A 57,671-nucleotide genomic window follows, 5' to 3' on the forward strand; every position below is an offset into this window, starting at 1 on the left:
TACAATAATACGATGGCATATTGCGGTTGGAGAAGAGATGGTGAAAGAGGTGGCTCTATTAATATCGAGAAAGACGCAAGAGGTCGTATTTTAAATAACCTGATTGTTAACTCTAAATTTGGTACTAAAGTAGATCCATCTACTGATATTGTAGGAAACAATACATTGGTAAAAGGAAACTACTATTACGGTCATGTAGAAGGTGGACATGATAAAGGAAATGGCTACTTGCCTCACCATGGTATTCAACCCTTCGAAGATGATCAGGACGATACTTCTGTTGGTCACGATACTTTCTGGAGAGTATTCCAAGGAACTTGTAATTTCTTTATTGATAGAGAAGTGAATGAGTGGACAGATGAGCTGGATGATCCTCAGTTTGTACACTTCATCGATCAACCGCAAAATCCAGATGGTGATGCCACTAAAGAAATCAATTATAAAGATCTTGATTTAAGATTATCTTCTACTTCGCCAGGTGTAGACTACGGAACAGATAATATGCAGTTATTATCTTCTCAAGTAGTTACTGAAGTGGGAGGGAAGACCGTAACGAGACCAAAGCTTTCTGCTACAGTAGGTGCATTTGGTTCTAACTAATTACCCTTTACTTAAATAACCCTAGCTTAAGCCCATGACAGTAATGTTGTGGGCTTTTTCTTTTTATTATATTCGAATAATTTTTTTTTATTGATTACATAAAACATTTTTGGCCAAAAAGGATTGAGTTAATGGCAAAGATTTTATTTATCAGATTTAATCTTTAATTTAAAAAAGGAATCTCTACACCCAATTTAATGACTCTGACTAGAAAAATATTACTGATAACTATTGTTTCACTTTGCTCTCTTTTTCAAGCAGAAGCTCAATCTGTTGAGCAAAAAAAGGACTATGATAATCAGTTCTTTTTTGGCAATAAATTAATTTGGGGTAATGAGAAATGGCGTTATTCTGGAGAACTTCAGGCTAGGTTTACAGGAGATATGCAACAATTTGATCGATATTTTATGGAAGGAGTTGCTACCTATCTTTTTTCCAAAAACCTTGAAATTGTACCCGACTTTAGATTTTCAGTTTTACCTAATGAAGTTGAGCTAAGGCCTGGGCTAGGAATTATCTACAAAGTACTTGGTAAAAATAAAACAACTCAATTTGTACAACAAATTAAATGGCAGGGTGATTATAGTTGGGATATTGACTTCCAGAATGGGCTTAGGTATGTGTTGTTCTTCAATAAAGTTTTTCATGAAAAATATGTTGGTTCTATCGTTGGTGGTGCCTTCTACAGATGGAGTGAACAATTTAACGGTATACAGTTTCTCCGTTTTGGAGTTACGGGTGCTTACCTTATTGATGCAAAACATACCCTAAATTTGAGTTACTTTTATGGTGCTCTTCAATCTAATGACCAAACTTGGTCGAATGCAGGTACATTACTACTTCAATTGAATATCCGATTTAATAAGGAGTACAGATATGTACCAGCAAAGTATATAAACTTCTAAGTAATGACGAATAATATTCCCAAAATACAATTACCAGAAATTAATGCGAAATATTCAAGACCTAGAAAACAGAGTATACCTTTAGATGCTTCTAGTGTAAAAGAATTATTCGAAATGAATAGCTGTGAAATTTCAGAAGCTGAAGTGACTGATATATTAAATATTACAGAAGGGAATATATGTATTATAAAAGATATATTGGATCAAAAAAAAGCCGATAGCAATTTTAATATTCAATCTTACAAGGCCATCGGAGAGAGTCATCTGCTACCCTTATTAAATCAGTTGAGTATCAGAAATAAAAGGTACTTACTAAAGATGTCTATCTTAGACGAATTCAACTTTTCCCTTTTTTCAAAGTGCTGTCTAGAGGACGATTATTCAGATAATAATTTTACCGAATTTGAGCAATTTATTGAAGAAATAGGAAGGAGTGGTCATTTTGTAAAACCCCAAGATGGGAACGATAATTTCAAGCTCACTGCTTATTTCAAAAAATATAGTGATATAGTAGTTAAAAAGGAGCTGACAAAATCAATCATTGAAGATGTAAAGAATAAGGCATCATTGTATTACAAAGAATATAATCCTATTCAATCGATCCAACTTTTATTGGAAATTAATAAAGTGGATGAGGCCGTAAGTACTTTTGATGAATTAAGAGTTCAATTAATGAACCAGGGGAAATGGGAAGAATTGCAAACTGTATTCTATGCTTTTAGTAAGGTCAGTGAAAGTACATCATATTTACCGTTAATAGCAACAGAACTTTGGTTGAGCCATTTTGATAGTAATCTGATTAAAATGAAATCGTTATTGTCGACATTTTTAGAGCTTCTTCATAAAAACGATAATAAAGATAATTTTGATGTTTTTTTAGGAGAGTATCATATTCTTAGAGCCTTTGTAGCTTACAAGTTGGAAATAGATATGGCAATGGCACATAAACATGCACATCATGCTATTCAACTTTTGGATAAATATAATGAGTACACCTTGGGTATAGCTTGGGTTTTCTATGCTGGAGCATTACAAGGCCTTGGAAAGAAAGAAGAGGCTAAACATGCCATTTATCATCAATTAGAGCTAGGATGCTCTCTATCCTTAAAAGTAAATTTATACCTGACCCTTTGTTATATCTATTGGTTTGATGGGGAGTTAGATGATCTACTATTAATTGCTCATCAGTTGGAAAGAGTGAGTAAGAAGTCCAATAACTTGGAAGGGCTGGCGAATGCTCATTATTTTCAAGGTATAGGCTATTATTATAAACATGATCTATACAATGCAGAATCACACCTTGAGATATTATGGGAAAACCGAGAAAATACCATTCTTTCTCATAGGTTTTATGGAGGTATTGCCTATGCTTTAAACCTGTTTGAGGATGGTCAGAAAGAACAGTGTAAAGTTCTTATTCAGGAAATGGAGGATGAGGCTTATGATCATGGAAGTTCCAATTATTTAAACTTAATTAAAGCTGTGAAATGTTACTTTAATTGGTTTATTGATGCTGATAGAAGTGCTGTGGAATGGTTTATTAAAAATAAGGATTTACCTGTTACTGCATTATCAAATTTTACATCTTTACAACTTTTACAGGTTAAAGTTTTAGTGACAGATCAATATGAAGCTTCTTGGAATATTGCTCTATCCATTTGTGATAACACTTTATCACAACTAAAAGGTAATTTTAATCTCATCTTCAATGTGAGATTTAGTATCGTCAAAGCGCTAGCACTTTACCGATTAGGAAAAGTAGCAGAAGGTAAATCTGTAATAGAAAAGGTATTGAAAAATGTTCAAGGGATGAAATTGGAAAAAACCTTTATGTTTTATGGAGCAGTGATGAGAGAATTTCTAAATCAGACAAAATTTACGGAGCACAAACTAAATGTATATGTAGAGTATATCTTAGAATTCTTATTAAAGCATGATTACCAATTGGATACTTCTTCTAGTAATATCAATGAAAATCATTTAACAAAAAGAGAAAGTGAAATCATTTTTCACCTTCAGAAAAATAGGTCATACAAAGAAGTTGGTATGGAGTTATTTATCTCTGAAAGTACAGTAAAACGACATATTGCAAATATCTTTAAGAAGAAAAAGGTAAACAATAAAAAAGATCTATTGTCACTCTATTCTAAAACATCCTAAATAATGAAAATTTCATTTTCGAACTCTGGTCTATTAGCTTTTTTACTTCGTCCCGTCAAATCGAATAGCTTAAAGACACTGTTGATCATTCTGATCGTATGGCTACCGATTGTAGTGGGAGCTTTTTTAATGAAACGTGAGCATACTACCCTCTCAATAGTCAATGACTTTGAGTTTCATATTCGCTTTCTATTACTTATTCCATTAATCATTCTGATGGAGAAAAAAGTAGATCAGCCTTTTAATGATTTTTTAATCCAAACGAAGGGGATTATTCTTAATGATGAAGCCAATAGATTTCAAAAAGTAATCAATAATATCGCTTACATCACAAAATATAATGTTGCAGAGCTACTGTATTTTGCGCTGTTCTACTCCTTGTTATTTTTATATTGGGAGGATGTTGTTACCACTTCAAATAAGGAATACTTTTTTGATATTGGAACAAAAGATTTGAATAGTATAGGGTGGTATTATCTGCTTGTATCTCTTCCTTTTTTCCAATTACTTATTTTCCGTTGGGTTTTTAGGTGGGTAATTTGGGTTTGGATGTTATATAGAGTAAGTACTTTGAAATTAAATATTGATCCCGTACATGCAGATGGGATGGGTGGACTAGAGTACATAAATCTTATTCCATTTTTATTTAGCTTCTTGTCATTCTTAATCTCTTCAATCATTGCCACTCATATGGGTTCTGATATTGTTTTTGGGGCTGAAAAGCTAAAAGCATTGTCTATTCAAATTATCTTCTTTACTATTTTCTTTCCTCTATTAAATTACCTTCCACTTCTGTTTTTCGTTAGAAAAATGTTTAAGGCAAAGACTGAAGGAATTCTTATGTTTGGGCGTCTGATCAGAGAGCACAATACTGATTATTTTTCAAAATGGATATACAAACGAGATGATAAAGATATTTTGTTAGGCAGTGTAGACAATTCATCACTTGCTGATATTAATGGCAGTTATGCAATGAATCAGTCTCTGCGTTTATTTCCAATAAACTCCAACTTTTTCCTCATTACTGTCGTAGTTAGTGCTTTCCCTTATTTTCCATTATTACTTACTCAATACTCAATAATAGACCTGTTTAAACAGCTTGTGGTACATTTCATTTCTTAAAAGTTAAAAAAAGTTAATCAAATTCAAGGTGAATTACACCTTTTTTTACACCCTTGATATATTGCAATTTTATGTGTCAGTTTTGATATTTGTTTACACGACTATTTTCTACTGACTTTCGATGAAAAAAGCACTCTTTATATTAATTACAGCCTTTCTATCTTTCAATCTTTCTGCTCAAGACTATCAAGAGTTGGATTGGGATAACCTGTTACCTGAAAACATTAGTTTTGATGATCCCTTTAAAGATTTATCAAGGTCTCAGTTATTGGATTTGAAAGAAATAGCCTATCTCATCAATAAAAAGAAGGCTTCACCTGAAGACTTTCCTGAGGAGCACCAAGAAAAGCTACAACAAAAGGAGCAATCACTAAAGGAACAAGGTATTGATGCTCATTTCCTCCTTTCCAAAAGAGAGGAAATTAAGGAAAAACGACAGCAATTTGCAGAGGCTGTTGTAGAGGACCTTAACCATGAACAAGTTAAAATTCCTGGATACTTATTACCCCTTAACTTCTCGGGACTTGAAGTGACAGAGTTTTTATTAGTTCCTTGGGTTGGTGCTTGTATACATACACCTCCACCAAATAAGAATCAAATCATTTACATCAAATTCGATAAAGGTTATGAAGTTACCTCTCGATTTGAATCGGTCTGGATAACCGGAGAAATGACAACCCAAAGTGTATCAAAAGAACTTTATTTAGTGGATGGGAAAAGTGAGATTTTCACAGGTTACTCCATTCATGCAAACCAAATTTTATCATACGTAAAATAATAGCAAAATGAGAAAACTCTATCTAACTATTTCTTTACTCTTTATGAGTGTGCTCTTAGTAGTGGCGCAAGCAAAGAAAGAGACAACACATATTCTTATTCAAAATGTGAAGGTATGGGATGGCAAAGGCAAAGAAATTGTCGATGCTGATGTCCTTATTGAAAATAACTTGATTAAGGAAGTAAAAAAAGGAATTAAAAAACCAAAAGGTGCTACAGTCATCGATGGAAAAGGATATACTCTAACACCCGGTTTGATCGACATGCATACACATATTATGCTTAATGGCCCCAAAGCTTTTTATACAGGGCAAGGCGATTATGATATGTTTGCTGTAGGTGCCTGGGCGTACAGAGATATGAACCTTTTATTGGATCAAGGCTTTACTTCAATTAGAGATATTGCAGGTAATTCATTAGGTATTGCCAAAGCGAAGAAAAATAAATTGATGCAAGGTCCAAGAATTTGGTCTTCGGGTCCTGCATTTAGTTCTACAGGAGGACATGGTGATGCTGGTTTATGGAACCAAATGCCAGATGAAGACAACCAACCAAATAAAACAATGAACTTGGCTGTTGCAGATGGAATACCTGATATTATCAAATTCGCGAGATGGAACTTTAGACACGGTGCTGCCTATGCTAAAATTATGGCTTCTGGTGGTGTTGCTTCTGAGTTTGACCCATTAGAGATTACTGAATATACAGAGGAAGAAATGCGAGAAATCGTAAAAATATGTGAGGACAATAAAACATATGCCACTATACATGCTTACCATGATGATGCTATTAATAGAGCATTAGATGCGGGTGTAAAGTGTGTAGAACATGGCTTCTTGATGTCTGAGAAAACAGTAAAAAGACTTGCTGACGAAAATATTGTTCTTTCTCTTCAGGGGTATGTAAGTACCGTCCAATTTGCTCAAGCATCACAAATTCCTTGGTTCTCTCCTGAACAAGTTAGAAAAGCAACTCAAGTAAATGAAGGAGCGAAACAAATGATTGAGTGGGTGAAAAAATACAATGTGTTTGTAGTGAGTGGTTCTGATATGTTTGCAGAGAATACTCCAAATGCTAAAATGAACATAACAGTAGAAAAGAACTTTGGTTGGGAGCCATGGGAAATCTTACAACACAACACATATAATGCAGGAAAGGTATTAGCAATGTCTGGTCCGGCGAGAAACCCTTATAGAGAAGGTCCTATTGGGGTAATTGAGGTAGGTGCCTACGCGGATATTCTAATTTGGGAAAAAAGCCCTCTTGAAGATATTGAAAATGTAATGCCTAATGATAACATCAAATTGATGGTTCAGGACGGCGATGTATTAAAAAATACTTTATAGTCAATACATAATGCAGTGAAGTAAGTTATAGATATGACTTACTTCACTGCTTTTTACTTTATAGTGAACCAAAAATTGAATGGAATCAGTTATTCATCTTTCAGATATTAGTTTTAATTGGAAGGATAATACTATACCTCTTTTCAATATTCCATCACTCACAATTCAAAAAGGGGAAAAGGTTTTATTGCAAGGGAGAAGTGGTAGTGGTAAGTCGACCTTTCTTCATTTAATTGGAGGTTTTTTGTCTTCAAAAAAAGGAAAAGTAACCATTCTAGACCATGACCTTTCTGTATTTAGTCCTGCTGAAAAAGATCAATTTAGAGCAGATCATATTGGCTATATTTTTCAGCAATTTAATTTGATTCCTTATCTATCGGTGATGGAAAATGTGGTATTACCGTTGCGCTTTTCTACCATTAGAAAATCTAAAGTAAGGAAAGAGGTAAATACAGAAGCCGAAAAACTATTATTGAAATTAGGAATTACTGCGAATTTACATAGTAGTGAAATCAATACATTAAGTGTAGGACAACAACAAAGAGTAGCAGCAGCAAGGGCTTTTATTGGTCATCCAGAAATTATACTGGCAGATGAACCTACTTCAGCCTTAGACAGCTATTCTAAAGCTCAATTTATGGATGTTTTACTTCAATTATGTAAAGAGAATAATGCTACATTAATTATGGTTAGCCATGATGAGACCCTGACATCTTATTTTGATCAAATTCTTCCAATTTCTACATTCAACTCTACTTCTGAAGCTCTTGAAAACAATCATTTACCTTTCATATAAAAGTATCAAGTACCGTAGATATACGTTTTTACTCAGTGTTCTTTCGATCGCTGTGAGTATCACTTTATTGTTGAGTGTATTGAAGTTAAAGCATCAGGTAAGGGAAAGTTTTGTAGATGGTATACATGGTATAGATTTGATTGTTGGGGCTAGAAACAGTGATATTTCCTTATTACTTTACAGTATCTATCATATTGGGTCACCGAATAATAATGTAAGTGAGCAATATTATCAGAAGCTAAAATCAAATAAAAATACTCGATGGATCGCTCCTTTTTCAATGGGTGATTCTCACAAAGGTTTTCCAGTTATTGGTACTACTTATTCGTATTTCATTCAATTAGAAAAGCCTGATATGGTGATATCAGATGATTTAAAAAGTAACCATATCATCATAGGGGCTAAAGTAGCGAATGAGCTAGGATATAAAATAGGAGACCAATTAATATTATCTCATGGGAATGGAGAACATAGTTTTATTGACCATGAGCATATCCATTTTAGAGTGTCCAAGATTCTTCCTTTACAAGGGACACATCTCGATAAATCATTATTTATTGGTATTAAACAAATGGGAGAGATGCATCAGCAGTTTCACTCGCAAGTGTTTGATCCTTTTGATGATACATCTATTGACCAAAAGAAATCTTACAGCGGATTAATTTTGAGTGTAAAGGAGAAGAATGGTTTACTTGAATTACAAAGAACGATCAATGATGATAAAGTCGAAGCACTAACGGCCATCTTACCGGCGGTAACAGTTTTAGAACTTTTTGAATTTATTGCTCCAATTGAGAAGGCATTAATAATGATCTCAATAATTGTATTTATTGTAGCTGTAATTGGTTTAATGACCACAGTATTGACCAGTTTAAATGAAAGGAAAAAGGAGATGGCTATTCTTCGTTCTCTGGGTGCAAGTCATATTCAGATTTTCTTCTTGATCGTTGTTGAAACTTGTGGTATCACTCTAATTGGTGAAGTATTAGGCATTGTGATTTATCAATGTTCAATTTTAGTGTTATCGCCATACATAACATTAAAAACAGGAATCACTTTAACACATCATTTTGAGTGGATTGAAATAGTATCACTGCTCTTACTCTTTTTAACTAGTATTATATTCGGATTTATTCCGGCATATCAAAATTATAAAAACTCACTTCATAAAAATTTGATTATTGCTTATTAAATCATCAACTATATGAAAAAAGCTATACTCTCAATCTTATTTCTTCTGCACTGTATTGTTGTATACTCACAAGAAGAAAAAACGGAAGGTTACCAGAATGAAGACCAAATGGGTGGTCCAAAATCTATTGGTAGTCAACTAGAAGAAAATAACAATAAGTACACTTTTGAGTACCGCTACCCCATTAAAGTAATGAAGGGGTGGTACGATCTTAAGCAAAAAATTAATGACAATTACGGTATTCAATTCGGAGTGAATTATACTAGTTTATATGTTCATTCTACTGAGACGATTACTTCAGATAATAATCCAAATGCGGCAAGTGGAATTTTAGATATACAAGCTGGTTGGACTTTCCTAAATCGTAAAAAAGGAAAAAACACTGGTACGCTTTATTTTAAAATTGATTCTCGACATAACTACAATGGAAGAGATGCTACTTCACCTATGTTTCATGGTATTTTTGAATCGGGATATTATGGTTTGCCAGGCGTAGGTTACAATGACTATACAATTCGTATGAGAGAATTGAACTGGCAACAGAACCTATTTGATAACAAACTCATCTTTGTGGTTGGTAAAGTAGATGTTACCAACTATTTCAATTTCCACGGATTAGTTGTTCCATGGCAACATTTTATCGGTTATGGTTCTTCTGTATCAGGTACAGTGAATTGGGCTGACCCGGGTTTGGGTGGAGTATTTTCTTATCGTCCAACGGAGTCTTTCTATATTATGGCTGGGATTACAGATGTAAGAGGGGAGTTGTATGAAGATGGAAAATTTCTTGATTTTGGAAATTATTTCTCAGATGGAAGGTTTGAATACCTAGTAGAAGTTGGATACGTACCGACGTTTGCAGAACGTTATTTCAAGAAAATTTCTGTGACCGCATGGTTATCTGATAGTTACACAACAACGACAGGAAGTGCAATTGGTCAAGGTCAAGGTATTGCTTTTTCTTCTCATTGGTTCTTCAAAGATCGATTCGCTCCGTATGTCCGTTTTGGATTTTCTAATGGGGTAGGTGAAAATGCTTTTTACAAAAAGGATATCCAAATTGGTCATGGACTACGCTTTAGAAACTATGACCTTTTAGGGACATCTGTAAGTTGGAATCAGCCAAATGTTGATGGTGCAAAAGACCAGTATACAGCAGAGGTATTCTATCGTTTTAATCTTACCGCCCACCTTGAAGTAACTCCAAGTGCTCAATTTGTTCAGAACCCAACTTTCAACCCAGAAGCTAATAACCTCTTTTACTTTGGTATTCGAGGTAGAATAACCCTATAATATTACTCTCATGAAATACTACACTACACTCTTTCTAGCATTTTTCTCTTGTTCGTTATTTGCCCAAGAATCTGATAATCTTTCTACTCCCAATACAACGTTTAAGTTTGGAGGGTATGTGAAAGCTGATTTTTTATTTACGAACTTTCATAATGGTGAGCTACCAAGAACAAGTCCAATGCGAGACATTCATTTTCCTGCACAAATTCCTGTTGGAGAGGAAGATTCGTTTAAGGATACCGACTTTCATGTCAAAGAATCAAGATTTAATTTTGATGTAAAAACTACCAAGTTAGGGAAAGAAATCCACGGTTTTCTAGAATTGGATTTTATGCTTTCAGGCCAAGGAAATGAAAATGTATCGAATTCTTATGCGCCGAGATTAAGGCACTTTTACTTTGAATGGGACCGTATGTTATTTGGACAAACTTGGACCAACTTTATGGTAGTAGTGATCCCTAATGATTTGGACTTTTCTGGAGCACCAGAAGGAATTGTTTTTGTGAGACAGCCTCAGATCAGATATAAATACAAGACATGGTCGTTCTCAATAGAAAACCCAAATACAACAATCACAACAAACGATGCGACCAATATCGCAACAGCCAATAGCTATATTCCAGATATTACTGCAAAAAAGAAATTTCCATTGAAAAAAGGATTTGTTTCTGTTGCTGGAATAGTAAGGACTTTATTTAGCTCACAGCCCGAAGATTATAAGAGTTTTGGTTTTGGAATCACTTCTGGTGGCTTAATAAAGGTGGGAGAAAAAGGGGATGATTTTCGTTTTATGGCGACCTATGGAAATGGTTTGGGTAGATATATTGCATTAGGTTTTTTAAGTGCTGGGTATGACAACGATACATCTTTGGAAAATATTTCTTCTATCAATGGTTATGTTGCTTATAATCACTACTGGTCTAAAGTGTTAAGTTCATCTTTTAATGTTTCTGGACTTACGTCAGACAATCCTTCAAATATCAACCTACAAGCCAATAAAGTAGCGTATAGTGGATCTGTCAACTTAAAATATGAACCGATAAAAGAAATGCTTTTAGGTGTAGAGTTTAATTATGGATATAGAGAGTTGGTGGATAATACATCAGGAGCATTTTCAAGAATACAATTAGCCGCTAGGTATAAGTTCGGTTATCATAACTCTGAAACATCAGAGAAATATATAAAGTAATACAATTATGACTAATAAAAAACTACTTTTACTAATACTATTCACTTTTTCACTTTCCTTATTTTCTCTTAGTACTGTTAAAGCACAAGGATTTGATTCCACACAAATAGGAAAAGAGTATCCCTATATATTACCTATTTTGGGAAAGAAGGCGTATGCAAAAGGATATAAACTCCCCAAACCTTTTGGAATTATGGCCAATTCGATTTTTACAAAACAAAATATTGTTCTTGAAAACTTCGCAATGGACTTCGTTTCATTAGGAGAAGAGCCGGAATTGGTAGATCTTAGTAGTATTATTGATTTTGGTACATCAAAAGTGAAGGTACTTACGGCAAACGCTAGAATTGATGCTTGGATCTTACCATTTTTAAGTGTAGGTGGATATTACGGACGCTTTAAAAGTGAAACAACTATTGCTCTTGAAAAACCTTTAAAACTAAATGCACAATCCAATAGTGATGGAGCTTATTGGGGCTTTAACTTCTTAGTAGTTGCTCCGCTTGGGCCTATAAATTTAGGAGTGGATTACAGTTGGTCTTGGTCGGATAACAATCTATTAGATAAACCTGTACTAGTGAATGTTGCAGGGATTAGAGCTATTAGAAATTGGCCTATACGCAATAAACCAGATATGTTTATTGGCGCTTGGGTAGGAGCACAGTTTCAGTTTCTAGATGCAAAAACATCAGGACAGGTAAGGTTGGGAGATGTAATAGATATCGATGGAGGAGCAAGACAGGATTTAGAGGATTGGTATCAAGCCATTGAAGACCCTAGTAGTTTACATGACTACCTTTACAATAAAATTGATGAAAGTTTGGATGATGTTGAAAATACTACCGTCTATTATGAGTTCGACAAAAGGTTAGAAAAAAATTGGAACCTTGTTGTAGGTGGACAATGGCAAATTAATAGAGAATGGCAAATTCGTACGGAAGCAGGCTTTTTACCAGGTAAGTATCAAATAATGCTCTCAGGTAATTATAGATTTGGTTTTTAAATATAAATTAGATGATCTCAACTATTCGCAAGTTCTCTCTTATTAGCATTTTATTGACAGCCAGTGTAACTGTTAGTTATGGTCAGGCGGCCATCTTGGTTTTAATTTTTGGAGATAAAGTAGCTTCTGAAAATTTTCACCTCAGTTTGGATGTGGGGGCAAATACTTCTTTTTATGAGAATGCTCCCGGTGATACTCAAATTGGTTGGAACTTTGGTCTGGGGACACATACTAAAATCTCGGATAAGTTTCAGTTAGTTGGTGAGTTTAAAATGGTGAGTGACCGTAGTAGAAGAAATACTCCTCGTATTTTACCTGTTCCTGATTTTGCGGATACACTGATTTCTAAAAGCTCCACTTCATGGGATGTAAGGTACTTTGATATTCCAATATTAGTACGCTATTCTTTATCGGATAGTTGGCACTTGAGTACAGGCCCCCAATTTTCATTTAAAGCCAAAGCAACAGAAATAACAGAGCTAGATCTTACGAATGGCAATGAAGCGACAATCAATCAAAATATTAAAGATTCATTCCGTTCAGTGAATTATAATTGGGCTTTTGAGGTAGTAAAAAGTTTTGGAAAAGTAAGAGAAGGAAAGGGTTTAGATGTAAGGCTACGATATGTTTTGGGCATGTCCAATGTATTTAGTGACCAAGTCTCGTTAACATCAAGAGTAGATGTTTTACAATTTATCGTTACCATTCCATTTATAGAAACCAACCCACAAAACTAAAGCAGACTTTTAATGTACATCAGACTTGTTTTAATACTTTCATAAGTATCCTGAGAATAATCTTGTTCAATAAAGTAGCGACTTACTTTTTGCCTTTCAGCTTCTTGGAGTATTGTTGGGAAATCAATAATCCCTTTTCCAAGAGGTACATATTGATCTTGCGGCATTTTTTGATCATCATATCTTTTTTCATGAAAAGAATGAATATCCTTTAGATGAATTGAAGAGACTCTATGCTCTAAATTCTTCAACATTTGTATCGGATGGACACCTGCAGCTTTTAACCAAAAGACATCTATTTCAAACTTAACCAATTCATTTTCTAAACGATCTATTAAAATTTGAAAGGGTGTAGTATGGTTATCTTCTATAAATTCAAAGGCATGGTGATGATAGGATACTGTGATGTTTGCTTCTTTACATTTTTCACCCATTTGATTGAGTGCGTCTGCCCACTTCTTAAAATCATCGATGGATCTTTCTTCCTCAAGTAAGTATCCTAAGGTAAGGTGATTGATACCTAATTGGTTGGCAAAATCGATAAGTGCATCAATAGTTTCTATTCCATTGATTTTATGGATTCCTCTTTTATTTGCCAACGCCCAATTGTTGGTAAGATACGGCCATTGAAAGAACGAACTTTTTATTTCTAGACCAATGTTTGAAGTGTATTCTTGTAGGGAGGCAACCTGTTGTAAGTGCATACCTTCGAATCTTCTATAACCCAATTCATATAATTTCTGTAAACAGCATTCTGGATTTTTTTCTAATTCATGACGAACAGTCCATAATTGAAGGCCAATTTTATCTAATATTGATGTATCTAATTTCATTATAGAAAAGGAATGTTTTATAGAAGTTTTAAGAGAGGAACTCTTACTTTTTTGACTAACATCAAACCTAATTATCCTGTATTAGAATAACTATCAATTTTAAGCGATGAAGTATAAATGATGTAGCATTGAATAATAAGTGAAGAGGATATCTATTCATTCAAGGGTTGAAAATGATTAGATATCCTCTATTTATGTTTTAAATAGACAGTTGGCTTAAAAAGGTATTATAGTTTTGAAGTTCTTTAGGAACATCTGCATTTTTTTCCATGTCATAGAAATGATGGGTATCGATTAGTTCCATGCCTGTAAACGCATTCATTCTATGGAATCCAAACATAACACCTTCATCTACGCTTTTTTGTTGGAAAAACTCATTTTCCATAGTAAATGCGGTATGTGGTGCATTCCAGCTTGTAGTCAATATATATTTTTTTCCATGAAGTTGTCCACCAGTACCATAATTGATTTCGGGATTTTTACGGCTTCTTCCATCATGTTTGTAGATACCATTCTGATGACCTGCTGTAAATACTTGATCGATATATTCTTTAAAACCGTTCGGTACTTGGAACCACCAGATGGGTACATGATACACAACTACATCTGCCCATTTAAAGTTTTCTACTTCCGCATCTGGGTCATATGCATCACCAATTTGAGTTGTTCTGACTTGGTATTCTTCTTTCGAAGAAAAGTACTCACTTGTAAATTCTGATAATGTTTTATTAAACTTTCCTCCTGAATGTGCGAATGGGTGCGCTGCGTTGATAATAAATATGTTTTTCATCTTCTTTTTGTTTTTATTTATTACAAAAGTACAAGCTGTTTTAGTATCAAAAAAATAATACATTTCATACCTTTGTATTAAAATATTAATAGATAGTGAAATGGTAAATTTAGAATGGTATAGAACCTTTAAAGAGGTTTATGAAAATGGCACACTAACAAAAGCAGCTAATGCATTATATTCTTCTCAACCAGGTGTAAGTGTACACCTCAATGCATTGGAAGCTTATATAGGAAAAAAACTATTTGAAAGGACTTCCAGAAAAATGATTCCTACAGAAGAGGGTAAGTTTCTCTATGAATATATTATTGCATCTATTGAAAAATTAGAAAAAGCGGAACAACACTTTAGAAGGACGACACAAGAAAGAAATCCATCGCTACATATTGGTATGTGTTCAGAGATGTTTCAACTGATTTTAGAAGATGAAGTACCTCATTTTCAGTTTGATCTTATTGCTAAGTTTGGAAGCCATATAGACCTTATTAAAGATTTGAACAATGGCTTATTAGATTTAGTGATTACCCCAAAAACTCCTGATATTAAAAACAGTACCATTAAATATACTCCATTTTCGAAAGAAAGAATCGTGATGATTGCCGGTAATAAAGTAGATACGGATGCAATCTCAAAGCTAATTCAAGATAAAAAATGGAAAGAACTGGATACCGCTTTACAAGAAAATACATGGTATAGTGCATCTAATGAAATGGAACATTTTAGACGTTTTTGGTTTGAGAATTTAAATAAAAAACCAGGTTTTAAACCCAATTTTATTCTACCAAATATCACATCTATTATACGATGTTTGTATCATGCTGAAGGCTTGGCTTTAGTCCCTGACTTTTTATGTAAGCAAGCGATTGCAGATAAAAAAATCAAACTGGTTTGGGAAGGCAAGGTTAGTACTGATAACACTTTATATTTTGCCTCAAGATCAAATTTAAAATCAAAAGATGAGCTCAATATTATAGAGGATATTTTTATTAATAAATTCAATGAAATTGCTTCTATTGAGTATTACAAGTAACATTTTAACAGATTATAAACCTTAACAAACTTCAGATGTTATCTCAGTTTTACTATTGTATGAATAATTGATATTCTGCTTCAAAATTTCACAAAAGATCTATTGATTTGCCGGCATATTCAATTAGATCAAACCAATGAAGATACTATCTAACAAATTAAACTTTTTCGTTCTTTTAAGCATTTTGTGTAATTATAGTATTGCACAGACTCCCGAAGAAAACCCCAAATTAATTGTAGGCATCGTCGTCGACCAAATGCGCTATGATTATATTTCTAGATACTGGTCCAAATATTCCGACGGAGGCTTTAAGCGATTATTCAACGAGGGTTTTTCTACATCAAACGGATATTTTAATTATGCGCCGACCAAAACAGGGCCAGGGCATGCTTCCATCTATACAGGTACTACACCTGCTTACCATGGTATTGTAGCCAATGAATATTATAGCAGAGATGAGCAGAAAGAAGTGTATTGTGCCGATGATGAAAATGAAAATACAATAGGTGCCGATACACATGATGGAAAGATGTCTCCTCGCAGATTAATGGCAACTACTTGGACAGATGAACTGAAATTGGCGACTAATCAACAATCGAAAATTATATCCATCAGTATGAAAAATAGAGGAGCAGTATTTCCTGCTGGCCACTTGGCTGATGGTGCTTTCTGGTTGGATGATAGTACAGGCAATTGGATCTCAAGTTCTTTCTATATGGATAAATTACCACAATGGGTGGCCGAAGAGAACGAAGGTAAAAGGAGAATTGATGAATTTGCGGCCATGAAATGGGAAACATTACTTCCTATGGATGCCTATACAGAAAGTATTAGTGATGACAATAACTACGAGAAGTTATTTCCGGGTGAAAAAACATCTACTTTCCCTCATGATCTTAAGAAGATTATTAAAGCAGCTAAGAAAAACAAGTTTGGGTATGTAAAGAAGAGCCCTTACGGAAATACCCTAACAACTGAACTAGCATTAAAAGCTATTGAAGTAGAAAATTTAGGAGGTAACTCATCGACAGATGCCCTTTTATTGAGTTACTCATCAACAGATAAGATTGGCCATATGTTCGCTCCGGCTTCTATTGAAGTGGAAGATACCTATCTTCGATTAGACCTTGAATTAAAGGAATTATTCGAAACTTTAGATAAGAAAATAGGAATAGAAAATGTTGTAATTTTCTTAACTGCAGACCATGGTGGATCACATAATCCACAATATTTAAAGGACCTAAAATTACCTTCAGACTTTTATGATGAAAAAGCAATTTTAGCAGAAGTAGAAAATGAGCTAAGTAAGGCCTATGGGGCAGGAAAATGGATTGTTTATGGAGGCGTTTCTGAAATCTATTTAAACAGGTCGTTGATCAAACAAAAGGGGTTACAGCTGATTGAAGTACAAACGAAAGTTGCCGATGTGATGCTTTCCCATTCTTGTTTTAGGGACGTTTTAATTGGTGAAAACCTAAGGTTAAATGAGTATCAAAAAGGGTATACTGCTTTATACGATAATAGCTATAACGTAGGGAACTCACCAGATGTGATTGGTGTATTTGCAGGGAATTATTATGATAAACATAGCAAAAAAGGAACTGGACATAGTACTGCCTTTACTTATGATACTCATATTCCTATCATGATGATGGGCTGGAAAATCCCTCATAAAGTGTCTGATCAAAAAGTATATATCACTGATATTGCTCCAACTATTTGTTCTTTCTTACACATCAATCCACCATCAGCTTGTTACTATAATCCCATTCAAGGGATATTAAAATAAAACAAAATAGAGTATTTATATCTTGAACATTAAAAAAGGCCAACCAATTTGGGAGGCCTTTTTTCATCTACCGTCATGTAATCTGTATTTCTATTTAGTTGTAAAGTTCACCGGTGGCTCTAATTAAATTAGAACGTTTTACCATATGGTTCACTTTTGCGTTAATGTAAGCGACATAAGCCGCCTGCCAATTAATCTGAGCATTGATCACCTCAATAATAGGGGCTAACCCGTCTTGATATCGATCTGTAATCAAATGCAAGTTTTCATTGGCGTTGGATAAAGAATTCTCAGTAAGTATCACACGTTTAGTTGATTCATCCAATAGGTATTGTGCTTCACTGATATCCAAAACAATCTGATCCGTAACTTTTTCTTTTTGTAGAACTGCAATATTTGTCTGAATAGTTTTTGCTGCTATTTCTCTTTTCTTCTTCCCACCATGATATATCGGCATGGCAAACCCAATTCCTGCATAGTAGTTTCCTTCGGCACCTCTTCCAAATTGAGGTGATGGAGCACCATACAATCCTTTAGCATATACATGTAATGAGCCTTTGTATTTAGAGGCAGTAAGGTCTTTTAGGGCTTGTGAAGCTCTTACTTCAGCCTCCGCTTGTTTTAATTCCCCTCTTTGTGTTAATCCTCTTTCTACTACATCATTGGTGTTGAATACAAAATTTTCAAACTTTACACTATCTTGAATAGCTGTTGGAATATTGACATCAACACCCATCAACCTATTTAATTCCATAATAGAAACCTTCAGTTCGTTTTCTGCTTGTAAGACCTGTAAATCAGCATCGTTGAGCTTCACCTGAGCCATTAATAGATCATTTTTGCTGACAATCTCAGCGTCATATTTATTCTTGGCCACTTCTACTAATTTTTCTACTGAAACCTTATACTCTTGCGCTAAAGCAAGAAACTCCTTTCGACCTACAGATTGCCAATAATGTTGATCAGCATAATGTACCAATTCATTTCCAGTTAGGTTTTCGACTGCTAGCTGAATATCTTTTTTCGATTCTTGAAGTCTTACATTTGACTTCACTCTACCACCATTATATATATCCTGTCTGATAGTAACATTGGCATTGTAGTTATGATGAATAGGAAGCCATTCATCTGCGGGAGCACCCACAGGCTTTAGGTTTGTGGGATCAAAAGGTCTACCTGTATAATTGTATTTTACACCAGCATCAATTCTAGGACCTTTATCGGATTCGGCCGCCTTGATATTAGCATCTGCAGCTTGTACACCTAATTGGGCAGAGCGAATATCTTGATTGTATTCCACTACCTTTTCTCTATATTTTTTGATATCCATGATGTCTTGAGCTACCGCCCCCTGAAGGGCGATAACTAATATGGAAAAACATGCAACTAATTTTTTCATTACAGTTGAGGCTTTTTAAGATTAAAGAAAATAGCGTAAAGTATTGGTAAGACGATAAGTGTTGCAATTGTAGCAGCAAAGAGTCCACCCATTATCGCTGCCGCCATACCACCAAATAATGGATCTTTGATAATTGGAGCCATTCCAAGAATTGTGGTCGCAGCGGCCATAGCTACAGGTATCGTTCTTGACAATGCAGACATGATCAAGGCATCGTATTCACCTAAACCATTATTCATTTCTATTTCAATCTGCTCTACCAAGACAATGGCATTTTTGATCACCATCCCTACTAATCCTAGTAAGCCTAGAATTGCCATAAATCCGATGGTCTGACCAAAAACTTTCATACCCAAGATGATACCAACCCAAATAAGTGGGAGAATTCCAAGAATTACCAATGGCTTTCTATACCCTTTAAATAGAACCAATAACACAGCTACCATAAGTACTGCTGCAATAGGTAATGGAGCAGAAATGGCCTCATTAGATTGTGTCTGATAGCGTTTTAGTCCATCCCAAAACAGGGTATACCCTTCTGGTAATTCCATACTTTCAATAAGAGGAACTACTGCTTCTTCTACTTCTGGCGATTCAAAACCAAATTCCACATCACATTGTGCTGCAATCATTCGTTGACGATTGAATCTCCATAACCAAGCTTCTTCGAAACCAACCTCATAATGATCAATGATTTGATCCATTTGGATCGTTTTTCCTTCTTCAGAAATAACAGGGATAGCACCAAGGTTATTATTGTCATACGATTTTCTTGAGACATCTTTTACAAGTATGGGCATACGTTTATCTCTTTCTCTGTAAACGCCTACATTTATGCCTTCTCTCATCATACGAGTTGCTGTAGCAATATTACCTTTTGAGATGCCTGCTCTCCTTGCTTTTTCTTCAGCGTAAATGGGTTTCCAGAAAGGTGTTTTTTCTCTCCAATTGTCTCTGACATTTTGAGTTGTACTAACAGATCTCATTCTTCTCTTTGCCTCTTCTGCAAGTTCTCTTAAAACTTCTGGGTCAGGGCCTAAGAAACAAGCTTCCAAATCTGCTCTCGGAGTGGGAGCCGCTTTAAACTGTTGGAAGATAGTCATTGCATGAGGCAAGTGTTCTGCACTATACTTTTTTGCTTTATCAAGTACTTCCTTCACTTTTTCAGCATCATGTACTTCTATCAAGAAAGAAGCTAGGTTTTTAGCATTAGACCATGAAACAGAAGCTAAGTAATACCTTGGGGGAGTACTTCCAATAGTGATGGATACATTTTTCACTTCCTCTTGTTTCAACAACCAATTTTCTAATTGTTTACTGTCTTCATAAGTGAAGTTAATAGGTGCATCATTTGGAAGCCAATAATCAACTTTAAATAATGGTTTTTCAACAAAAGGAAAGAAGCTTTGTTTCACTGAGTTTCCCCATAAAGTAAAGAGCACAAAAATACCTATCACACCACTTAAACTCCACCATCTTTTTTCGATCAATTTCTCTATCACTTTTTTATACGCTCTAAAAAACTTGTTGTCGTAGGGGTCAGCGGTTGTTTTCGGTGCCTTCAACATAAAATCACCATAGACGACCGTTTGTGTTAAAGCGAATACCCAACTTAGTAATAACGAAATGGATAATACGTAAAATAAAGGCTGGATTGTTTCTGCGGTATCATCTGTTGCCATAGCTAATGGCAGGAAGGAGAAGATAGCAATAAATGTAGCGCCAAATAGTCCCCATTGAGGAACAGAGGCTCCATTGATTAAAGCTTCTTTTTTGCTAACCCCTCGTTTCATGGCATTGATCGCGTTGTCGGCCACTACAATTGCATTATCCACCAACATACCCATTGCAATAATAATTGCAGCAAGTGTTGTTCTATTTAGTGTGAGACCAATTTGATCCATGAAAACGAGGGTGGTAACAATCGCAAAAACTAAACTTGTACCAATTAGCAAGCTAGGTCTTACCCCCATGGCAAATACAAGAATTAATACAACGATGATTACTGACATCACTAAGTTGTCGATGAAATCCATATTAGCATTTTCGGCTACTTCATTCTCATGGTAAAGACCAACAAGTTCTAAACCTACAGGAATTGTAGCTTGTAATGCAGTAAGTTTTTCTTCTACAGCATGACCCGTTTCAACGATGTTTAAACCAGATTCATTTGCAATGGCAATACCAATAGCAGGTTTCCCGTTTACTCTCATCAAAACCTCTGCAGGGTCTTGGAATCCTTTAGAAACTTTTGCGATATCACTTAGTCTAAATTCTAATGACTTACCTTTTACTATTAGGTTTTTAATATCTTCTAAAGATTGAAAACCATTTGTCGCATCTACTTTTACGGCACTTCTTCCAACGTTGAAAGTACCTCCATCAACTACCTTATTGTGTTTTCTGATGGTATTAAAAACCTCTTGAGGACTGATTCCTAGATTAGAAAGTTTACTTTGATCGATCTCAACGTCAATAACAGGTTGTTGTTCACCGTATAAATCAATTTTTGATACTCCTTTTATAGGCTTTAGACTTTTTTGAATGTATATAGCATAATCTCTAAGTGTAGTTGCATCAATACCATCTTCTGCGGTTAAGGCATAATACATTCCTAATACATCACCAAAATTATCATTGATATTAGGTACACCGGCACCTTCTGGCATTTGTATTTCGGCATCTCTAACTCTTCTTCTAATTTCATCCCATTTTTGTTGTAGTTGATCAGGATTGTAATTGGGAACAATTTCTACATCAATCTGAGAGAGCCCGTTTCTGGATTCAGATTTTATCTGCTTTAAATGACCTACCTTTTGAAGTTCTTTTTCTATAACTTCAGTTACTAATTCTTCTACTTCCCATTGGGTTGCTCCAGGAAACTCTGTTGTGATGATAACTTGTTTTATAGTAAAAGGAGCATCTTCTTGTTTACCAAGTTTGAAGAAAGAACTAATGCCTGCCACTAATAGAATTACAAGAAAAAAGTGAATGACTTTTTTATTTTCTATGGCATATTTAGAAATACTCATGATCTTATTGTTTTGCTATTTTTGAAGTCGTTGGATTGAAGTCGAGTACACGCACCTTTTGTCCATTTTGAAGAAGATTGCCACCGTATTCTACAATCTGTTCGCCGTTTTGTAATCCACCTAGAACTTGAATCTGATTAGTACCCGACAAAGCTCCTATTTGAATATCCTTGGTCTTCACTGTATGTGATGTTTTATCATAAGTCATCACTACATTTTTATTTTTTGATTGAACGATTGAATGAATCGGGATTAAAAAAATATTCTCTTTTACAGAGTAATCATTAAAGTGCATATCTACTTTACAGCTCATTCCTGCACCAATTGGGAAATCATTCTTGATCTTTTGTAAATCAGTTAAATACAAATAAACAGGGAATCCAGATGCACCTTCTGCTTTTGCTCCGACTTCTTTAATTATTGCCTTGAAAGTTGTATTTGGATAAGCATTTACGCGAACATCAAAAGACTCAACCTGATCGATATACCTTACAAAACTTTCTGGAATGTAAAATTTCACTTCAGTATCTGAGAAGTCTAGTAGGCTTGCAATACCTTGTTTTGCTCTCACTTCCTGAAAGTTTTCTACCATTTTTTCAGATACCACAGCATCAAAAGGAGAGTAAATCTTAGTGTCTTTTAGTGCATTTTGGGCATCCTCATAATTGGATTGAGCAATCAGGAAAGCAGCTAATTTTTGATCATATTCATTTTGTGGAATAGATTGCTTTTTTAATAACCCTTCATATCTATTTTTTTCGGCTTCAGCTTGAATATATTTTGCTTGCTTCGCCTGTAGTTCCACAATAAAATCTCTATCATCTATTTCAGCAATCAGTTGACCTTTTTTAATTTTTTGACCTACTTCAGCATTTAGTTTTACCAATGGTCCTCCAACCCTAAAGGAAAGAATTGAGGCTTTGGTTTCTTTTGTTATAGCAGGGAATGTCTTATCAACAGAAGCATTATTGGATTGTACGGTTAATAGTTTAACTGGACGAATGACTTCCTTTTTTGTTTGTTCTTCTTCACTACATCCTATTAAAAATAGGAGCGGTAAGAAGTATTTGAAGATAGATGATTTTTTGTTCATGATGTTTCTTAAAACTATAATTTGATAACAATAGTTGATTGAACGATTGAATAATTTTGTTGGTTGTTATAGTTGTGTTAATGAGATTAAAATGAGTGATATCTTTTTGATAAAAAAATAAGCCCAAGAATAATTCCTCGGACTTATTGTAAAAATGTGATATTAAGATGATGCCTGAAGTGATCTGATTACCTTAGTTTACATCGCTTACTTTTAGGATGTTATAGCCATCCAATACATCATCTTTTTGTTCTAGGATATCAGAAATACCTTCATTTTTCTGAGCTTCCTCTTCTAATTCTATCCACACATCATAATGAAAATCTGATAGTAACTTCTTGACGTCTTTCTTATATTCTTTATTTACCCCATTCTTAAATTTTAAATATTCCTCTGGGATATGACCAAATTCGTAAAGAGCAGCTGTAAGTTCAATGCTTTTCTTTTTTAGCAGTGCTTTCCATTGCGTTTGAGTAGCATGATCTATTAAGAACCTTTTATACATTCTGTTGGTCTCAAAACTAGCTGTTAGATCGCTACAATAATCACCCATTTCTTTATCAAGATTAGTAAAAGTATACGTTAACCAATCCATTCGTTCAGGTGTAGAGATAATGGCTTTTGGTGTTTCATATTGAATAAACTTTTTCCCATATCTCTCAGCATAAACTTTAACTTTACCTTCTTGCTTTGGAATTAGAAATTCATTGATTCCTTGTTTTGCTTCCCCAATAAAATCGCCATTTGCATAAATTTTGGCAGGAGCATTCAGTAATGTCACAATTTCTATTTGATCTTCTTCTCCTTCATCAAATGGATTTTGACCATATTTTACAGTGACATTCGTCTTATTCATATACTTAGAATCATAGGCTTTATAAGAAGTCATTACTACTTCCTTCTCTACATATTCTTGCTTATTGATCCACAAGTTTTTGTAATAGTTGATAAGAATACCAAAGCTGTATCCATGGTGCATTTCTGGGGCGATATGCGTACCATCATCAAAATAATTCCAACTTGACAAATCAATAAGGTCTACATTGTTCTTCACAGCGATAGCTAAATCGGTTCTAAATTTATAGGTGAGCTTTTTATTGTGAGCTCTTAAATAAACGAGATCAGGATTTATTTCTTTTGCCCATTTGGAGTTGATATTTAGTTTCTTGTTGTTCTTTTTGAGATTCAGACTGATCCCTAAATAATCGGGCATCACTACTTGAAATACTGGTTTATTTCTTCTTCGGCATAATTCGGCAATTCTTATGTAATTATTTTCATTATATAGAGCATATTTACTAATTGTTATAGCAGCAAAAAGATCTAATACTCTATTATTATAAGATTCGTTAGAAAGGTACTTTGTTTCAAAAACATACGCCAGCTTAGTATTTACTTCAGATTCAATTTTGTCAAAAGTTTCTCTAATCTTATTTAGATACGTAAGGGAAGAGACATTTCTGATACTTTTAAACTGTTGGTGTGATGCATCGATAATATTATCCGTATAACTCGTGAATACAACGATTTCTTCCTGATTATTACGCATCCATTTCTTAGAGAAGTTGGTGCTTTTATATAGCTCTGATAAAATGCGTACGGTAGCATCGTACATTTCCTTTTCAGAAATTTTATTGGCATTTCTTTTAAAGCTGACATCTAATGTGAAGCTGAAATCTATATTTCGTTCTTCAGCGGTTTTTATATAAGCAGTGATAATTTCCACATACTTCTTGATATAAAAATTATTAGCATTGATAAAAACAGGAAATTTAAATCCATCGATCCCTGTTTTTTTAGCCATCAACATTTCATAGGCTACTGCATCCTCTAATTCCATAGGGTTGACCATATTGATGACTAAAGGGATATATGTCCTATACGCCCCGTTGACAGAAGTAGAATCACATCCTAGTAAGTTTTCATACTTCATCCCTTTAAGGAAAGCATAGTTTTTACTGTAATTTAATAGGGGTTGGTTAATGGCAATAACCATCTTCTTCTTAAAAAAATTGGAAGATTTTTGAGCATAAGATGTCTTGATAAAAATAAGACTAAAAAGAGTTATTATGAGAGGTAGTTTTTTCATGGTTTCTAAACATGTAGTTTTTTCAATAGCTTATTGATGTCCAAATACGTCTATTCTTTTAATAATTGTGACCATGTATTTTTTTAATCACAGCACAATTGTTTTTGTGTTATCAATTGGTGAAATCTGTGCTCAAGTCTAAAAAGTTTCCATTTTTAAGATTAATATCAAATTGGGCTAATATTTGACGTTTTAGGTATATTATCACCAATAAAGAGACTCGTTATGTATAGTAAGCTGTTAGATAAGACAGATAAGTATATAGTTATTTCTATCAAAATAGATTACGAAAAATGAAAAAAGCATTATTACTAGTACTTTCCTTTTTTTCTGTTATTCAGTTGATTGCAGACGATCAACCGACAAAAAAAGATCCTAAAAAGCCAAACATTGTCATTCTATGGGGTGATGATATCGGACAGTTCAACCTATCTTTCTGGAATAGAGGGCAAATGGGTTATGAAACTCCGAATATCGATAGAATTGCCGAAGAAGGAATCGCATTTACTGATTACTATGGTGAGCAGTCTTGTACAGCAGGACGTTCTTCATTCCTTACAGGTCAGAACCCAATTCGTTCTGGTTTAGCAAAAGTAGGTTTACCGGGTGCGGATGCTGGTTTCAGAAATGAACATCCATCAATCGCTTGGTTACTAAAAAGAGAAGGGTATGCTACTGCTCAATTTGGTAAAAACCACTTCGGTGATAGAGACGATATGTTACCAACAAACCATGGTTTCGATGAGTTCTACGGTAACCTATACCACTTAAATGCTGAGGAAGAGCCTGAGCACCCAGATTATCCTCAAGATGAATGGTTCAAAGAAAAATTTGGTCCAAGAGGTGTTATTCACTCTTATGCTGATGGTCGTATTTCAGATACAGGTCCACTAACTAAGAAAAGAATGGAAACTGTAGACCGCGAAATTACTACACGTACTTTAGAGTGGATCGATGAGAGATCTAAAGACGATAAGCCTTTCTTCTTATGGTACAATACAGTAGGTATGCACTTCCCAACGTATCCTGCAGATGATATTAAAGGTATCTCGGGTCAAGGTGGAGACTCATTCTATGCTGATGCGATGGTGGATCATGATAGAAACATCGGTAAGATCTTGGAAAAATTAGAAAAGTTAGGGTTAATGGAGAATACAATCATTATGTATTCTACAGATAATGGTCCTCACTACAACGAATGGCCTGACGGTGCGGTAACTCCTTACCGTTCGGAGAAAAACTCCAACTGGGAAGGTGCTTACAGAGTTCCTTGTCATGTAATGTGGAAAGGTCATATTCCAGAAGGTAAAATCTTAAAAGGTATCGTATCACACCAAGATTGGTTGCCAACGTTAATGTCTTTAGCAGGCAAGGACGATATTAAAACTGAGCTAGAAGGTGGTATCGATTACGCTGGTCGTAAAGTTCAAACGACAATTGATGGATTTAACATGATGCCTTACTTCTTAGGTCAAGTGGATGAATCACCACGTCACAACTTTATTTATACTTCTGATGATGGAGATATCACAGCGGTTAGAATGGACGATTGGAAAGTAGTTTTCATGGAACAAAGAGCACATGGTATGCAATTATGGGCAGAACCATTTGTAACATTAAGATTACCTAAGATCTTCAATATCAGAAGAGACCCATACGAAAGAGCAGACACAGATTCTAATTCATATTGGAACTGGGTAGCGAAAAGAGCGCCTTGGATCTACAAAGGTGGTGCTACAGCGGGTATGTTTATTCAATCGCTTTACAAGTACCCACAAATTGAGAAAATTGATTCGTTCTCTATTGATCAAACAATGGAAGATTACAAGCAGTGGAACGAGGAAAGACAAAAGTAGTATCCTAATTACATTCTAGTTGAATCAAAACATGTTTTCTTATTTACCCCCGGGCTTTTCTGCTTGGGGGTATCTTTTTATTTTTGAAAATGATGAGAACACTCAATTATAAAGAAGGATCAATGCGATCGATTATTGATCAGACATTGGAATTCGAAGGCGGAGCTTATAACAAGCAGGTGTACTTGGTAAATACCGATTATGTAAAAGGAAAAAGTAAATATTTTCAGTTACAGTCAGGAATTGAATTTTCTGTCAATACTTTTACCTATAAAGAAGATACCAAGGCGATATTTCATGGAGATAAAGAATCGGATCGTTTTATCTGTTTTCGCTTTACTTATGATGGAGATATTACACAAGCCAGTATTGATGCACATAATATCAATGACAGCAATAATGCAGACATCATAGTTTATGATACCTCAGTAACGACAGAATTTGTTTTCAAAAAAGGTGAAACACAAAAATGGGTTGGTGTTCGAATCAATAGGGCAGTAATGGAAAATGATGAACATCTCTTTAAAGAGTTTTTCGGTGATATTTTTACCAAAGAGAAAGGAAACGAATGGTTTCTGTATGACAGCACTCCTTTGGAAATCCATATTTTGCTTAAAGACATTTACGCTATTGATGAAACGAAAACACCTATCATTCAAAATACATTATTAGTAGCGCGCTCTAGCGAAATGATCAGTATTTTCTTTGATCGTTTGATGAACAGAACTCATAAACCGAACAAGGGGCTGCATTCACAAGATTTTGAGCAACTGCTACTCGTTAAAGATCACTTGTTATCTTCTTTAGATGATGTACCTTCTTTGGATGAGTTATCAGAGATGTATGGGTTCTCCGTATCAAAATTAAGAAGAGATTTCCAACAAGTTTTTGGCACCTCTATTATCAAATTTCATCTCAACTATAGATTGGAGAAAGCGAAAATTATGTTGGCTTCCAAATCTGTGAACATACAAACAGTCTCCAGAGCTTGTGGGTTTAAGTCATCTTCAAAGTTTTCATTTTATTTCAAGAAAAAATACGGGATTAAACCGAAGGAATTAGCTAAAAAGTACTTCCAATAAGAACGAATCACTCTTATTTTATTCATAACAAAAAGTAGAATCTGAAAGTCAAATTAGAATCAATAAAAATTATCAAAACAATTATTATTAGTGTATAAAATACGTATATTGTAAGTGCATTCAGAATTATCTCCAACTTTCTTAAAAGGTCATTTTTGACCCTAAAAGACAGATTTCAATAATAACCAATTAAATAAACTCTGCAATGGAAAGAACAAGTAGATTAATTCAGCATGAAATGCAACGCATAGATAAAATGACCAAAGCGCAAGCCCTTGAAAGTACATTGGAGTCCAATTATTTTTCACCGATTATGGATGAAGGGATATATGCTAAAATAGAGCCTTTGGTTATTCGTAACCCCAAAAAAATAAAAGAGTTATTTTGGTTACAGATGAAATCTTTTAAAGAGTTAAATCCCGAAAAAGAAAAACCTTACTACCGATTTATTTCAATGCTAGATGCAAGAGGGGATTTATTTTATAATTATTCTTTCCACACCGAAATTGAATTAGAAGAGAAAGTTCTTTCTGGAGAAATACTTCCTAAAAGATTAGTAGCCTATACGTTATTTGTAATTGATATGTCCACAAAAGAAAGACGAAGTATACATTTATGTAGTCCTTTTGTTTTTTGCCATAGACAAGCAAGAATATGGTTGATGGATAATTATAACGATCGTTTCTTCTTTTGCGATGACAAAGAATTAATGAAAGAGATTAAAATAGCTGGGGGGGAAGTATACAGATTCCCATTAGGCAAAAGAAAGAAAAGCTAGACATTTTTTTCGTGACCATATATATATGCGCTATTAATTTTCCTTTGGAGAGTTGATAGCGCTTTTCTGTTATTTCTATTTTTTCCTTACCCAAATTCGGTTTTTGAACACATTTTCGTCAATTTTTAGGTGTAAATTCGTCACTGCTAAAGATAAATGGATATATATATGACAATGATTTAGAATGTGAGCTACTTTAAATTATTCTTTAGGGAAAGAGATTCAATGCAATACTATTTTGACTAGGTAATAATGATTATTGATATCTTTTAGTAAAATAATGCTGAAATCCCTGATTCTTTATTATCTAGAGTTTAATTGTAAAACAGACAACTTTTATGTTTGAAATGAAAAGATATTACTTACTACTTTTACCTTTACTAGCTTTTGTATTTACCGCATACAATAAGATAGATGAAGATAAAAAACCGTCAACTGAAAAGCCCAATGTGATTGTAATTCTAGCAGATGACCTTGGATACAATGATGTGAGCTTTAATGGTAGTCAAGAAATTCCTACTCCTAACATTGATAAAATTGCCAATGAAGGAGCAAAATTCACCAATGGATATGTGACCTATTCTGTATGTGGTCCTTCTAGAGCTGGACTCATAACAGGAAGATATCAAGACCGATTTGGTTCGGGTAGAAATCCGCTTTGGGCTCCGAATGATATCTCTCAGGGTTTAAGTATTGATGAAGAAACAATGGCTACGGTTTTAGGTCGTGAGGGATATAAAAGTATGGCAGTAGGTAAATGGCATCTTGGTGCACATGAAGCGTTGAGACCTTTGAATAGAGGTTTTGATGAATTTTACGGTTTCTTAACCGGAGGTCATAATTACTTCCCAGAGTTGTTAACCTTGACAGATATCTCTCAGGTAAAAAGCCAATTTGCAGCTTACAAAACGAAGCTTCTTAAGAATGATAAAAGAGTTGAGGAAACAGAGTATATCACAGATGGTCTAACAAGAGAAACAGTACGTTTTATCAAAGACAACGTAGATGATCCTTTCTTTATTTATCTAGCTTATAACGCACCTCACTCCCCTTTACAAGCGACAAAGAAATACCTTGATAGATTTTCTCATATGGAAGAAGGAAAGAGAAAAACATACTGTGCCATGGTATCTGCTTTAGACGATGGTGTTGGAAGAGTATTAGACGCTTTAGAAGAGAAAGGTATCGCAGACAATACGATTGTGGTATTTTTATCAGACAATGGTGGACATGAAGGAAAATGGGGAGCAGATAATGGTATTTTAAAAGGAGAGAAAGGATCTATTTACGAAGGTGGATTTAGAGTGCCTTTTGCCATGCGTTGGCCAAATAAGATCCAAGCAAATACAGTGTATGAAAAGCCAGTATCTTCATTGGATATTATGGCAACCGCAGTAGAATATGCAGGAGCTTCTCCAAAAAATAAATTAGACGGTGTAGATATAGTTCCTTATATCACAGGAAAGAAAAAAGGTTTACCACATGAGTCATTAAGATGGAGAATGTTTGATTCTAAGACTTATGCAGTGAGGAAAGGAGATATGAAGTACATTCACAAAACCAATAAGAAAAATGGTAAGGTGATGACTTATTACTACAACCTTGCTAAAGATATTTCTGAAACGTCAAACTTGAAAGTTTCTAAATCAGAAAAAGAAGACCTTCAGGAAGAATATAATGCATGGGAAAAACAGATGATTGACCCAACATACCTAGGACTTGGTCAGGATAAGAAATATACATCAGAACATCCGGACCGCTTTAATACAGAAGTATACTAAACTATTGAGATAAAAAAGGATGAACAAAATTTCTAAAGCATTAGCAAGTGTATGTGTGTGTTTATCACCACTAATGGCTTCAGCACAAGAAGTTGCTAACTGGGAAAACCCGGAAGTGATTAGAGTAAACACAGAAGAAACACATAGCACATTTACACATTATCAAACAGATAATTTTTCTAAGGACCTAAAAGACCTTGATAACTATAAATTATTAAACGGAACTTGGAAGTTTAACTGGGTACCAAAACCAGCTGATAGACCAGCAGATTTCTATAAAGTAGATTATGATGTGTCTTCTTGGAATGACATCGATGTGCCATCAGATTGGCAGATGAGAGGTTATGGTTATCCGATTTATACGAATATTATTTATCCATTTAAAATGGATGCCCCAAATATACCTCACCATAATAACCCTGTAGGTAGTTACAAGCGTTCGTTTAAAGTGAATGCAGATTGGATGGAGCAAAACGTTTTCCTTCATTTCGCTGGAGTGAACTCTGCTTTTTACGTATGGGTAAATGGTGAACAAGTAGGTTATGCTCAAGGTTCTAAAACAGCCATAGAGTTTGATATTTCTAAATACGTAAAGGAAGGAGACAACGATATTGCTGTTGAAGTATACCGTTGGTGTGATGGATCTTACTTAGAGGATCAAGATTTTTGGAGAGTAAGTGGTATAGAAAGAGATGTATATGTATATGCTACGCCGAAGACATTTGTTCGCGATGTTAAGATCAACGCAGGTTTAGATAAATCAAATTACGAAAATGGTTTACTATCGTACCGTTTTGATATAGAGAATGATATCGCAAAAAAGGTGAAAGGTATCAATGTAGACGTTTCAGTGGTAGATGCGAAAGGGCAAAAAGTTTTTACAAAATCTCACCAAGTAGATCTCGACAAATCTTCTAATAAGTTTGTTGAACTAGAAGGAGAAGATCTAGGAAAAGTAGCCACTTGGTCTGCAGAAACACCTAACTTATATGAGTTGCAAGTAGTGATGAAAGATAAGAAGGGGAATATTTTGGATGCAACAAAACAACACATTGGTTTTAGAACCACAGAGGTGAAAGATGGACAATTGCTTGTGAATGGCCAACCGATATTAATAAAAGGGGTAAACCGCCACGAGCATGATCCTGAAAATGGTCATGTGGTATCTAGAGAGTTGATGAAACAAGATATCATTGACCTAAAGAAATACAATATTAATGCGGTTCGTACTTCACATTACCCTAACGACCCTTACTTCTATGAGTTATGTGATGAGTATGGAATCTATGTTTGTAATGAAGCCAATATAGAATCACATGGTTATGGTTATAAAAAGGGTGAAACTTTGGCTCAGAATGAGATGTTCAAAGAGCAACATCTTGATAGAGTGCAAAGAATGGTAAAGCGAGACTACAACCATCCATCAGTAATTTATTGGTCGCTTGGTAATGAGGCCGGCAATGGTGAAAACTTTAAAAATGCTTACGATTGGGCCCATGAGTTTGATACAACAAGACCTGTACATTATGAACGCTCGGAGTTTATGAAAGGGGACAATCTAAGAACTACAGATATCACTTCTTGGATGTATGCATTAACAGGAGAAGTAGAACATAAATATTTTAAGAAAGAAAGTAAGTTACCGATCGAAGAACAAAGACCGTTCATCTGGTGTGAGTATAGCCATGCGATGGGTAATTCAAATGGTAACTTTGTAGATAACTGGAATTGGGTAAGAAAACACCACAATGTTCAAGGTGGATTTATTTGGGATTGGCAAGATCAAGGATTAATCGGAAAAACTGACGATGGAACGGTTTACTATAAATACGGTGGCGATTTTGAACCAGATTCTATCCATACAGATAAAAACTTCTGTGCAAACGGTGTGATTGGGTCTGATAGAGCACCACACCCTGCAATTCAAGAAATCAAGCATGTTTACCAAAATATCCATGTCTCTGCATTAGAAAATGGCAAATTTGAAATTTATAATGAACAGTTTTTCAATGACCTTTCTAAGACAACTATCAAATGGGAATTACTAGAAAATGGAAAGGTAGTCAAATCAGGTCAATTGAAAGATGTAAATGTAGCCCCACAATCAAAAGTGGTAAAATCTGTTGATTTTGGTTACACACAAGATGCCTCAAAAGAATATTTTGTAAATTTCTATGTACTTAATAATGGTCTTGAAGAGTTATTAGACAAAGATTATATTCTAGCGGCAGATCAAATCCTTGTTCAAAAAGCAGAGGCTCAAAGTGTAGCTCAGGAAGATGGAAAACTGAAAGTCAAAGAAGATAAAAAGTCTGGAAATATTGTTATTTCTAATGAGCAGTATGTTATCTCATTCGATCAAAAGGAAATAGGTTTAGCCTCAGTGGTCTTTAATGGAGAAGAGTTATTGAAGGAAAGACCAAAAATGAATTTCTGGAGAGCAATGACAGACAATGATTATGGTGCTTGGAAAGCAAATAAAGACAAGTTCTACTTTGCTTACAGAGATTTAGCCTCTACAGGAAAAATCACAGAAGTGAACAAAGAAAAAGTAGGAGATGCTTATCAGGTAACTTATATCGTTGCTTATGAATCTATTAAAGCTTCAAATGAAGTGACTTATCTTATACAGCCTAATGGTGAGATAAAAATAGATTCAAAGTTAAATGTAGAAGACCCTAAGACATTGAAATTCTTACCTCGTTATGGTATCACAATGGCAATCGATAAGCAATTTGATAATGTCACTTATTACGGTAGAGGACCAGAAGAAAATTATGTAGATAGAAATATAGGAGCCTTTGTTGGTTTATATGCTACAACAGCTACTGATATGTATGTACCATATATTCGTCCTCAAGAAAATGGTTATAGAACAGATGTTCGTTTTGTAAAATGGACGAATAAGGCAGGAAAAGGATTAGAAGTAGTAGCTGCGGATAAAATCAGTTTCTCATCATTAAGAAATCCACAAGAAGATTTTGATGGAGGAGACTGGAAAAAACAAACGCATACTATTGATATTCAACCTAAGGATCTGGTTTATATCAATCTCGATTACAGACAAATTGGTGTAGCAGGTGATAATAGCTGGTCTAAAAAAGGCGGTATTGCTAAGCCAAAATATCGTATTGATCCAACGAAGTGTGAACTATCATTTACTTTATCTGCGATTACAGGTAAAACAGTACAATAATATATTTAGTCTGCTACCCTTTTTTGGGTAGTAGACTACTTTATAATCAACACTAACGAAATGAAATACAATACACTCTTTCATAGAATTATTACTACAGGTGTACTACTACTTTTTTCAACATTAATATTTGCTCAGGAGAAGCCGAATATTGTGTTTATTATGTGTGATGACCTAAATGATTATCAAGGGGTTTTTGGTGGACATCCACAGGCAAAAACACCTAATATCGATAAACTAGCAAAGCTTGGAACAAGATTTACAAATGCACAATCGAATATACCAGTATGCCAACCCTCAAGAAATAGTTTGTTTACAGGTGTATACCCGCATGATTCTCAGGATTTTGGATGGGTACCACACTTCAAGCAAAAAGTACTTAAAAACAACAAGACATTTGTTCAGGTTTTACATGAAAATGGATATAAAACATTAGGTTCAGGAAAGCTTTTACATAAAAATGAAGAAGAAATATGGTCAGAATGGGGACTTAATGTAAAGCACAATTATGGGCCATTTGCATTTGATGGAGAAAAATTATCCGTACATCCTGATGTACCCGAACCGTATCGTTCTATAGGGCCTATTGATGGTTCTTATGGGCGTCTATCAGATATGGGACAAATTGTTGAAGGTTGGAACAAAAAACCTGTCAAGTACAATAACGATAACGATAGAGACCTTTTGTATGATGAAAAACATGCACAATGGGCAGTAAACCAACTGAAAGAACTTGCTAAAGCAAAAGATGCCGAGCCATTCTTTTTGGGAGTGGGTTTTGTTAGACCTCATACCCCGCTGCATGCCCCTGATAAATACTTCGATATGTTTCCAATTGATGAAATTGAATTAGACCAATGGAAACCCAATGACAAGGACGATACCTTCTTTGAAGAAATTATGGGTAAGGACAAAAAAGGTCCTAAATATTACCGTCAGTTAGTTGAATCTTATGGAGGTGATAGAGAATTAGCAATAAAGCATTTCTTACAAGCCTATTTAGCTTGTGTTGCCTTTGTAGACGATCAAATTGGTAAAGTGGTGGATCAAATAGAAAAGTCATCTTTAAAAAATAATACAATTATCGTTTTTACAGCTGACCATGGTTGGCAAATGGGCGAAAAGGATTACCTTTTCAAAAACTCGCCTTGGGAAGAAAGCTGCAGAATTCCTATGATTATCAAATCACCGAAAGGAAAGAAAGGGCAAGCGATCGCACAACCTGTTTCTTTAATTGATGTTTATCCAACCATCTTAGATTATGCAAACATCGATGCATCGAATAAAAAGTCTTCTGAAGGAGCTGAGATTGGAGGCTATTCGATGAAAGGTTTTGTAGATGGAGGTAAGAAGTTTGATTGGCAGGGACCTAATGGTGCATTAAGTGTAGTTGGTGTGTATGGAGCTTATGGTAAAACCTATGAAGTGGCTGCACAGAATTATTCTTATAGAACTGAAAATTTCAGATACATACATTACACAAATGGAGAAGAGGAATTATATGATCATTCTAAAGATCCATACGAGTGGACAAATGTGGCGAAGGATAAGAAATATGCCAAAGAATTAAAGCAATTAAGAAAAGAAGTGAACAACATTATCGGAGTAAACTTTCAATAGACAATGAATAAAATATTTAAACTAGTAGCTGCCTTTACCTTACTATTATCTGTAAATGTTGGCTATGCTCAAAACCAGCGACCTAACATTATTTGGGTGATGTTGGAAGATGTGTCTTTAGATACAGAGAGTTATGGAATGAAAGGAGTGAAAACTCCAAATATGAATGCTTTAGCAGAAGAAGGAACACAATATTATAACTGTTTTGGAACCGCATCGATATGTTCTACAAACAGATCTTCGATGATTATTGGTACGCATCAATTAAAGACCAATACGATGCATCATAGAAGCAATAGAGAGGTAGATCTTATCGACCCTTATAAGCCGTTTACTTATTGGTTGAAAAAGGCAGGGTATACAACTATTCTAGGGCATAATAAAGTAAAGCAAAAAGGAAGAAAAACAGATTTCAACTTCAATTATAAACCTGTTGGCGATTGGGATAAAGATAAAGGAGTTTTTGATCGTTTTGGTGTAGCTGAAAATGACGGTCAGCCATTTTTCCAACAAATTACTTTACATGTAACACATAGAGGTGATTGGTGGGATAAAGTAAGAAAGCAATCAAAACACCCTGTAGATCCTGCAAGCGTTGAGCTTCCACCATATTATGCTGATGATCCAAGAATCCGCTTAGATTGGGCCAAGTACTTAGATCAGATGGAATATGCTGATGATGAAATTGGTATGTTGGTGCAAGAACTTAAAGATAAAGGGCTATACGAAAATACTGCAATTATCATTATTGGTGATAATGGACGCTGTAATGTTAGAGGAAAAGGCTATCTATTTGATCCTGCCTTAAGAATTCCACTTATTGTAAAATGGCCTGCAGGTTTCGAAAAGAAGACCAATACAAATGCAATTATTAGTAGTACAGATATCACTGCTACAATTCTAGATATCGCTGGGGTCGACATCCCAGATTACATGACAGGACAATCGTTTATTGCAGATGATTTTGATAGGGAAGAGGTATTCTCTTATAGAGGATTATGGGATGAGATTATGGAATCATCATATGCGATTTCGAATGAAAAATACCGTTACATAAGAAATGATCATCCTGAGATTCCTTATGATGCAAAACAAGCCTATTTAGAGTTTTACCGTCCTGCAGTGCATGTGATGAGAGCTTTAAAGGCAGAAGGAAAATTGGATGAATTCCAATCTGCATTCTTTGAGACAAAACCTCAGGAAGAATTATATGACCTGGAAAATGACCCAATGGAAAAGAACAATTTGGTCAATGATCCGAAATATAAGAAAGTACTTAAATCGATGAGAAAGCAGGTAGCATCATATAAAAAGGCAATGAAATCTGACAGTGATGTATACGAACCTGTAATTGCTAATGCTGTTGAAGTACTTCAAATGGTAAAAGACAAACATCCTGAAGAATATCAGAAAATGCTGGATGGCGAAGAAATTGGTTTCTACAAGTACGTTCAGGAATATAAAAAATCGATGATGAAGTAATATTCGATTTAATATATGTAGAAGGAAACATTAATTGTCTTATATAAAGAAGACCTATCAGTTAAAATGATAGGTCTTTTTTATATAAATACTCCCCCTTCCTTACGAAAATCTTCAAAGGAAAGGGGAGTGAAGTAGTCACAAGAATTATTTATTTACTGCATAATTTCTTTATCATAAGCGATATAGTATCCAGCTCCATAAGTAGAGCAGTAGTAAACACCTTTCTTATGATAGTCGATTTCTAAGGCATTGATTCTATCCGATTGAATATTACCTGCATTTATCTTTTTCCAAGTTTTACCACCATCCAATGATCTGTAAATACCTGGGTTCATCATACCCATTGTTCCATCAGAAGGGATAGCAGCAAGAATGATGTTAGGATCATATTTAGCTGTAGTAACTAAGCTTGCAAATTTATAAGGTAAAACCTGCTTCCAATTGTTTTTTGATCTAACCCACACACCACCATTTTTAACTGTACCATCAAAAGTTCCAGCAGTGATATATAGTTTTTTATCCTTTGAAAAATGAATATCATGTACACTTACAATACCTTTTGGTAGGTGAACTTTTTCCCAAGTAGTGCTTTTCTTGTTTAGTTTATATAGCCCACCGACTTGCTTTTGTGTTCCCATTACAGCAGCATACAATTCACCCTTGTTATGTTCATCGAATTCAATTTTCTGAACATGACCATTTTTGGGTAAGCCATTATTAATGACCTCAAAAGTTACCCCTCCATCTTTTGAAGTGTAAATACCAAAGTCTTTAAATTTTCCACCTTTGAACTTTACATTATGCACCACTCTTTTCTTAGGAATCACAAAGTACAAATGCTCTGTTTCTGTTGGATCGATTCTTAAGTGACTTTGATGAATGATCATATTTAGTGGATTACCTAATTTATTAGGATCAAATATTCTTCCTTTAGGAGCCCAATTTTGTCCACCATCTTTTGTCTCCATGAGTTGACCAAAATAGGCTTGTCTAAAATGTAAAGCATACATATGGTTAACATCGTTCGGATCGATGGCCATGGTACCAACAGAACATTCTTCGGGCTTTTGTTTATTCGGAATACTGATTTTATATACTGCCTGAGCACCTTTTCTTACAAGGTCTCCATCATTTGTTGTTTTGAAAATAGAGTTTTCTCCAGCACAAAGGTAAATGTGATCCTTTATTCTTTCGTCTTGGATAATTTCCTCACCAGGTAAGTTACTATTACCTGCACCCACCCAATGGTGATTACCAGGTTTCGTTTCTTGTTCATCATTTTCTAGCCATGTATCACCATTATCATTAGAAACACAAACAATTTTTGCTACCTGATACATGATTGTTGAACCGTCTGCGTTAAACTCGGCAACTGCACCTGCTTTTCGGTCGTAGGCATCTCTTTCTTCCCATTCGTCTTGTCCAATCCAATCAACATTGATTTTGGTAGGGTTATTTCTGGCTTCCCAATTTGCTTTATCTCTACCGTTCCAATCTTTACCGTTTCTTAGTGTAACATACCAATGCTTACCACCGTCATCTGAACGCCAAAGCATTCCTCCTGGAAAAGTAAACTGAGATTTGTAGTTATTGATCACTAATAGGTGATTCGGATTTGTTGGATTGACTCTGATCATACTTACAGAATGCATCAGTTGACCTGGAGTCTTCGGATACTTTTCTTTCGCCTCCGAGGCTGTGATGCCAAACCATTTACCTAATGCAAATTTATAATACCCTTTTTGGATGTTAGGGTTTTTAAGAATTGCTTTATTGATTGGCATATCTGAGTTGATATTGATCCAAGAATCGCCTTCATCTTCACTTTTGTACACACCGCCATTGTATGTAATCGTATTACCATTTGGAATATACTTTACTAGATCGATGGCATACAAAATAACTTTCTTAGAGGTCGGATCATAATACATATCCATTGAGCGGATGATATCATTGTCCATTCCACTTTTAGCTTTCTGCTTCCATGATTTACCCCCGTTTTCAGATTTGTATAAACCAAAAGTAGTACCTGCGAATACCGTTTGAGGGTGAGCAGGGTGAACAAAAATTCTAGTGATTTGTGCTCTTGGATCAATGCCTTTTGGGGTAATGTTTTTCCAAGTTTCCCCTTTGTTAGTGCTCTTCCATATTCTTGCCTGATGTCCATAATCTGGGTTGCCATCATTTCCTTGTCCAGCTTTCCCAACTTTTACTTTTGAACCAAAAACACCATGTGGATGCTTGTTGGTGTGAAAGAAGTGGTTACTGTCTCGGATATTACCAGAACCTGCGTACCAAACATTGTCATCAGTTGGATCCACTTTGATGGTATTTACATGGATATTCTCAAATTGAGCACTTACCAATTCATTGATTTTCCATGTTTTACCTTTGTCGAAAGTGAAATAAATATAATTAGCATCTTCAATTGTGCAAATACCGAAATTCTCATCCTGTCTGGAAAAATCTGGAGCATAGATTTCTACAGGACCTCTTCTACGCGTTCTGTAAGACGGTCCATCCGGATCCATAATTCCTTCATAGGTTTCTCCTCTGTCTGTTGAGCGGTAAGAGTTACCCATATTGGGTCCTTGGTACACAGTGTTAACGTCGCTAGGATGCCAATAAATATGGTAATTATTCCCTGAACCACCGGGGCCAAATTGTTGCCAATTTACCGTAGAGATGGACTCAATGCGTGTATGATCTAGCTTCGAGAAATCTACTGATTCTTGAGCAAAAAGTAGAGAAGCAACCAATAGTAATATATTGGAAAGTAATGTCTTTTTCATTTCAAAAAAATGCTTATAGTCTGTTGTTGTATCAATGATTATGTATCACCTAGTTTCAAGTCATTTGCATTGAAACGGTGCGAGTAGTCACAATTTTTTAATTAAAGTGATTCTTGGGAGTCTTTCCCTTCATTTGTTCTTCATAAGTACCTCTTAGGTAAGGCTGTTTATCTTCAAGTGAAGAATTTCTGTCGAATAGCACACCATATTTTTGATAATCATGATAAGGAACTGCGTTGTCTTTCAATTGCTTTACTTGAGCATCGTACAAAGTCCTCATCTTGTCTAATTGCTTTTTGTATTTTTTTTCAGAAATTACATTGGTCATTTCTAAGCGATCTTTTCCAATATAATATAGTTCTTCAGTAGGTTGCATTCTTTCGTCTTCATACTGCCAATAGATGTATTTCCAATCTTTTGTCACTACTGCCATTTCTTGAATTTCATCATTTCCAAAGAAGTTCATTAAAGGAATATGGTCTCTTTTAATTCCCTTTTTCTTTTGCATCAATGGAGTAAGGTTTTCTCCATCTATATGGTTGGGTACTGTTATTCCTGCCATAGTAAGGATAGTAGGGGCTATATCAATACTTGAGGTAATGGTCTCTCTTTTTCCACCTTTTGAAGTCATTCTCGGATCATAAATAAGCAATGGAGATTTTGAAGCTTCCTCATAAGGAAGTACTTTTCCTCCTAAGTTATGAGCACCACAGCTATATCCATTATCACCTGCATAGATGATGATGGTATTATCATCTACACCAAGTTCTTCTAAAGATTTACGGATCATACCAATTGCATAATCCACACCATGTATAAGTTGGTTATAACGTTTGATGGCCTCTTGGTAGTTTTCTTCAGTATCTCTCCAAAACTCATATTGTTTATATTGTCTCCCTGTTTTTGCCTGAGGAGCAATATGAGTGGCATTTTCAGCACCATAGTTAGCAGGTTTTTTATAGGTTTTACCTTCATATACTGCATCAAAATATACATCAGGTGTAAAAGGTAAATGTGGAGCTTTAAAGCTAATAGACATACAGAACGGTTTGCCTGAATCTTTTGCTTCAAGAATAAAATCATGTGCCCAAGCAGCGTAAGCCCTTGTACTGTGAGGATATTTATCCGCGTATTTTTTTAGGTATTTATTTCTTCCTGTTTGATATTTGGTTTGACCTAATCCACCTGCCCATACATCAAACTCGTCTACAGGAAGTACATCCCATGTTTTATCAGAAGGATCTGTTCCATCAGACACTGCGAAACCAAATTTTCCGGCAAAACCTGTAAAGTAACCGGCATCTTTTAGCAGCATTGGAAAAGATTGTTGGAAGGTAGCTTTTTTCATTGGTCCATGTTCAAAATTACAACCAGTTTTGTATTCAAACATGCCTGTCATATAAATGGCTCTACTTGCCATACAGATAGAAGTGGTGTTGTAGTGGTTCATAAACTGAACACCTGTTTCGGCCAACTTATCCATATTTGGTGTAACTACCTGATCATTTCCATAACAGCCTGTAGCGATACTAGTATGATCGTCAGATAGAAGAAAAATGATATTTGGACGTTGGTCTTCTTGAGCAGATAGTGTTCCTATCGTACCCAAAAAAATGACCCATTGAAGTATATTTTTTAGTTTCATTGCTTATTTCTCTTTTGATATGTAAACATAAAATGCAGAAATGTCTTTGTTGTCTTCATCGATAAATTTGCCTACCAATCTAGCTTTTCCTTCATTTAGGTACACTCGAAATGAAGTTCCTTTTGAAGACATATCGACATCCTGATACACTCTTAATGCATCAATTTCTAGCATCGCTTTTTTAAGTGGTATCACTCTTCCTTCTGGGCGAGCAATATACCAAGATTTTGTTATCCCTAATGCCTCTACTTTTGAATCAAACTGCAAACCAGCTTCTTTAGGCCAACGAGCTAAAGTGACTGTATAATATCCCTCTTGTTGTATATCGATTGTCCAAAAACCAACATCTGTTAAAGCTGGCTTTTTACCACTCAAAGGATCTCTAATTAAGTCTTGATTCCATGCTAGAGGTTCATCTGAATGGATATCATGTACTGTTAATGCGGTTTCATCGATGCCATCTACACCCACCTTATAATATTCAAATTTACTGAAGTCTTTGGAAACATGCTCCCACCATTTTTCATAAGCATTTCTCATTTCCTCTACTTTTTCTGGATGCGATGAAGCGATATCATTTTCTTGCCCTACGTCCTCTCTGATATTGTACAATTCCTTACCATTGATGAGTCGCCAATCATTATCCATGACTGCACTAAGTTTCCATTTAACGGGATGCTGTGTTTTATTCTTATCCAATACAGCATATCGCTTTGGCCAATTCTTTACTTCCCCAAAAATTAAAGGAGAGACTGTTTTTCCATCGTATTGAGTTTCTTTTGGCTGTTCTAAATCACAAAGGTCGATGAGTGTAGGAAGAACATCATAACTCATGACTAATTGATCAATGGATTTTCCTTTTTTCAAATTTCCATTTTTCCAATACATAAAAAATGGAACTCTGTGTCCTCCATCATATTGAGAGCTTTTCAATCCCCTCATATTGGCATTAAAACCGTATTCTTTTCCTTTGATATTTCTCCAACCATATTGGGATCCATTATCTGTAGTAAAGATCAGGATAGTATTATCCATAAGTTTTAATTCCTTGAGCTTCTTTTCTAATCTTGTAATATTATCGTCGATGTTAGTGATCATCCCATAATATGCCTTTTGAAAATCTAATAGCTCTTCCTCGTCTTTATATTGATTATAGTATTCTTCTGGTACATTTAGTGGGCCATGTGGAGCATTGGTGGAAAGATAAAGAAAGAAAGGTTGATCTTTTTTCTCTTCAATATATTTTATTGCTTCATCGAAGAACACATCAGTACAATATCCTTCAAATTGTTCTGGTTTTCCATTTCTTAAGTACACATCATCAAAGTAATCATTATCCCAGAAATCAGGAGTTTGTCCAATACCACCTGCACTATGATATAATGCTGTTTCAAAACCTCTATTTTCTGGTAAATAAGGGTAAGCATCTCCTAAATGCCATTTACCAAATAAGGCTGTAGCATATCCATTATCTTGGAACACTTGAGGCATAGCTGTAAACTTTTCTCTCAATAAGTTACAACCAGCAATCGTATGCCAAACACCTGCTCTGTGGCCTTCCATACCTGTCATTAATGCAGATCTTGATGGAGCACATGTAGAACCAGCATGAAAGTTATCGAAGGCAACACCTTGGTTTCTTAGCCTATCCATTGCTGGAGTTTTGATAATTTCATTTCCATGAGCGGCAATATCACCATACCCTTGATCGTCGGTAATAATTATAATAACATTTGGTTTGTTTGTTGGTTTTTTATCATCTGACTGAGCGTTTTGATGGAAAGCCATAAAAGCAATCAAGCCAAATAGAAGTTTATTCCATTTTTTCATTCAACATTTCATTTCAATGGTTCGAAGAATAATAATCTATGTTGGCAAGGTAGTGTGAGAATAACACCTTAAACCTATTCACTAATGCAAGAAATAACCGATTAATTTTATTACCTCCTAATTTTTAGTTTTTACACCCTTTTTTAGTTCGAAAAACCATCCTAAGCATAGCTATTTATATGATTTTTTACTTCTTATCGCTTCTTTTGTAATCTTAATACCATCTTTTTGATATCTTCCATTTAAGAAAATGAAACCAAAATATATTATTAGTTCTTGTTTAGTTGGGGTGAAATGTAGATACAATGCTACTTGTTCTAACACAGTGAATTTAGAGGATATGATCGATTCTGGTGAGGCAATCCCCGTTTGCCCGGAGGTGATTGCAGGTTTACCTACACCAAGAGAGCCAGTGGAAATACAACAAACAGAAGACGGTTTGAAGGTGACGAGTAAAGAAGGAAACGATTACACTCAACAGTTTCTCTATTCAGCAGAGGAGGTATTAAAAATCTGTAAGGAGAATAACATAACAAAAGCAATATTACAGTCTAGAAGTCCTTCGTGTGGGTTTGGGAGAATCTATGATGGTACCTTTTCTGGTAATCTGATTGAAGGAAATGGAGTAGTAGCAGATAAGCTATTTAAAAATGGTATTCAAGTGGTGACAGATGAGGAGTTTAAAAATGAGTCTGACTTCAAGACCAACCCATGAATTAATTTATGGGTTGGTGATATGGATTTTTATATCGCAAGTGTTAAGCCGATAGACGACACTTGGAACATGGTTCATTTTTTTGAGGAGGGAAACTAAGCATATTTTACAATTCTTCTTCTTTAAAAGTCACATACCAACCACTACCGTAAGTGGAAACATAAAACTTATCAGGAGTGTAATTGTCAATAGCAATATCATTAATACGGTCTGATTGACCATTACCTTTATTGATCTTTACCCATGTTCTTCCTGCATCTTTAGAAAGGTAAGTACCCGGATTTTTTCTCTTATTGCTGACATTTGGTAGGGTAGAAATAAGAATAACGTTATGGTCATAAAGTGCTGTTTCTACTCTTACGGTCCAAGGATAATCAAAGATTTTCTCCCATGTTTTCATACCATCAGTGCTTCTCCATAAACCTCCATCATTAATACCACTTTTTTTGCATCCAGCGGTAATATAAGCATTTCCTTTCTTATCAAAATGTATATCGTTGATACCGAAGGTACCAGATATTTCTTTTGTTGAACCTACCTTTTGCCAAGTATCACCTCCATCTTTCGATTTAAATAGACCTCCATTTTTATTTTGAACAGCCGCAAATAGAACAGTTGCTTTTTTAGGGTGCGTAGCAATAGCAGATAGATCTGGATCAAGTGGAAGGCCGTTATTGATACTTTCCCAAGTTTTGCCTCCGTCTGTCGAACAGTGTACTCCAAATCCTGTTTGTGAGTCACCGACATACTCTAAGGCTCTCGCATTTTTAGGAACGTGGAAATACATAATATCAGGGTTTTCAATGTTGAAAGTGATATTCAATTGATGAACAGATTGATCTCCGCTATGTGCTTTGACATTCCATTTCGGAATAGCTTCCCCATGTGATTGCCAAGTTTTACCTGCATCAATAGTTCTGAATAATTCACCTCTGTTATGCTGTCTAAAGAAAAGTGCATATCTGATATTAGTATCTGTTGGATGAATGGCGAAAGTGCTTAAAGATTGTTCATGTTCATTAAACTTATGTACTGATGCTGATTGTGCACCTTTTCGGACTTCTTTCCCTAAGTCATTCGTGATCCATAGGCTATTTTCTCCTGCAGCACAAAACACCTGATGTGGTAAGTCTGGATGTTGGTAGAAACCGTGTCCTGGAAGGTTCGAATTCCCTCCTCCAACATAATTTCCTTTACCGATTTCTATATCATCGATATCAATCCAAGTATCTCCTTTGTCATAGGAGAACAATGAAATTTTAGCCATCTGAGTGTGTAGAATACTTCCATCACAATTGAATCGAACAAAGTTACATCCTTTACGGTCGTAGGGGTCTCTTGCCATCCATCTCTTCAGGTATTTCAATTGGATATTATTACCTATCGGATTATTTCTTTTTGTCCAGTAGTCAGCATCATTGGATTTAGCTTCCCAGTTTTGTCCATTTCTAAATGTCACAAACCAATGTTTACCTCCATCTTTTGTTCTCCAAAGTTGTCCCGGCATAAAATTATTTCTTGAGGCATTCGAATATTCATTATTAACATAAATATTATTGATATCATTGGGATCCACTTCTATGGTATTGAAACGTTGTGTAATGGAAGAAGGTAGTTCTGGAAATGCCATTTTAGCTTCTTTGTCCTTCATGCCGAAGTAATAGGCAATGGCATGATAGTAACTTTTCATGATGGATGGAATTGATTGAAATTGTCGCATATCAATAGCAATATCTCCACTGATATTTACCCAACTTTCCCCTTCATCATCACTTCTAAAAATTCCTCCTTTATCGTCTATTATAGTTTGCCCCTCTTTCTTCCAAGTCACGTTATTAATAACAAATAAGGTGAGTTTTTTCGTATTGGTATCATAGTGATGTGTAAAGCTTCTCATTATTTCATGTCCAAAACCTTTTGTCTTTTGCTTCCAAGTTTTACCTCCATTGGTTGACTTGTAAAACCCTCTATTGGTACTTGCATATACTGTTTTTGAAGAGTTTGGGTCTACCAAAATAGATTCTACTTCTGTTTTTGGATGGATACCATTGACGATCAACTTCCAAGTTTTTCCACCGTTTGTAGTTTTGTAAATCTGACCTTGACTCTTGGGGTGAATATTAGCTCCATGAGGTTTTGATTGAGGAAATAATGCTCTACCCAGTTCTCTCATTTTTCCTCCCCCAACATACCAAACTTGATCGTCTTTTGGATCTACGGTGATACAGGCCATAAATTTATTATCAAACTGAGGTTCGAGTATGTTTTGCCAAGTTGCTCCTTTGTTATGCGTCACATAAATACCATTGTTGTTTCTATCTGTACAAAAACCAAAATCAGGATTTTGCCTTGAAAAATCAACACTTCTAAATTCTCTGGGTCCTCTCAAACCTTCGTTCAGGCCGGGACCGTCAGGGTCTAATACACTTTCGTAAGTAAAGCCACCATCTGTAGATCGATAAGAGTTCCCCATGTTGGGGCCAATAAAGAGGACTTTAGGATCTGTTGGGTGCCAAAAAGCCGATTTATTATTGCCACTCATACCTGGACCAAATTGATACCATTGATAGGAGGGGTCGGAGGCGACATCCTTTTCTTTTAAAGAATGGAAAAAGTGTTCCCCACCTTGCGCAAAGCAAGATAGAGAACACATCATCCATAAGATTGGATAGAGTATTTTTCTCATTTTTATTCTTTTAAGAACTTAAATTGATAAATCTTAGAAGCGGTTTCGACATTCAAAATATACATACCTTTAGCTAATGATGTCGAATTGATCACTAACTTATTGTTATTGACAAATTGAGGTACTGATTGTATTTGTCCAGATAAATTATAAATCGTAGCTTTTTCTAAGTATTCGATCGAACTATTTCCTTTGATATATATTTTCCCTGTTGTTGGATTAGGGTATACCACCCAATTGATGCCTTCATCTGGAGGAAGGTTAACAGGTTCTTCTACGACATTGATTTCTGTTACGGCCTCAAGTGAAGTACCGATGATACGAGCATATATCTTAGTATTGCCTTCTGCTTTTCCCTTTACTTTTCCAGTCGATGTAATCGATGCAATAGTTTCATCTTCACTAACTAATTCAACCCCTTGGTAGTATGCATTTTCAGGGTAGACCACAACTTTTAGTTGTTTTGTTGCTCCAGGTCTGAGCTCAATATTTTCTTCTTCAAAGTAGATCAATTCAGGCTGGATCACCTCGTCTTGGTTTAAGGCCATGTACCAACCACTACCATATGTTGAAGCGTAATATTTTCCTGGAACAAATTGATCAATAGCAATATCATTCACCCTGTCTGATTGACCATTTCCGGTATTGATTTTTTCCCAAGTATCACCTGCATCTTTTGATAAATACAGACCAGCGTTTAATCTGTCGATAGTTGTATTGGCTAGGGTCGAAACTAATATCACATTTGGATCATATTTGGCAATTTCAACTCTATTTGTCCAAGGATAGTCGAAAATTCTACTCCAAGATTCCATATTGTCTTCACTTACCCAAAGTCCTCCATCGTCGGCATCTCCATTTTTAGATCCAGAAGTAATATATACTTTTCCATTGTCACTGAAATGTATATCATTAATACCAAAAGATTTGGAAATAGCAGATGTAGAAGCAACTTCTGTCCATGTTGTACCTTGGTTTTCTGATTTGAATAGACCTCCATTTGAATGTTGAACGCAGGCAAAAATTGTAGAAGTATTCTCAGGATGTAATGCTATTCTAGTAACATCAGGTTCATTGGGTAAACCACTGTTTACTTCTTCCCAAGTAACACCACCATCGGTAGATCTATGGACACCAAAACCTGTAACTGAATTTCCAACAAACTCTATGTTATTGGCTCTCTTAGGTACACAGAAATAGAGGTTTTCAGTATCGTTAGGATCGATGGTTAATTGCATTTGATGAACGGATTGATCTCCACCTCCGTCAACCATATCCCATTCTGGAATGGCAGTACCTATTGCTTCCCATGTATCACCTCCATCCAAAGAACGAAGGCATTCACCTCGATGATGCTGTCTGAAGAATAAAGCATAATGTTTATCCGTATCATGAGGATCTATTGCATAAGAACTAATTGATTGTTCTGCATCTGTCAATGATTTGTATTGTACAGCCTGTGCACCTTCTCTAATATGGTTTCCTTCGTCATTAGTAATCCATAATGAGTTTTCTCCAGCAAGACAATAGACTTGACTTAAATCTGGATGTTGGAAAAATCCATGTCCAGGTAAATTACTATTTCCTGCACCAACAAAATTATCTGAACCAGGTGTTACTTCGATGTCATCAATATCTACCCATGTATCGCCTTTATCATAAGACATCAGTGATACCTTTGCCATATTTGCATGAAGTACTTTTCCATCAGCACTAAAGCGGGCAAAGTTGGTCCCTTTTCTTTCATAGTCATCTCTTACCATCCAATGTTTTAGATAGTTGAGTGTGATGTTACTGCCCATTGGGTTTCCTCTATTTTCCCAATAGCTTTTATCTGGAGAATTGCTTTCCCAGTTTTTACCATTCCTAAGGGTAATATACCAATGTTCACCACCATCTTTTGATCTCCACAATTGACCGGGTTTGAAATTGTTTTTAGATGCATTTGAGTATTCATTATTAAGGTAAATATTGTCTACATCATTAGGGTCAACTTCAATAGTATTAAAACGTTGAGTGATCTTGGTGGGCAATTCGGGGTATTGTTCAACGGCCTCATTGTATGATATTCCAAAGAAATGAGCTACAGTAGTGTAATAACTCTTTTTAATGCCTGAATTATCTTCAAACTGAGTAAGATCTAAAGCTAGATCACCATTAATTTTTGTCCAAGATTCACCATGATCAGTACTTTTAAAAATACCACCACCACCATCAGTTACCGTCTTCCCATCTGCTTTCCAAGTAATATCATTAATGACAAAAAGAATCACTTTGTTGGTATTGGTATTATGGAAGTAGGCCATTGCTCGCATGACATCATGATCAAATCCGTTGGTTTTCTTTACCCAATTTTTACCTCCGTCAGTACTTTTGTAAAACCCTCTGTTTGTACTCGCAAATACGATCAATGAGTTTTTTGGGTTAACCAATATAGTTTCCACTTCTGTCTTTTCATGAAGACCTTGGTTCATTAAAGTCCAAGTCTGCCCTTTGTCTGTACTCTTCCAAATTTTTCCTTGGCTGTTAGGGTCAATGTAAGTTCCATGAGGGTCGCTTTTTGGAAATAAAACTCTACCAAAATCTCTCATTTTTCCACCACCGGCATACCAAGTATCTTCGTCATTAGGATCAACAGAAACACAAGAGATATAAAGTCCTTCAAATGGTTCACCATTGATCAGCTCCCATGACTTGCCTTTGTTGATGGTCTTATAAATACCTAGGTTTCGTCTGTCCGTAGCAAAACCAAAGTCAGGGTTTTGTCTGGAAAAATCTATACTATATAACTCTCGGGGACCTCTTTCTCCTGTATCCATGCCTTTAGCGTCTGCATTTAACATGGACTCATAAGTTTCTCCTTGGTCTGTTGTTCTGTATACATTGCCCATATTCGGGCCGATAAATAAAGTATTTTCGTCAGTAGAGTGCCAAAATGCTACTTTGTTATTTCCACTCATTCCTGGTCCAAACTGAGACCATTTGACATTTGGATTTGACGTGACATTTGTAGTTTTTAATTCTTGGAAAAAATCATCACCGAGCTTCTTTATCAAGAAGTTGTCAAATAATAGCTCTCCTTTTCCTTCTGAATGTGGTTGAAAAGAGAAAAGTACATAACCATTTTCATCTGTAACAGAAGGAGTAAAACTAAACTTCACTTGTACCCATTCTGAACTTTCTAATGGTGAAAGATTCACTTGACCAATTTTAGTATCGTCAGATGAAAAGAATTTAATATTAGAATTCTGATTGTCTGTTTTGGTTAATGCTTTATAGTAGAAAGAGATTTTATAGACTTTACCTTCTTCCCATTTGATATTTTTGAACGAGGTAAAGTTACATTTTTGATTTGTAGCATTGAATTGAATTCGACAGCTACTATTACCTTCAAATTGGTCTGAATTATATTTTTCAAATATAGTTAAACCATTATATGTATTCGACTCCCATTCGGAAGAAATTTCCCCTTCAAAACCTGAAAAGAATAGAGTTTCAGCTTCTGAAGAAATTTTCAATGTTGACTGTTTATCCTCTTCACCCCATGTTCTAAAAAGTGTAGCAAAGGATAGTACAATAAGTAATAAGTAATTCTTTTTCATTTCGTTGTATTTAGGAAGTTGAGTGAAGTGAAATAGGGGCACACAGAAAAGAGGTAACAAGAAGGAATCGAAATTCTGAAGATCAAAATTCCTCCTTGTTCCTAGTTAATTCTTTTGCCTTAATTTAGTGTTGTGAAAAGACTAAATGATCTACTAATAATTGAGCAGTTTCATTTGGTTCTGCAATAAAATCGAATTGAACATTTGTATTGATAAACTCTTTCGTAATCGGTTCATTCGAGAAGTAAGTGATTTTTACCCATTCGCCATCTACCAATTGATCTTGGAAAGTTTTATTCATAGAATCTCCAGTATCTGCATCTTTTAGCGTTACTTTTAATACTCTGATGTTTCCAACAGCTTTTGCATAGAATTCAAAAGTGTAGTTATATTCAGCTGAAACAGGGAAATAACCTTCTGTCATTTCTATGGTTAGTTTCGAGCCATTTCCATTTTTATGTTCGTAGGGTTCAAAATCTACTTGTAAATAATAATCTCCATCAACTGCAGAAGTTGCATCTTTGATTACATTCATTGCACCAGATCCTACCCATTTCCCATCATTGAAAGGAGCATAAGTACCATTTTCAAAACTGCCATTTGTAAAGAAGTTATGTTGATACCCTTCGACTTCCATATCAGTAAACTCTTCTAGTTTTACACCATCAATAGATTGAAGATCACCAGCTTCACCTGAATGATTGTAAGTAACATACAATTGAGAGAAAGTAGGATCAACAAATAGAATAATCGTATTATTTACTTCCCCTGATGCAGCAAGGTGATTAATTGTAAGAACATTATTATCAGCATCTCTAATTGTAAAGTTGTTGATTGTACTGTCTGTGATTGTTTCTAAATCGAGGTCTCTGTTAAACTTCACAAAGATATTACCTTCTTCATCCTGTGTCATTTGATCCACTCTGAAAGGAACAGTTGATGGAACCACTTCGATTAGACCATTTTTGTAAATAGTATTTCCTGTGCCTTTTACAGGTTCTTTTCGAGAAGCAAAAAGGCCGATATCATAAACACCTGGTTTTACAAATTCAATTCTGGCTACAGAATCTTTTACGGTTTGATCTAATGTCGTTAACCATTCGAAAGTATCAGGTTGTCCTTTACTAGTACTCTTAAATGTAACAAAAGCACCAGATTCCATAATGTATTTTCCATTAGATTCTACATAATCACCTTCGATTTCAACCACTTCAAAGTCAGGGGTTACTGCTGAGTCGTAGACTGTAATATAGAATGTTGAATCATAATTTAATTCTTCATCTCCGAAATCCAACTGGATTTTAACGGGAACTACACCGGTATTTTCAAATTGAACATGAGCAATATGTTCTGTTAATACAGTGTCTTCATTATTGGTGAAATAAGAAGGTCCGTCTATAGTCCATTCTCTTACATATTCACCTCTTGATGCATCAGTAAATGAAAAGGTCCCACCAAGTGTAGTCACTAAATCTTTAGTATTCGATTCAGTACTAAAAACATATATATCTGTAATCTTATCGTACTCAAATTCCTCCTTACAAGAGAAGAAAGTCATTAAGCAGAAAAGAACCATAAAAAAGTTTGTTCCTTTTAATTTCATTTTACTTCAATTTATAGGTTAGGATTAGATAGTAATTCATCAATTGGAATAGGGAAGTAGTTATGATAATCAGGTGTATAACTTGCTGATGCATCTTGGAATTCTTGTAAAACTTCTTCTCCTTTTGGACCTTCCGTTGCATCTTCCGGTAGTTCGAAAAGAATCTTCTTACTCATGTAATACTTCTTCTTTGCAAGGCGGTCATATTGTTCTTTTATCACTCCCCATCTTCTCATGTCTACCCAACGCGTATCATGACCTTCGAACATTAACTCCAACGGACGTTCAACATACATAATATGTTCCATTAGCTTTTCTGCAGTATTGTATTCGTTATGATCCAATGGCATTACTGCCGAACGAGTTCTAATTCTATTGATATAGTGTACTGCTTCAAAAGTACCACCATCACCGTTATTTTGAATTAAACATTCTGCATAAAGAAGGTAAACATCTGCCAAACGAATCACTCTTTCGTTTATACCTGAGATCGTTTTTGTTCCAATAGCTTCATACTCATCCCACCAATTCTGGAATTTTCTTAAATAAGAGGATTCTTTATTTTTGAAAGTACCATGAACATCTGTTGGGTGCTTTTGATAGTATTCATAATCATCATCAGCCATAACAATAGAATATTGAGAACGGATGGAGTGTGTTAAACCATCATTTCTAGGATCTGTAGGATCCATTTCGTCGTTTTGGAAAAGCATTGTGATCCAATAAGAAGGCATTGATAATCTACTACCATTGGCGCCACTTGGAGCCAAATAAACACCTCTTCTTGTACCTTCTGTACCCGATGGGCCATCTACAATTACACCACCACCATTAGGTTTCTGAGTATCTGAGAATGAAACTTCAAATATTGATTCAGAATTAAATTCATGGTCTTTATCAAAGTTCCAACCAATTTCTGGAGTCAATTGATATAAATCGTCTCTTTCAATAATTTTAGCAAACTCATCTTGTGCTTTCACATATTCATGCTCATTGATATATACCTGACCCAAGAAAGCCGTAGCAGCTCCCCATGTTGCTCTACCTTTGTAGATATCATCCCATGTTTCAGGAAGTCTTTCTTGTGCATAAGTCAAGTCGCTAATAATCAGAGCTAGTACATCTTCTTTTGCACTTAAAGGTTGAGCAATTTCATCTTTCCCTTTCGCAACAGTGGTGTGTAGAATGATAGAACCATGGTTGTAAGTACTATACAACCAATAGTAGCAAATACCTCTGATGAAGTGAGCTTCTGCTAAACATAATTCTTTAGCATCCTCCTCCATATCAATAATATCTGGTACTTGATCTAAAATCTGGTTTGTTCTAAAAACTGTTGTATACAGATCAGCCCATTTCAATTTGACAATACTCGTGTTATCATTAAACAATAGTTTTGATAACTCGACATACTGATCATTCCAAATACTTGGTCGGCCAATATCAGATCTAGTGGGCATTTGAGCGGCAGAATTACCACCCATTGATCCATGGTTTTGAAGACCGCTATAAGCTGCCATTAATCCCATAAATGCTTCTTCTTCATTTTGCCAGAACTCTCGTTCTTCGATCGTATTTTTATTTTCTATATCAAACCAATCCTGACACCCAAAGAGGGTGAAAGCAATTAGTAAGCTTATGTTTATTTTTAATAGATTTTTCATCATGAGTAGTTTTTAGAATTGTAATGAAAGACCTGCTCTGTACGTTGCTGCCACTGGATATTTACCAGTATCTACACCACGATAGAATACATTTTTAGAACCAATTTCTGGATCGTATCCTGAGTAATTTGTAAATACAAATGGATTTTGTGCACTTACATAGACTCTGAAGTTGTTCATTTTTAACTTTCTAATAGTCTTGTCAGGAAGTGTGTATCCGAATGTGATATTTTGAATTTTTAAGTAAGAACCATCTTCCAAGAAATAATCAGAGTAGGTTCTCACGTTCATATGCGATGAACTTCTTCTTGGTGTAGGTACGTCTGATGTAGGATTTTCTGGAGACCAAGCATTCACTAATTCTTTGCTTGTCTTTTGCTGATAAGCATAAGCTTTTGTTCCGTTATAGATCTTTGCCCCATACGAACCAAATAACATTACACTTAGATCAAATCCTTTGTAGGCGAGGTTGACAGACAAGCCAGCTTCCCAAAGTGGTGTACCACTTCCTTGATATACTCTGTCGTTTTGATCAATCTCCCCATCTCCATTTACATCTACATATTTTAGATCACCAAGTTTAGCGGTTGGTATCATCTTTTGGTATTCCTCTAATTCTTCGTTGGTTTTGATAGTACCCTCTGTTGGAATTAAGAAAAACGCACCGGCTTCATAACCAGGAATCAAGAAAGTAGTAGGTTCCGAAGAATTACCTAATGGACGTCCACCAGGTACTGATTCCATTGTTGGAGCCAATTCTGTTACCTTGTTGAAATTTCTTGTAAATGTACCGTTTACTGTAAGCTTAAGCTTCTTGATATCAGTATTATATCCCAAGCCTAATTCGATTCCCTCATTTGTAAGGTTACCTACATTTTGCCACATTTTATTATAATTCCCTGTAACCGTACCACCTGCTGATGGAGGTAACTCTACAGGCAATAACATGTCTTTCTTTTCAGAACGATAAAGGTCAAAGTTGAAGAATAAACGACCAGCAAATAGCTCTCCATCTAAACCAATATTTTGAGAGATATTAGTTTCCCATGTGATGTCTTCATCAACATAAGTTGGATTACTTGTACCAGGGTATAAGATGTCATCTTCACCGATACCTAATACATAGTCGATCTGAGGAGTAACGATAGCAACATAGGGCAAATCTGCAATTAAGTTACCTAGGCCTTGCCCGGCCTTATCACTACCAGTTTCACCATAACCACCTCTAATTTTTAAACTACTGATGGTAGGTTTTAAGGCTTCAAAAAACTTTTCTTCACTTATATTCCAACCTGCTGAGAACGATTTGAAAGTACCCCAGTTATTGCTTGGATGGAATCTTGAAGACCCATCACTACGAATACTCGCACTTACCATATACTTTCCGTCGTAGCTATACTGTACACGGCCTAAGACACCGATGTTACTGCTTGCTGTATATCTTTGGTCAATACCTCTAACATCTTGAGCTACACCAAGGTTAGGAATATTGTTCGGCATATTAATAGCATGAACAGTTCTTCTATTTGCTTCTGCTGTCTCCCAAGTATTACCGGCCAATAAACTCACATGATGTTTTCCCCATTTCTTACTATAAGTAGCAGTATATTCTTGAATGGTTCTTAAGCTATACGTATCGATATATCTTAATTCATTAAGAGGTTTAGATGCTCTTGTGATGTATTCACCATTGTTGTTATACACATCGAAAGTTGGGCTAAACCAAACATCGTTGTTGATACCATAAGATCCACCGATATTGGCATTTAGTTTTAACCCTTTTGCCAATTCATAAGTGATTTTTGCATTACCATTATAGTTGTTTCCCCTAGTTTCATTCGTCTCGTTGATACGCGCTAAAAGGTTTGTCATTCTTTCAGGGTTTGAACCTTCGATTACGTATTCATCACTTTGTTGAATACCTGGTCTAAACGGATCTTGACGAAGGGCTTGGTACTGTATATTATTTGGAGGGTTGTCCTTATAACTATTCTGATAGCCCATATTGATTTGTACTTTCAACTTATTTTTTTCAAAAGTTGTATTCGCTCTCAATGTCTTTCTTTGGTAGGCAGATGAGATCTGAATACCCTGCTGGTCAAATAAAGTACCTACAATAGAATACGTTAAGTTCTTAGAACCGCCTGATAAACGTAAAGCATGGTTTTGAATGGGAGCCATGTCCACCTGTAATTCTTTTAGCCAATCCGTATTGTAATGCATAGCATTAGGATTGTTTTCTAAAGGATTTGGAGTACTTGGATCTCCTTTCCACATTAAGTGGTTGATGTACATCGCATCTGTAGTATTGGCTAAGTGAACATCAGAAGTGATTTTCTGAACACCATAATAAGAGTCCAGCGTCACTAACATTTTCCCTTTTTCACCTCTTTTTGTGGTGATTAAGATAACACCAGCCGAAGCTCTAGAACCGTAAATTGCAGCCGATGCACCATCTTTTAGTACCTCAACAGATTCGATCTCTTGAGGAGAAAGGTTAGGGTTTGAAGTATAGGTGACTCCATCTACCACATAAAGAGGTTCCGATCCACCTTCTTGGAAAGAAGAAACACCCCTAACGGTAATGGTAGCGTTTTCACCGGGAGCTCCTGATGCAGAACTCACACTAACACCTGCCATTTGTCCTTGAATAGCTGTTCCTAAATCTGATGTGGCCAAAGTATTGATCTGATCCGACTTAACTTGAGCAACAGAACCTGTTACTTCTCGTTTCTCTTGTTGACCATAACCAATCACGACAACTTCTTCTAGCGTTTCAGTATCCACCTCCATTTGGAGATTGATCTCTGACTTTTTACTTACCTCTACTTCTACAGGCTTGTATCCGATATATGAAAAGACAAGAATACTGTTCTTATCATATACCATGATGTTGTAGTTTCCATCAAAATCGGTTACCGTACCTATTGTCGATCCTTTGATAAGAACATTCACTCCAGGAATTGGAGCTTGTTCTTCATCGACAATTGTACCACTTACTTTAAAGGTCTTTTGAGCATAGAGTTTTGAGGTCATTCCTACTGTAAAAAGAATACTTAGAAAAAATATTCTCCGAAATAGAAGCTGATAAATTACTGATAATTTTCTTTTCATTTCATAAAAGATTAGTTCTTAATAATGACTCCAAAGCTAAGCGTACATATGACACCTATTGCGTACGAATACCTATAAAAAATGGGGGTGGTAAATATCTGATTAGCGAAAAAAAAAATCCCTTGATGATTGGTGTAAAAATTATTTCCCCCTTCTTTTATAGTGTCTCTATTATTTATCTTTTAATTTGATGGTAATCATGGTGTTATATCCTTTGTTTTTAGTATCTGTTTAAATTTTATCGGTGGTAAATGCATATGTTTATTGCATTTCTGCATCCTCAATTTCTTCTTCTTTTTTCTTTTTATTTCTCAAGAAGTGAGAAGGAGGGACACCAAATTCTTTCTTGAAACAGTTTCTAAAATATTTTAAATCACTGAATCCTACTTCGTAAGTGACATCACTTACACAGTATCTACCCATCTTTAATAATTGAGCAGCTCTTTTTAATCTAATGTTTCTAATAAAGATTTTTGCCGTTTGCTCAGTCAATGCTTTCAACTTCTGATTAAGACGTAGTGGATTCGTACCGTATTCATGAGCAAGCTTTTCAACGGTAAACTTCGGATCTGAAATATTTTCCTCTACGATAACTATCAGACGGTTTAAGAAACGTTCATCGATAGAAGTAAATGTAACTTCACTCGGTTGGGTATCAATATTCGTTCTGAAGTTCTTTTGTAGACGTTTTCTATTCTCAACAAGCGTATTTATTCTTGCCATCAATACTTCAGTATTAAAAGGTTTTGTAACATAGGCATCGACACCATATTCATACCCTTTTAATTTACTGTCATTAGAGTTTTTGGCAGTTAGAAGTATGATCGGTAAATGACAAACCTGAACATCTTCTCTAATTTTTCTCGTTAATTCATACCCATCCATAATCGGCATCATAATATCCGAGAGAATTAAGTTAGGCATTACCTCTTTTGCTAATTGAAAAGCCTTTTCGCCATCTTCTGCTTTGTACACCTTGAAAGTATCTTTCAAAAGATCATAAAGAAGATCAAGTATTGCAGGGTTATCGTCTGCAATAACAATTTT

37 protein-coding genes (2 of these 37 cut by a window edge) are annotated in these 57,671 nt (G+C 35.3%); 22 read left to right on the top strand and 15 right to left on the bottom strand.

The features are described 5' to 3' along the window. The 12 genes from QL232_RS03060 to QL232_RS03115 form a co-directional block, all read left to right on the top strand. A protein-coding gene (locus QL232_RS03060) for a right-handed parallel beta-helix repeat-containing protein (protein ID WP_281613024.1) crosses the window boundary here: on the top strand, positions 1-600 show its final stretch. Its footprint begins 840 nt before the window's first position; the window shows 600 of its 1,440 coding nt (coding positions 841-1,440); the start codon falls outside the window, past its left edge; its stop codon occupies positions 598-600. Between the two features lie 197 nt (positions 601-797). Then, entirely contained in the window at positions 798-1,505 is a 708-nt protein-coding gene (locus tag QL232_RS03065) for a hypothetical protein (protein ID WP_281613025.1), read from the top strand. A gap of 3 nt (positions 1,506-1,508) precedes the next feature. Further along, positions 1,509-3,665 (top strand): helix-turn-helix transcriptional regulator, encoded by a 2,157-nt coding sequence (locus QL232_RS03070; protein WP_281613026.1) that lies wholly within the window; start codon positions 1,509-1,511, stop codon positions 3,663-3,665. A 3-nt stretch (positions 3,666-3,668) separates the two neighbouring features. Beyond that, on the top strand, positions 3,669-4,787 hold the full coding sequence (locus QL232_RS03075) for a hypothetical protein (RefSeq protein ID WP_281613027.1): 1,119 nt from the start codon (positions 3,669-3,671) through the stop codon (positions 4,785-4,787). 121 nt (positions 4,788-4,908) lie between these two features. After that, positions 4,909-5,565 (top strand): DUF3299 domain-containing protein, encoded by a 657-nt coding sequence (locus QL232_RS03080; RefSeq protein WP_281613028.1) that lies wholly within the window; start codon positions 4,909-4,911, stop codon positions 5,563-5,565. Positions 5,566-5,572: 7 nt separating this feature from the next. Then, on the top strand, positions 5,573-6,910 hold the full coding sequence (locus QL232_RS03085; RefSeq protein WP_281613029.1) for an amidohydrolase family protein: 1,338 nt from the start codon (positions 5,573-5,575) through the stop codon (positions 6,908-6,910). A gap of 79 nt (positions 6,911-6,989) precedes the next feature. Beyond that, positions 6,990-7,706: an ABC transporter ATP-binding protein gene (locus QL232_RS03090; RefSeq protein WP_281613030.1), complete on the top strand. Its 717-nt coding sequence runs from the start codon at positions 6,990-6,992 to the stop codon at positions 7,704-7,706. Continuing rightward, a complete protein-coding gene (locus QL232_RS03095; RefSeq protein WP_281613031.1) occupies positions 7,678-8,898 on the top strand; it encodes an FtsX-like permease family protein in 1,221 nt (406 codons plus the stop codon). Before QL232_RS03090 ends, QL232_RS03095 begins: the two co-directional genes overlap by 29 nt. A 12-nt stretch (positions 8,899-8,910) precedes the next feature. Then, on the top strand, positions 8,911-10,191 hold the full coding sequence (locus QL232_RS03100) for a carbohydrate porin (RefSeq protein WP_281613032.1): 1,281 nt from the start codon (positions 8,911-8,913) through the stop codon (positions 10,189-10,191). 10 nt (positions 10,192-10,201) lie between these two features. Beyond that, on the top strand, positions 10,202-11,380 hold the full coding sequence (locus QL232_RS03105) for a DcaP family trimeric outer membrane transporter (RefSeq protein ID WP_281613033.1): 1,179 nt from the start codon (positions 10,202-10,204) through the stop codon (positions 11,378-11,380). 7 nt (positions 11,381-11,387) lie between these two features. After that, the gene (locus QL232_RS03110) at positions 11,388-12,383 is read left to right on the top strand and encodes a hypothetical protein (protein ID WP_281613034.1); all 996 of its coding nucleotides are present in this window, start codon (positions 11,388-11,390) and stop codon (positions 12,381-12,383) included. 11 nt (positions 12,384-12,394) lie between these two features. Further along, complete coding sequence (locus QL232_RS03115) at positions 12,395-13,120, top strand: outer membrane beta-barrel protein (RefSeq protein ID WP_281613035.1); 726 nt, start codon at positions 12,395-12,397, stop codon at positions 13,118-13,120. Here the strand turns inward: QL232_RS03115 and QL232_RS03120 are convergent. Together QL232_RS03120 and QL232_RS03125 are read right to left on the bottom strand one after the other, a co-directional pair. Next, a complete protein-coding gene (locus tag QL232_RS03120) occupies positions 13,117-13,953 on the bottom strand; it encodes a sugar phosphate isomerase/epimerase family protein (RefSeq protein ID WP_281613036.1) in 837 nt (278 codons plus the stop codon). The two genes, QL232_RS03115 and QL232_RS03120, sit on opposite strands and share 4 nt — an antisense overlap. 199 nt (positions 13,954-14,152) lie before the next feature. After that, positions 14,153-14,743: an NAD(P)H-dependent oxidoreductase gene (locus tag QL232_RS03125; protein ID WP_168882524.1), complete on the bottom strand. Its 591-nt coding sequence runs from the start codon at positions 14,741-14,743 to the stop codon at positions 14,153-14,155. A gap of 100 nt (positions 14,744-14,843) precedes the next feature. Here QL232_RS03125 and QL232_RS03130 point away from each other — a divergent pair, with 100 nt between their 5' ends. Then, the gene (locus QL232_RS03130; protein WP_281613037.1) at positions 14,844-15,773 is read left to right on the top strand and encodes a LysR family transcriptional regulator; all 930 of its coding nucleotides are present in this window, start codon (positions 14,844-14,846) and stop codon (positions 15,771-15,773) included. A 136-nt stretch (positions 15,774-15,909) separates the two neighbouring features. Then, complete coding sequence (pafA, locus tag QL232_RS03135) at positions 15,910-17,562, top strand: alkaline phosphatase PafA (RefSeq protein ID WP_281613038.1); 1,653 nt, start codon at positions 15,910-15,912, stop codon at positions 17,560-17,562. Between the two features lie 94 nt (positions 17,563-17,656). Here the strand turns inward: pafA and QL232_RS03140 are convergent, their stop codons facing one another. From QL232_RS03140 to QL232_RS03155, 4 genes are all read right to left on the bottom strand, one after another. Continuing rightward, a complete protein-coding gene (locus QL232_RS03140; RefSeq protein ID WP_281613039.1) occupies positions 17,657-18,961 on the bottom strand; it encodes a TolC family protein in 1,305 nt (434 codons plus the stop codon). After that, a complete protein-coding gene (locus QL232_RS03145) occupies positions 18,961-21,993 on the bottom strand; it encodes an efflux RND transporter permease subunit (RefSeq protein ID WP_281613040.1) in 3,033 nt (1,010 codons plus the stop codon). The genes QL232_RS03140 and QL232_RS03145 overlap by 1 nt, the downstream gene beginning before the upstream one ends. 4 nt (positions 21,994-21,997) lie before the next feature. After that, positions 21,998-23,086, bottom strand: coding sequence for an efflux RND transporter periplasmic adaptor subunit (locus QL232_RS03150; RefSeq protein ID WP_281613041.1), 1,089 nt, complete (start codon positions 23,084-23,086; stop codon positions 21,998-22,000). A 193-nt stretch (positions 23,087-23,279) separates the two neighbouring features. Then, positions 23,280-25,175 carry a hypothetical protein gene (locus QL232_RS03155; RefSeq protein ID WP_281613042.1) on the bottom strand — a complete coding sequence of 632 codons (1,896 nt, stop codon included), beginning with the start codon at positions 25,173-25,175 and terminating at the stop codon, positions 23,280-23,282. 293 nt (positions 25,176-25,468) lie between these two features. On the opposite strand from QL232_RS03155, the gene QL232_RS03160 reads away from it, so the two are divergent. The 7 genes from QL232_RS03160 to QL232_RS03190 all read left to right on the top strand — a co-directional run bounded on the left by QL232_RS03160 (position 25,469) and on the right by QL232_RS03190 (position 36,970). Further along, complete coding sequence (locus QL232_RS03160) at positions 25,469-27,031, top strand: arylsulfatase (protein ID WP_281613043.1); 1,563 nt, start codon at positions 25,469-25,471, stop codon at positions 27,029-27,031. 89 nt (positions 27,032-27,120) lie between these two features. Beyond that, complete coding sequence (locus QL232_RS03165) at positions 27,121-28,113, top strand: AraC family transcriptional regulator (RefSeq protein ID WP_168882532.1); 993 nt, start codon at positions 27,121-27,123, stop codon at positions 28,111-28,113. 205 nt (positions 28,114-28,318) lie between these two features. After that, a complete protein-coding gene (locus tag QL232_RS03170) occupies positions 28,319-28,891 on the top strand; it encodes a hypothetical protein (RefSeq protein WP_168882533.1) in 573 nt (190 codons plus the stop codon). A 347-nt stretch (positions 28,892-29,238) separates the two neighbouring features. After that, positions 29,239-30,672, top strand: a complete 1,434-nt coding sequence (locus tag QL232_RS03175) for a sulfatase-like hydrolase/transferase (RefSeq protein ID WP_281613044.1) — start codon at positions 29,239-29,241, stop codon at positions 30,670-30,672. A 19-nt stretch (positions 30,673-30,691) separates the two neighbouring features. Next, complete coding sequence (locus tag QL232_RS03180; RefSeq protein WP_281613045.1) at positions 30,692-33,868, top strand: glycoside hydrolase family 2 TIM barrel-domain containing protein; 3,177 nt, start codon at positions 30,692-30,694, stop codon at positions 33,866-33,868. Between the two features lie 60 nt (positions 33,869-33,928). Beyond that, complete coding sequence (locus QL232_RS03185) at positions 33,929-35,488, top strand: sulfatase (protein ID WP_281613046.1); 1,560 nt, start codon at positions 33,929-33,931, stop codon at positions 35,486-35,488. A gap of 3 nt (positions 35,489-35,491) precedes the next feature. After that, positions 35,492-36,970 carry a sulfatase gene (locus QL232_RS03190; protein ID WP_281613047.1) on the top strand — a complete coding sequence of 493 codons (1,479 nt, stop codon included), beginning with the start codon at positions 35,492-35,494 and terminating at the stop codon, positions 36,968-36,970. 155 nt (positions 36,971-37,125) lie between these two features. On the opposite strand, the gene QL232_RS03195 is transcribed toward QL232_RS03190, so the two are convergent. The 3 genes from QL232_RS03195 to QL232_RS03205 form a co-directional block, all read right to left on the bottom strand. After that, complete coding sequence (locus QL232_RS03195; protein ID WP_281613048.1) at positions 37,126-39,765, bottom strand: hypothetical protein; 2,640 nt, start codon at positions 39,763-39,765, stop codon at positions 37,126-37,128. A gap of 97 nt (positions 39,766-39,862) precedes the next feature. Next, positions 39,863-41,410, bottom strand: coding sequence for a sulfatase (locus QL232_RS03200; RefSeq protein ID WP_281613049.1), 1,548 nt, complete (start codon positions 41,408-41,410; stop codon positions 39,863-39,865). A gap of 3 nt (positions 41,411-41,413) precedes the next feature. Next, positions 41,414-43,240 (bottom strand): arylsulfatase, encoded by a 1,827-nt coding sequence (locus QL232_RS03205; protein WP_281613050.1) that lies wholly within the window; start codon positions 43,238-43,240, stop codon positions 41,414-41,416. 250 nt (positions 43,241-43,490) lie between these two features. Here QL232_RS03205 and QL232_RS03210 point away from each other — a divergent pair, with 250 nt between their 5' ends. Continuing rightward, complete coding sequence (locus tag QL232_RS03210) at positions 43,491-43,955, top strand: DUF523 domain-containing protein (protein WP_281613051.1); 465 nt, start codon at positions 43,491-43,493, stop codon at positions 43,953-43,955. 106 nt (positions 43,956-44,061) lie between these two features. On the opposite strand, the gene QL232_RS03215 is transcribed toward QL232_RS03210, so the two are convergent. From QL232_RS03215 to QL232_RS03240, 6 genes are all read right to left on the bottom strand, one after another. Next, positions 44,062-46,641 carry a sialidase family protein gene (locus QL232_RS03215; protein ID WP_281613052.1) on the bottom strand — a complete coding sequence of 860 codons (2,580 nt, stop codon included), beginning with the start codon at positions 46,639-46,641 and terminating at the stop codon, positions 44,062-44,064. A gap of 2 nt (positions 46,642-46,643) precedes the next feature. After that, positions 46,644-50,243, bottom strand: a complete 3,600-nt coding sequence (locus QL232_RS03220; RefSeq protein ID WP_281613053.1) for a T9SS type A sorting domain-containing protein — start codon at positions 50,241-50,243, stop codon at positions 46,644-46,646. Positions 50,244-50,367: 124 nt separating this feature from the next. Further along, entirely contained in the window at positions 50,368-51,846 is a 1,479-nt protein-coding gene (locus tag QL232_RS03225; protein WP_281613054.1) for a hypothetical protein, read from the bottom strand. A gap of 11 nt (positions 51,847-51,857) precedes the next feature. Further along, a complete protein-coding gene (locus QL232_RS03230; RefSeq protein WP_168882548.1) occupies positions 51,858-53,513 on the bottom strand; it encodes a RagB/SusD family nutrient uptake outer membrane protein in 1,656 nt (551 codons plus the stop codon). A gap of 9 nt (positions 53,514-53,522) precedes the next feature. Continuing rightward, positions 53,523-56,624, bottom strand: a complete 3,102-nt coding sequence (locus QL232_RS03235) for a TonB-dependent receptor (protein ID WP_281613055.1) — start codon at positions 56,622-56,624, stop codon at positions 53,523-53,525. A gap of 261 nt (positions 56,625-56,885) precedes the next feature. After that, a protein-coding gene (locus tag QL232_RS03240) for a two-component regulator propeller domain-containing protein (protein WP_281613056.1) crosses the window boundary here: on the bottom strand, positions 56,886-57,671 show its final stretch. The gene runs 3,402 nt beyond the window's last position; only the last 786 of its 4,188 coding nucleotides appear in the window; the start codon falls outside the window, past its right edge — the gene reads right to left on this strand; the stop codon is at positions 56,886-56,888.

The organism is Flammeovirga sp. SubArs3 (assembly GCF_947387565.1).
In the GTDB taxonomy this organism is placed as follows: domain Bacteria; phylum Bacteroidota; class Bacteroidia; order Cytophagales; family Flammeovirgaceae; genus Flammeovirga; species Flammeovirga agarivorans.

What these genes read in the sequence shown, in the direction of transcription:
- QL232_RS03065 (WP_281613025.1), top strand. Translation starts at nt 798, where the DNA reads ATGACTCTGACTAGAAAAATATTACTGATAACTATTGTTTCACTTTGC.
- QL232_RS03070 (WP_281613026.1), top strand. Translation starts at nt 1,509, where the DNA reads ATGACGAATAATATTCCCAAAATACAATTACCAGAAATTAATGCGAAA.
- QL232_RS03075 (WP_281613027.1), top strand. Translation starts at nt 3,669, where the DNA reads ATGAAAATTTCATTTTCGAACTCTGGTCTATTAGCTTTTTTACTTCGT.
- QL232_RS03080 (WP_281613028.1), top strand. Translation starts at nt 4,909, where the DNA reads ATGAAAAAAGCACTCTTTATATTAATTACAGCCTTTCTATCTTTCAAT.
- QL232_RS03085 (WP_281613029.1), top strand. Translation starts at nt 5,573, where the DNA reads ATGAGAAAACTCTATCTAACTATTTCTTTACTCTTTATGAGTGTGCTC.
- QL232_RS03090 (WP_281613030.1), top strand. Translation starts at nt 6,990, where the DNA reads ATGGAATCAGTTATTCATCTTTCAGATATTAGTTTTAATTGGAAGGAT.
- QL232_RS03100 (WP_281613032.1), top strand. Translation starts at nt 8,911, where the DNA reads ATGAAAAAAGCTATACTCTCAATCTTATTTCTTCTGCACTGTATTGTT.
- QL232_RS03105 (WP_281613033.1), top strand. Translation starts at nt 10,202, where the DNA reads ATGAAATACTACACTACACTCTTTCTAGCATTTTTCTCTTGTTCGTTA.
- QL232_RS03110 (WP_281613034.1), top strand. Translation starts at nt 11,388, where the DNA reads ATGACTAATAAAAAACTACTTTTACTAATACTATTCACTTTTTCACTT.
- QL232_RS03115 (WP_281613035.1), top strand. Translation starts at nt 12,395, where the DNA reads ATGATCTCAACTATTCGCAAGTTCTCTCTTATTAGCATTTTATTGACA.
- QL232_RS03120 (WP_281613036.1), bottom strand. Translation starts at nt 13,953, where the DNA reads ATGAAATTAGATACATCAATATTAGATAAAATTGGCCTTCAATTATGG.
- QL232_RS03125 (WP_168882524.1), bottom strand. Translation starts at nt 14,743, where the DNA reads ATGAAAAACATATTTATTATCAACGCAGCGCACCCATTCGCACATTCA.
- QL232_RS03130 (WP_281613037.1), top strand. Translation starts at nt 14,844, where the DNA reads ATGGTAAATTTAGAATGGTATAGAACCTTTAAAGAGGTTTATGAAAAT.
- pafA (WP_281613038.1), top strand. Translation starts at nt 15,910, where the DNA reads ATGAAGATACTATCTAACAAATTAAACTTTTTCGTTCTTTTAAGCATT.
- QL232_RS03140 (WP_281613039.1), bottom strand. Translation starts at nt 18,961, where the DNA reads ATGAAAAAATTAGTTGCATGTTTTTCCATATTAGTTATCGCCCTTCAG.
- QL232_RS03145 (WP_281613040.1), bottom strand. Translation starts at nt 21,993, where the DNA reads ATGAGTATTTCTAAATATGCCATAGAAAATAAAAAAGTCATTCACTTT.
- QL232_RS03150 (WP_281613041.1), bottom strand. Translation starts at nt 23,086, where the DNA reads ATGAACAAAAAATCATCTATCTTCAAATACTTCTTACCGCTCCTATTT.
- QL232_RS03155 (WP_281613042.1), bottom strand. Translation starts at nt 25,175, where the DNA reads ATGAAAAAACTACCTCTCATAATAACTCTTTTTAGTCTTATTTTTATC.
- QL232_RS03160 (WP_281613043.1), top strand. Translation starts at nt 25,469, where the DNA reads ATGAAAAAAGCATTATTACTAGTACTTTCCTTTTTTTCTGTTATTCAG.
- QL232_RS03165 (WP_168882532.1), top strand. Translation starts at nt 27,121, where the DNA reads ATGATGAGAACACTCAATTATAAAGAAGGATCAATGCGATCGATTATT.
- QL232_RS03170 (WP_168882533.1), top strand. Translation starts at nt 28,319, where the DNA reads ATGGAAAGAACAAGTAGATTAATTCAGCATGAAATGCAACGCATAGAT.
- QL232_RS03175 (WP_281613044.1), top strand. Translation starts at nt 29,239, where the DNA reads ATGAAAAGATATTACTTACTACTTTTACCTTTACTAGCTTTTGTATTT.
- QL232_RS03180 (WP_281613045.1), top strand. Translation starts at nt 30,692, where the DNA reads ATGAACAAAATTTCTAAAGCATTAGCAAGTGTATGTGTGTGTTTATCA.
- QL232_RS03185 (WP_281613046.1), top strand. Translation starts at nt 33,929, where the DNA reads ATGAAATACAATACACTCTTTCATAGAATTATTACTACAGGTGTACTA.
- QL232_RS03190 (WP_281613047.1), top strand. Translation starts at nt 35,492, where the DNA reads ATGAATAAAATATTTAAACTAGTAGCTGCCTTTACCTTACTATTATCT.
- QL232_RS03195 (WP_281613048.1), bottom strand. Translation starts at nt 39,765, where the DNA reads ATGAAAAAGACATTACTTTCCAATATATTACTATTGGTTGCTTCTCTA.
- QL232_RS03200 (WP_281613049.1), bottom strand. Translation starts at nt 41,410, where the DNA reads ATGAAACTAAAAAATATACTTCAATGGGTCATTTTTTTGGGTACGATA.
- QL232_RS03205 (WP_281613050.1), bottom strand. Translation starts at nt 43,240, where the DNA reads ATGAAAAAATGGAATAAACTTCTATTTGGCTTGATTGCTTTTATGGCT.
- QL232_RS03210 (WP_281613051.1), top strand. Translation starts at nt 43,491, where the DNA reads ATGAAACCAAAATATATTATTAGTTCTTGTTTAGTTGGGGTGAAATGT.
- QL232_RS03215 (WP_281613052.1), bottom strand. Translation starts at nt 46,641, where the DNA reads ATGAGAAAAATACTCTATCCAATCTTATGGATGATGTGTTCTCTATCT.
- QL232_RS03220 (WP_281613053.1), bottom strand. Translation starts at nt 50,243, where the DNA reads ATGAAAAAGAATTACTTATTACTTATTGTACTATCCTTTGCTACACTT.
- QL232_RS03225 (WP_281613054.1), bottom strand. Translation starts at nt 51,846, where the DNA reads ATGAAATTAAAAGGAACAAACTTTTTTATGGTTCTTTTCTGCTTAATG.
- QL232_RS03230 (WP_168882548.1), bottom strand. Translation starts at nt 53,513, where the DNA reads ATGATGAAAAATCTATTAAAAATAAACATAAGCTTACTAATTGCTTTC.
- QL232_RS03235 (WP_281613055.1), bottom strand. Translation starts at nt 56,624, where the DNA reads ATGAAAAGAAAATTATCAGTAATTTATCAGCTTCTATTTCGGAGAATA.